Here is a 57,671-nt window from a genome sequence, read left to right as displayed (position 1 = left end):
TCGGGCCGGCCTTGTCGAGCAGGGCCAGCTGGCGTTGCACGGCCTCGTCCAGGCGTTCGGGCTCGACCAGCTGGTGGACCAGGCCGATGCGCAGCGCGGTGTCGGCGTCGAAATGCTCGCCGGTGGCGAACCAGCGACGGGCCTGGCGCGGGCCGATGGCTTCGATCACATAGGGCGAGATCACCGCCGGCAGCAGGCCCAGGCGGCTTTCGGTCAGGCCGAAACGGGCCGAGGTGCTGGCGATGGCGATGTCGCAGCAGGCGACCAGGCCGACGCCGCCACCGAAGGCCGCGCCGTGGACCCGGGCCAGGGTCGGCTTGGGAAGCTCGTCCAGGGTGCGCATCAGCCGGGCCAGGGCCAGCGAGTCCTCGCGGTTATCGGCTTCGCTGGCTGCCGCCATGCCGCGCATCCACTGCATGTCGGCACCGGCCGAGAAGGAGGCGCCGTGGCCGGCCAGCACCACCGCGCGCACCGAAGCATCGTGGCCGGCGGCCTCCAGTGCGGCGGTCAGCCGGGCGATCAGCCCGGCGTCAAAGGCGTTGTGCAGCTCCGGCCGGTTCAGCCAGAGGGTGAGGACGGCGCCGCTGCGCTCGATCTGCAAAGCATCGTTCATGGGATTCCAGGGTCACTCCATACCTGTATGGATCATAGCGGGCCATTGGTCATGGGCCATGACGCGACGCGGGAATGTTAGAATCGAGAACCATTTACATCCAGCAGAGAACACGCTAGATGACGCTGTCCGAACTGCCGCTGCACACCTCGGCCGTGGTCGAGTCCGTGCAGGACCTGCATGCCAACGATGCCATCGCCCGTCGCCTGCGCGAGCTGGGTTTCGTGAAGGGCGAGGAAGTGCGCCTGGTGGCCAAGGGTCCGGTTGGGGGAGAGCCGCTGCTGGTGCAGGTCGGGTTCACCCGTTTCGCGCTGCGGATCAGTGAAGCCAAGCGGGTCGTGGTCGACGCCGCCAGCCAGGAACGACGCGCATGACTGCTACTGCCACTACCGCCCCCCTGCGCGTTGCGCTGGTCGGTAACCCCAACAGCGGCAAGACCGCACTGTTCAACCAGCTGACCGGCAGCCGGCAGAAGGTTGCCAACTACACCGGCGTCACCGTCGAGCGCAAGGAAGGCCGTCTGCGTGCGCCGTCCGGCCGCGAGTTCGCGGTACTCGACCTTCCGGGCGCCTACAGCCTGCATCCGGCCAGCCTGGACGAGGCGATCACCCGTGACCTGTGCCGGGGCTTCTACCCGGGCGAAGCCGCGCCGGATGTGCTGCTGTGCGTGATCGACGCCACCAACCTGCGCCTGCACCTGCGCTTCGCGCTGGAACTGCGCGAGCTGGGCAAGCCGATGGTGGTGGCGCTGAACATGGTTGATGCGGCCCAGCGCCGTGGCATCCAGGTGGACGTGGCCGCGCTGGAGCGCGAGCTGGGCGTGCCGGTAGTGGAGACCGTGGCGGTGCGCAAGCAGGGCGCCAGGGCCCTGGTCGAACGCCTGGATGCGATGGTCCCGCACCTGGATGCACCGGTGCCGGGCCCGGAAGGTGGCATCGATTACCACGCCAAGGTGCGCGAGATCCTGTCGGTGGCCGTGCGCATGCCGGCGCGGACCGCGAAGATCGACGACGCGCTGGACCGCTGGCTGCTGCACCCGGTGTTCGGCCTGGTCAGCCTGGCGGTGGTGATGTTCCTGATCTTCCAGGCCGTGTACGCCTGGGCGACGCCGCTGATGGACGCCATCGAGGCCGGTTTCGCCTGGCTCGGCGCCTTCGTCGGCAGCGTGCTGCCGGAAGGCCCGCTGGCCAGCCTGCTGACCGACGGCATCATCGCCGGTGTCGGTGGCGTGGTGGTGTTCCTGCCGCAGATCCTGATCCTGTTCTTCTTCATCCTGGTGCTGGAGGAATCCGGCTACCTGCCGCGTGCGGCGTTCCTGCTCGACCGCATGATGGCCGCTGCCGGCCTGTCCGGTCGCTCGTTCATCCCGCTGCTGTCCAGCTTCGCCTGCGCAGTGCCGGGCATCATGTCCACGCGCAGCATCCAGGACCCGCGTGACCGCCTGGCCACGATCCTGGTGGCGCCGCTGATGACCTGTTCCGCACGCCTGCCGGTGTACGCGCTGCTGATCGGTGCGTTCATTCCGCAGAAGACGGTATGGGGCGTGTTCAACCAGCAGGGCCTGGTGCTGTTCGGCCTGTACGCGGCCGGCATCCTCAGCGCGCTGGCGATGTCGTGGATCATGAAGAAGTGGCGCCGCGACAAGAGCGAGCATCCGCTGATGCTGGAATTGCCGTCGTACCGCCTGCCGCACGTGCGTGACCTGGCGGTCGGCCTGTACGAGCGCGGCATGATCTTCCTCAAGCGCGTTGGCGGCATCATCCTGGCGCTGACCATCCTGCTCTGGGTGCTGTTGTCGTTCCCGGCAGCGCCGGCGGGGGCCACCATGCCCGCGATCGATTACAGCTACGCCGGCCAGATCGGCCATGCGATGGCGGCATTCTTCGCGCCGCTGGGCTTCAACTGGCAGATCTGCATCGCGCTGATCCCGGGCCTGGCCGCGCGTGAAGTGGCGGTGTCTTCACTGGCCACCGTGTATGCGCTGTCGGCAGCCGATGACGATGCCGCCAGCCAAGCACTGACCCCGCTGATCAGCGATGGCTGGTCGCTGGCCACCGCACTGTCGCTGCTGGTCTGGTACATCTACGCCCCGATGTGCATCTCGACGCTGGCCACCATCAAGCGCGAGACCAACTCGTGGAAGCAGATGGGCTTCGCTGCGTTCTACCTGTTCGCGGCGGCCTACGTGGCCGCCCTGATCACCTACCAGGTGACCAGGGCGCTGGGAGGCGGCTGATGGATGCCGGCCTGCTGATCCAGTACCTGATCATCGCGGTGGCCGTGCTGGTCAGTGCCTGGGTGGTGCTGAAGAAGCAGTTCCCCGGTACCGTGCGCAAGCTGCGCGGTGCGTTGGCGCTGGCCCTGCTGAAGCCGGGCCGTGCTGCCTGGCTGCAGGCGCTGGGGCGGAAGGTCGCGCCGCCGGCGAGCGGGAGTGGTGGCGCCTGTGGCGGTTGCGACAGCTGCGGGCCGACTCCGCCGAAGCGGCACTGACGCTGCTTCTCCTGCGCTGGTGGGTGCGAACCTTGGTTCGCACGCTTCCGGGGTTCAGACCTCTCTGCGGATGATCGCCCGGAAGCGTCCATCCCGATTCAATCGCCGCACCGATTCCCGGTTCCCATGGGCTGCCGCGAAGCCGGCCACGTCGGCAAGGGCATCGAGCAGCAGGCCTTTCAGTCCGTCGCGGTTACCAGCCTGCAGCAGGTCTTCAAGATCCTGCTGGATGAAGGCCCGGCGCAGGCCTGGTGTCTCTTCGATCCGCCAGTCGACGTGGGGCGTGGGAATGCTGGAGCGGTACCTGAAAGCCGTTTCAAGATCGTCAGGTGCGAGGGGATGCTCGAGCAGCTCTGGAAAGTAGAGTCCAGCATTCACATAGAAACCCCGGCTTTCGCTGGCACGCTGGTGATTCACGACAAGCAGGGCGTCATCCAGCAAGCGGTAGCGGGTAGTCGTGGTCCCGGCAAAGCCGGTCTTCCTGGCGCACTTGCTGAAGACAGTCGAGGATTTCATGGGCTTTGCCCGGGCCGGAACAGGGGGGGCACAGCCTTGAGGCGCGGTGCCTGGCGGTCAATTGGCAAACGCGACACGCGGAACACTGGCCACCATTTCATCCACGCATGGCGTGGATCTACCAGGCGCGTGAGCCCAGGTCCGCCGCCAGCGCCAGCCACTTGCTGCGTTGTGCCGCTGTACTGCTGCGTACAGCGCCAAGGCGGCTGACACGCACCGGGCGGATGCCGCAGAACTGCAGGATGGTGGCGCGGATCTGGGCGACGCCCGGGTCGCGGTAGATCCAGCGGTAGTACCAGGGCGGCGTATCCAGCGTGGTGATCACCCGCGCGCTGCGCCCGGCCAGCAGCCGGTCCCACCACACCGAATCGCGCCGGTAGCGGAAGGCGTACCCCGGCAGCAGCACGCGATCGAAGAAGCCCTTCAGCAGTGCCGGCATCGCGCCCCACCAGGTGGGGTAGACCAGCACCAGGTGATCGCAGGCCTCGATCGCTTCCGCGGCGTCCTGCAGGTCGGCTTCCAGCGGCTGGATCTGACGGTAGCCGTGGCGCAGTACCGGGTCGAACTGGAGGTCACCCAGCGCGATCAGGCGTACCTGGTGACCGGCGTTCTCGGCGGCGGTGGCGTAGCGCTGGGCGAGGGCGCCGCACAGGCTGTCGCGGTCGGGATGGCCGAGCAGGATCAGGATGGAACGGGACACGGCAACCTCGGGCAATGGAAAGTGCGCGAGGTTGGGGTCTGCCCCAGGGGCAGAGTCAAACCGGGGTGGTGCAGCCGCTGGGTTCCAGGATGCAGTCGCCGCTGCCGGAGTGCAGCCACTGCTGCAGTTCGTCGCTGACCAGCTGCAGGTCGCGCTCGACCTTTGCCAGCCGCATCCGCTCGTCGGCGATGCGGCCGCGCTGCTGCTCCAGCAAGGCCAGTACCGCTGGCCAGTCGAGCCGTCCATCGCGGCCCTGCAGGCGTGAGATCGCGGCCAGGGTGATGCCCAGCCCCAGTGCCTGACGGATCAGCTGCACCCAGGCCACGTCCTGTTCGCTGTAGTCGCGATAGCGGTTCAGGCGTGGCACCGGCGGCAGTAGTCCGCGCGCCTCGTACAGGCGGATGGCCTTGGCACTGGCGCCGGTCAGGCGGCTGACTTCGGAGATGCGCATCGACTCAGTCCCGCACCAGCCCGCCATCGACCACCAGGTTCTGACCGGTCACCGCGCGCGACCAGGGGCTGGCGAAGAACAGCGCGGCATCGGCGAACTCGGCCGGCGTGGTGACGCTGCGCAGTGGCGTGTTGGCGGCGATGTAGTCGAACACTGCTTCCGGGGTGGCGGCGCTGGCATCGGTGGTGCGCAGCAGGCCGCCCGACAACATGTTCACGGTGATGCCATGCGGGCCGAGGTCGCCGGCCAGGGTACGGGTCAGCGACAGCAGTGCGGCCTTGGCGGCGGTGTAGTCGTGATAGGGCACCACCGGATTCTGGAACAGGTTGGTGCCGATGTTGATCACCCGACCGAAGCGACGGGCCTGCATGCCGGGCAGGGCGGCCTGCACGGTGTTCAGCGCGCCGCGCACGCTGCCCTCGAACTGCGCCTGGAACGCCGGCCAGCCGATGTCGGCGGCGCCGTCGCGGGCATCACCATTGAACGAGAACGCTGCCAGTGCGTTGTTGACTACGGTGGTGACGCCCTGGCCGAAGTGGGCGAGGGCGTGCTGCAGCATTGCATCGACCTCGGCGCGCTCAGTGACATCGGCCGGCAGCGCGATCGCCTGTCCGCCCAGCTCGGCAGCCAGAGCACGTGCAGCGCCTTCGCTTCGGTGGTAGTTGATGATGACGCGCGCGCCCTGCGCGGCGAAGGCGCGGGCGATGTGCTGGCCAAGTCCGCGCCCGGCACCGGTGACCAGCACCAGCTGTTCACTGATCTGCATGAGGGAACTGCCATCCATTGCATGAAAGGGCATGCAGCGTAGCAGCGATGGCGCTTGCCGGAGCGGGCGTGCTGCCGCTAGCCTGCAGGCATGAACCAGACTCCCCTGCGATTGCTCATCCACGGTGCCTCCGGGCGCATGGGCCAGGCCCTGCTGCGGCTGGCCGCCGAACATCCCGAAACCCTGCAGATCGCCGCTGCGGTGACGGGTCGTGCGCCGGCCCAGCGCGTGGTCGATGGCGTACCGTTCTTCGCGGCCAGCGAGCTGCCCGGTGCGCCGGCATTCGACGTGGCGATCGACTTCAGCCTGCCGGAGGGTTTCGACCCGATGCTGGCACTGTGCGTGGAACGTGGTGCGGGGCTGGTCTCGGGCACTACCGGCATCTCCAGCACGCAGCGCCAGGCGCTGGAGGCGGCGGCGGCGAGGATCCCGCTGGTCTGGGCCTCGAACTTCAGCCTGGGCGTGGCGGTGCTGGACGAGCTGGTCGAGCGCGCGGCGCAGGCGCTGGCCGGCTGGGACTGTGACATCGTCGAATCGCACCACACCCAGAAGAAGGACGCGCCGTCGGGCACTGCACTGACCCTGGGCGCGGCCGCGCAGCGGGGCGGGGCAGAGCCGCACTACGCCAGCCTGCGTGCCGGTGACATCGTGGGCGAGCACCTGGTGCAGTTCACCGGTCTGGGCGAGCGCATCGAGCTGGTGCATCGGGCCACCAACCGCGACATTTTCGCCCGCGGCGCCCTGTTCGCCGCCCGCCAGCTGCAGGGCCGCGCCCCGGGCAGCTACCGGGTACGGGACCTGCTGCAGTAAGGCGGTAGTGCCGGTCGCTGGCCGGCAGCTTCCGGGCGCCCGAAGGCGTGGGGATAGCCGGCCAGCGGCCGGCACTACCAGGCGGCGGACCGCGCATACGCCGCCGGATTGAAATGAATGCGCAATCGCCCGTTCATGAAGCGCGATAACCGCTGGCGCGAGCGCCCCGGCAGCGCTACAATTCGCACTCGCCGAATCACGAAAGCCGGACCGGTCCCAGACCGCACGTCCGCGCTTTTTTGCAACCGGATTTCCGTGAAGCGCAGGCGTGACTTCGGCAGCCCCCTCGGTAGCCAAAGTGAGATTCCCGTGACCCAAGCCGCAATCCTCGTCCTCGAAGACGGCACCGTATTCGAGGGCGAATCCGTAGGCGCGCCCGGCCTGTCCGTCGGTGAGGTGGTGTTCAACACCGCCATGACCGGCTACCAGGAAGTGCTGACCGACCCGTCCTACGCCCGGCAGATGGTCACGCTGACCTATCCGCATATCGGCAACACCGGCATGACCGACCAGGACAATGAAGCGTCCAAGGTGTGGTCGGCCGGCCTGATCGTGCGCGATGTTCCGCGTCGCCCCAGCAACTGGCGCAGCCAGGTGTCGCTGCAGGACTGGCTGATCCAGCGTGGCGTGGTTGCCATCGCCGGCATCGACACCCGCAAGCTGACCCGCATCCTGCGCGAGAAGGGCGCGCAGAACGGTGCGCTGATGGCCGGCGACATCGACGTGGAAAAGGCACTGGAAGCCGCCCGCAAGTTCCCGGGGCTGAAGGGCATGGATCTGGCCAAGGTCGTCACTACCGAGAAGACCTACACCTGGACCGAGGGCCAGCTGGACCTGGATGCCAATGCCTTCGTCAGCGTGCCGGCCAAGTACAAGGTCGTGGCCTACGATTTCGGCGTGAAGACCAACATCCTGCGCATGCTGGCCGAGCGCGGCTGCGAAGTGACCGTGGTGCCGGCACAGACCCCGGCCGCCGAAGTGCTGGCGCTGAAGCCGGATGGCGTGTTCCTGTCCAACGGCCCGGGTGACCCGGAACCGTGCGACTACGCCATCGAAGCGATCAAGACCTTCATCGACGTGAAGATCCCGACCTTCGGCATCTGCCTGGGCCACCAGCTGCTGGGCCTGGCCTCGGGCGCGCAGACCATGAAGATGGGCCACGGCCACCACGGTGCCAACCACCCGGTGCAGGACCTGGACAGCGGCCGGGTGATGATCACCTCGCAGAACCACGGCTTCGCGATCGATGAAGCGACCCTGCCGCCGACCCTGCGCGTGACCCACCGCTCGCTGTTCGATGGCACCAACCAGGGTGTCGCCCGCACCGACGTGCCGGCGTTCTCGTTCCAGGGCCATCCGGAAGCGTCGCCGGGCCCGACCGATGTCGGCCCGCTGTTCGACCGCTTCGTGGTGCTGATGGAGCAGGCCAAGGCGTGATCAGTACGCCGCCGGCCCCCCGGTGGCGTCGCGATGGACCGTAAACCCCGCATCGCTGCTGCCCCTGGCGCGGCGCTGCGGTTCAAGATTCCTGATCGACAGCGTGCGATCACTCCCCCTTGTCACGCTGTACTGACTTAGAGAAGAAAATGCCCAAGCGCACTGACCTCAAGACCATCCTCATCATCGGTGCTGGCCCGATCGTCATCGGCCAGGCCTGCGAGTTCGACTACTCCGGCGCCCAGGCCTGCAAGGCCCTGCGTGACGAGGGTTACCGCGTGGTGCTGGTCAACAGCAACCCGGCCACGATCATGACCGACCCGGAGATGGCCGATGCCGTCTACATCGAGCCGATCAACTGGCAGACGGTCGAGAAGATCATCGCCAAGGAAAAGCCCGATGCGCTGCTGCCGACCATGGGTGGCCAGACCGCGCTGAACTGCGCGCTGGACCTGGCCGACAATGGCGTGCTGGAGAAGTACAACGTCGAACTGATCGGCGCCAAGCGCGAAGCGATCCGCATGGCCGAAGACCGCGAGCTGTTCCGCGTGGCCATGGGTGAGATCGGCCTGGAATGCCCGACCGCCGCCGTCGCCCACACCCTGGACGAAGCGCTGGAGATCCAGACCCGCGTCGGCTACCCGACCATCATCCGCCCCAGCTTCACCCTGGGCGGCAGCGGTGGCGGCATCGCCTACAACCGCGAAGAGCTGGTCGAGATCGTCAGCCGTGGCCTGGAACTGTCGCCGACCACCGAAGTGCTGGTGGAAGAGTCGGTGCTGGGCTGGAAGGAGTTCGAGATGGAAGTGGTCCGCGATACCGCGGACAACTGCATCATCGTCTGCTCGATCGAAAACCTCGACCCGATGGGCGTGCACACCGGTGACTCGATCACCGTGGCGCCGGCGCAGACCCTGACCGACAAGGAATACCAGCGCCTGCGCGATGCCTCCATCGCCGTGCTGCGCAAGATCGGCGTCGATACCGGTGGCTCGAACGTGCAGTTCGGCATCAACCCGAAGACCGGCCGCGTGGTCGTCATCGAGATGAATCCGCGCGTGTCGCGTTCCTCGGCGCTGGCGTCCAAGGCCACCGGCTTCCCGATCGCCAAGGTCGCCGCCAAGCTGGCCGTGGGCTACACCCTGGACGAACTGAAGAACGAGATCACCGGCGGCCTGACCCCGGCCTCGTTCGAGCCGTCCATCGATTACGTCGTCACCAAGATCCCGCGCTTCGCCTTCGAGAAGTTCCCGGCCGCCGACGCCCGCCTGACCACCCAGATGAAGTCGGTGGGCGAGGTGATGGCGATGGGCCGTACCTTCCAGGAGTCGGTGCAGAAGGCCCTGCGTGGCCTGGAAACCGGCAAGGTCGGTTTCGACCCGACCGGCCTGGACCTGGGCAACGAAGACGACCTGCAGACCCTGCGCCGCGAACTGAAGGCACCGGGTCCGGAGCGCCTGTTCTTCGTCGCCGATGCATTCCGCGCCGGCATGAGCGTGGACGAGATCTACGCGCTGTCGTTCATCGACCACTGGTTCCTGGACCAGATCGAGGAAATCATTGCTGCCGAAGCTGACGTCGCCGCCGGTGGCATCGACGCACTGGACGCCGCACGCCTGCGCAAGCTGAAGCGCGCCGGCTTCTCCGACGCCCGCCTGGCGCAGCTGACCGGCACCAACGAAGCCGCCATCCGCGCGCTGCGTCGTGCGCACAAGGTGCGCCCGGTCTACAAGCGCGTGGACTCCTGTGCCGGTGAATTCTCCACCGGTACCGCCTACCTCTACTCGACCTACGAGGACGAGTGCGAGGCCGCGCCGAGCAACCGCGACAAGATCATGATCCTGGGCGGTGGCCCGAACCGCATCGGTCAGGGCATCGAGTTCGACTACTGCTGCGTGCATGCGGCACTGGCGCTGCGCGAGGATGGCTATGAAACCATCATGGTCAACTGCAACCCGGAAACCGTGTCGACCGACTACGACACCTCCGACCGCCTGTATTTCGAACCGCTGACCCTGGAAGACGTGCTGGAAATCGTCGAGCTGGAACAGCCGAAGGGCGTGATCGTGCAGTACGGCGGCCAGACCCCGCTGAAGCTGGCGCGCGCGCTGGAAGCCAACGGCGTGCCGGTGATCGGTACCAGCCCGGATTCGATCGACCTGGCCGAGGACCGCGAGCGCTTCCAGCAGCTGGTCGACAAGCTGGGCCTGAAGCAGCCGCCGAACCGCATCGCCCGCAACGACCAGGAAGCGCTGCTGCTGGCCCGCGAGATCGGCTACCCGCTGGTGGTGCGCCCGAGCTACGTGCTGGGCGGCCGTGCGATGGAAATCGTCTACGGCGAAGCCGACCTGGCCCGCTACGTGCGCGACGCGGTGAAGGTGTCCAACGATTCGCCGGTGCTGCTGGACCGCTTCCTCGACAACGCCGTCGAGTGCGACGTCGACATCATCGCCGACAAGGAGGGCAACGTCTTGATCGGTGGCGTGATGGAGCACATCGAAGAAGCCGGCGTGCACTCGGGCGATTCCTCGTGCTCGCTGCCGCCGTACTCGCTGTCGGCTGAAACCCAGGCCGAGCTGCGCCGCCAGGTGGTGGAGCTGGCCAAGGCCCTGAACGTGGTCGGCCTGATGAACACCCAGTTCGCGATCCAGACCAGCGACGAAGGTGCCGACACCATCTACCTGCTGGAAGTGAACCCGCGTGCCTCGCGCACCGTGCCGTTCGTGTCCAAGGCCACCGGCATGCCGCTGGCCAAGATCGCGGCGCGCTGCATGGCCGGCAAGAGCCTGGCCGAGCAGGGCGCGACCAAGGAAATCGTGCCGGACTATTACTCGGTGAAGGAAGCGATCTTCCCGTTCGCCAAGTTCCAGGGCGTCGACCCGATCCTCGGGCCGGAGATGCGCTCCACCGGTGAGGTGATGGGCGTGGGCCGCAGCTTCAACGCCGCCTTCGCGCGTGCGCAGGAAGCCGGTGGCATCAAGGCACCGCCGGTCGGCAAGGCCTTCGTTTCGGTCCGCGATCCGGACAAGAAACGCGTGCTGCCGGTGGCCAAGGCGCTGCTGGCGCGTGGCTACAGCCTGGTCGCGACCCGTGGCACCGCCGCGTGGCTGCAGCAGCACGGCATGGACTGCGAGATCATCAACAAGGTGGTCGAAGGCCGTCCGCACATCGTCGACTCGATCAAGAACGGCGAGATCGTCTACATCGTCAACACGACCGAAGGTCGCTCGGCGATCAACGACTCGTTCTCGATCCGTCGCGAGGCGCTGCAGCATCGCGTCACCTACTCGACCACCATTGCCGGCGCCAAGGCGCTGGTGGATTCACTGGAATTCCGCGGCACCGGCCCCGTCTGGTCGCTGCAGGAGCTGCACAAGGAGTTGAATGCATGAGAGCCCCCATCACGATGAAGGGCGCGCAGAAGCTGCGCGACGAACTGGATCACCTGAAGTCGGTCAAGCGCCCCAAGGTGATCGCCGCCATCGCCGAAGCACGTGAGCATGGCGACCTGAAGGAGAATGCCGAGTACCACGCCGCGCGCGAGGAACAGGGCTTCATCGAAGGCCGCATCAAGCAGCTCGAAGGCGAGCTGTCGCACGCCGAGATCATCGACGTGAGCAAGCTCAATGCCGGCTCCAAGGTGGTGTTCGGCGCCAGCGTGACGCTGGCCGACGTGGAAACCGACGAAGAGAAGAAGTACCAGATCGTCGGTGACCTGGAGGCGGACATCAAGCAGGGCCTGATCGCGATTTCCTCGCCGGTGGCGCGCGCGATGATCGGCAAGCTGGAAGGTGATTCGATCGTGATCGACGCCCCGGCCGGCCAGCGCGAGTACGAGATCGTCAGCGTCAGCTACGTGGACTGACCCGGTGGCAACGGCGACCCTGCTGTTGCCGGCACGCAGCCGCTTTGCCGCGGCTGCGCTGCCGGACGATGTGGCGCGCGCGCTTGGCCGCGCCACGACGGTGCAGGTCGCACCGGGTGAACGCGCGCAGCTGACGCGCCATTTCACGGTCGCCGCGCCGCAATGGCCGGTGGCCGCGTTGACCCGCCAGCGCGACGTCGGCGATGCCGCTGGCGCCAGCTGGCTGCGTGCCGATCCGGCCTGCATGGTGCCGGACATGCATGGCGCGCGGATGATGGCCTACGGCGAAACGCTGCGACCGACCCTGGCCGACTGCCTGGCCCTGCTGCCGGTGCTGCAGCCGTTGTTCGCCGATGCCGGATTCGTGCTCGACGCACCGGACCCTTCGCGCTGGTACCTGCGCCTGCCGATCGACCTGGCCCTGCCGGACTTCGACAGTCCGGACGAGGTGCTGGGCGATGACCTGTTCTCGCACCTGCCGGAAGGCGAGGTCGGCCGCCGTTGGCGGGCGCTGATGACCGAAGCGCAGGTACTGCTGCACAACCATTCCTGGAACCAGCAGCGCGCCGCGCAGGGACAACAGCCGATCAATTCGCTGTGGTTCTGGGGTGGTGGCGTGATGCCGGTATCGGTCAGCACGCCGCATGCGCAGGTGCGCAGCCGCGATGCGCTGCTGCAGGGCCTGGCTCTTGCGGCTGGCGTAGCCGTGGATGGCGAGCAGGCGGTCGATGCACTGGTTGATCTGCGCCAGCTGCGCTCGCTGCAGCAGCTCGGCAACGATGCGATCCGTCCGCTGCTGGCCGCGCTGAAGCGCGGCGAGCTGCAGCGGCTGGTGCTGGATTTCGAGGACGGCCTGCAGTTCCAGCTGGATCGCGGACAGCGCTGGCAGTTCTGGAAGAAGCCGCGCCAGCTTCACGACTGATCGGGGCCTCTGCCGTGCGGGGTCGGATCCGTTTTCCTAGGGAAAACGGCTCTGACCCCATTTTGTCTATCGATATCTGAAAGATGTGTCGACCAAGGTCGACACCTACCAGCAGCGGCGTGAACCTGTCGAAGGTGGGGCGGTGTCGGATTGCGGGGTGTCAGCCGCATGGATGCGGCTGCCAAGCCTACAGGTACGTACTTGCGGCGTCCCCGCAATCCGACACCGCCCCGCCAACCCACGGACTCCCCGCTGTTGCTGTTGCTTCGGATGTTGCTTCGGCAGGTGCAGGGCGCAGCCCTGCAAACAATCACCTCACCGTGCTGACCACGGTCGGCAGCTGCCAATGCCCTCCGGCCACGCCGCGGCACTGCCCGGTGGTGAACTCGCCGCTCTTCACAAATCGCGCGCCATCCCAGGCCCAGTCGTGGCCGGAGAAGCAGTCACCGATGCCGCGTCCACGGAAGCGCCCGCGCAGCGTCGCGTCATCGCGATCAAAGTCCTCCGCGTTGGAGGTCACGAACTTCGCCTGGTACGGCGCCTTGTCCTGCACTACCCAGTAGCCGCTGCTGAAGTTGTAGGCACCCATGAAGCAGCTGGTGCTTGCCAGTACATGCCGGGCGTCCAGTCGCTGGATCTCGATCTCATCTGTCCCGCCCTCGCTCAGGCGGGCGCACTCATCCGGCTTCGGCAGGCTGGCGATCAGTGCTTTGCGCAGGCCCGGTGCGTTCGCCAGTGCCGCGTCCGAGGCGCGCGGTGCCACCAGCGCGCCGCGCATGATCACTGGCACCGGCAACGCCGCAGGCACGCTCGCTTCGGGCTTGTCGCCACGCCGCACCAGCGCACCGGGCGTGCCCAGCCGGCCCTGGGCCTCGTCCATCTTCAGCAGTACGGCCGCTGCACCGCTGTCGGAGATCGGCCACGCCTTGCCCTTGCCGTCGATGATGTCGATGCGTGCGTGGCGTGGCAGCGCGGCGACCAGCGCATCGGTCTGTCCCTGCTGCAGCAGTACTTGATCTCCGTCGCCGGTGTCGCGCACCGGGCCCAGGTCCTTGCCGTTCAGGCGCAGGCGCAGCGCCCCGGTCGGCGTCGCGCTTTCGCCATCCTCGCCATTGCGCAGCCGCGCGAGCACCTTCGTACCCGGGCCGCCCGCGCGTTCCAGCATCAGGCTGAGCAGATTGCCGGATTGTTCCGGACTGTAGCCGGCGGCGCGGCAGGTGCGGGTGTTGTCACAGGCCAGCGACCAGTCGTTGTGCTGGAACTGCACGCCGGCCTTCGGTTCGGGCGTGGCGGCGTGGGTGGCCGGGGCCAGGGCGAGGCCCAGCAGCGCGGGAAGGAGCGTGCGATGCATGCGTTGAAGTCCATTTCCGGGCCGACAAGCATGGAAGATAGGCTGGCAGATTCCAAATGCCGGCGATCGGGGTGGAGCCTCCTGCGGGCAGCGAGATCCGACCCCGCGCTATCATGGGGACGTCTTCCGCAACCCGGCGATGCCGATGTCCCTTGCCGCCGATGCTGCGCCGCCGTCCTCTGATACGCCGATGATCCGCCGCCGCGATGCGGTCGTACCGGGCAGCTGGCCAGACGGCACGCTGCCACTGCTGGCGCGACTCTATGCCAGCCGCGGCGCCGGTACGCCAGAGCTGGCACTGCCGAAGCTGGGCAGCCTCCACGCGCCGGAGCTGCTGACCGGCATCGATGATGCGGTGGGTCTGCTGATCGAGGCCATCGCCAACGACAAGCGCATCCTGGTGGTCGGCGATTTCGATTGCGATGGCGCCACCGCCTGTGCGGTCGGCGTGCGGGGCCTGCGCATGCTCGGCGCGCAACACGTCTTCCACGCGGTGCCGAACCGCATGGTGCACGGCTACGGCCTGTCACCTTCTCTGGTGGAGGAGCTGGCCGCGCTGCAGCCGGACCTGCTGGTTACGGTCGACCACGGCATCGCCTGCCATGCGGGCGTGATCGCGGCGAAAGCGCGGGGCTGGCAGGTGCTGGTCACCGACCATCACCTTCCCGGGCCGCAGCTGCCGCCGGCCGATGTCATCGTCGATCCCAATCTCGACGGTGATGCGTTCCCCAGCAAGTCGCTGGCCGGTGTCGGTGTGATCTTCTACGTGCTGATGGCGCTGCGCCGGCACATGCGCGAGGCCGGCGTCTTCGCCGATGGCAAGGGGCCGGACCTGACCACGCTGCTGGACCTGGTGGCGGTCGGCACCGTCGCCGACCTGGTGGCGCTGGATCCGAACAACCGGGCACTGGTCAGCGCGGGCCTGCGCCGTCTGCGCGCGGGGCAGGGCTGCGTCGGCCTGCGAGCGCTGATCGAAGCCAGCGGCCGTGATGCGGCGCGGCTGACCGCCACCGACATCGGCTTCGCGCTCGGCCCGCGCCTGAATGCCGCGGGCCGGCTGGAAGACATGGCGCTGGGCATCGCGCTGTTGCTGACCGAAGACCCGCGCCAGGCGCGGGAGATCGCGCAGACGCTGGAGCAGATCAACTCGGAACGCCGCGCGGTGCAGCAGGCGATGACCGATGACGCCGAGCAGGCGTTGACCCGCGTGGTGCTGGACATGGCCGGTCAGCGACCGGTGGCGGCCTGCCTGTTCGATGCCGACTGGCATCCAGGCGTGGTCGGCCTGGTCGCATCGAAAATGAAGGATCGCCTGCATCGCCCGGTGATCGCCTTCGCCCCGGCCGAACCCGGCGCCGACACCCTGCGCGGCTCGGCGCGCTCCATTCCCGGCCTGCACATCCGTGACGCGCTGGCGTTGGTCGATGCGCGCCATCCGGGCCTGATCGAGCGCTTCGGTGGGCATGCCATGGCGGCCGGGCTGAGCATGCGGCTGGATCACGTCGATGACTTCAAGGCCGCCTTCGTCGCCGTGGTGCTGGAGATGCTCGATCCGGCCGCATTGCAGCAGCAGGTGCTCAGTGACGGCGAACTGGCGGCGGATGAGCTGGACCATCGCCACGCCGATGCGCTGCGCCTGGCCGGGCCGTGGGGGCAGGGTTTCCCCGAGCCACTGTTCGACGGCCACTTCGAAGTGGCCAACTGGCGAGTACTGAAGGAACGCCACCTCAAGCTGGAACTGCGCCTGCCGGGCGTACCCGGCACGATCAACGCCATTCATTTCGGCGGCTGGCACGGCAACGCGCCATCACGTCACGTCCACCTGGCCTACCGACTGGCCTGCGACGACTACCGTGGCGGCAGCGCCATCCAGCTGATCATCGAACACTGCCTGCCCGCCTAGAAAAAGGGGACGGAGGGGATTAAGCCGCTTTTGCCTTGTTTGCCAATTGCGACTTAATCCCCTCCGTCCCCTTTTTGGGGCCCCGCCAACCCCGTTACGGTTGCTGGTGCGTTCAACGATCCACGATCCCACTGGAGTCCGGTCATGGTCTTCGCCCGTTGCTGCACTGTGTTGTTGCTGGCCCTTGCGGCCTGGCCCGCTGGCGCGCAGTCGCCGCCGATCTCCCGGCCGCAGGCCAGCACGCCGTTGCTGATTGCCCCGGCTGCCGAGCAGGCGGTCCAACTGCGACACGCCCGCATCGAAGGCGAAGTCCAGGCCGGCGTCGCCCAGACCCGGATCTCCCTGGAATTCCACAACCCGAACCGGCGCGTGCTGGAGGGTGAGCTGCAGTTCCCGCTGAGCGATGGTCAGCAGATCAGCGGCTTCGCGCTGGATATCAACGGCGAGATGCGTGACGCGGTGCCGGTGCCCAAGGACCGCGGCCGCCAGGTGTTCGAGGAGATCGCCCGTCGTGGTGTCGATCCGGGCCTGCTGGAACAGACCGCCGGCAACCAGTTCCGCCTGCGCGTCTACCCGCTGCCGGCCGGTGGCAGTCGGCGTGTGCAGCTGGTGATCCGCGAACCGCTGGCCTTCGCCGGCCAAAGCTGGCAGTGGACGCTGCCGCTGCAGTTCGCCGCCGGTGCAGCCTCGGTTGAACTGAAGGTGCATGCTCCCGACGCGACCACCGCAGGTACTGCGCCATTCCGCATCAGCGCGGGCCAGCTGCAGTGGCAGGGCAAGGGTGCGCAGCTGCCGAAGCAACTCCAGTGGAACCTGCCGGCAGCCCGCCACGCACAGTTGCAGGTGGCGCCCTGGCAGGATGGGCACTACCTGTTGGCACAGCTGCCGGTGGCGGCCAGCAGTACACCCCGCACGTTGCCCAGCGAGATCGGCCTGCTGTGGGACGGCTCCGGTTCGGCGGGGCTGCGCGATCGCACGCGTGAGTTCGCCCTGCTGGATCGCTATTTCGCCGCGCTGGGTGACGGCACCGTGGCCTTGACCGTACTGCGCGATCGCGGCGAGCCGGTGCGTCGATTCCGTATCCGCGCCGGCAACTGGAACGAGCTGCGCGCAGCGTTGCAGGCGGTGCGCCCTGACGGTGCCAGCGCGCTGGCGCAGTGGCAGTCGCAGCCGGGCGTGAAGGAATACCTGCTGGTCAGCGATGGACTGTTGACCTACGGCCCGGAACAGCTGCCGGCGATGGCGCCGGATCAACGCCTGTTTGCGGTCAGCAGCGCCGGTGCGCGCACCGATGCCGTGCGACTGCGTGGTTGGAGCGAAGCGCGTGGCGGCCGCTTCGTTGCGCTGGGCGAGGATGTCGATGCGGCGGCGCGCGAGCTGCTGTCGTCGTCGCTGGATGTGCAGGTCGATGCGGGGCGCGGCGTGCAGGACGTGGTGATCGATCGTCGCAGTGAAGCCCAGGGCTGGCTGTGGCTGCACGCACGACTGGCGGCCGACGGAGTGCCGATGCGGGTGCGCGTGGGTGGCGGCGAATGGCAGGCGCTGCCCGCCACGCAGAAGAGCAACGACGGTGAACTGCTGGCGGGCTTGTGGGCGCAGGCGCGCCTGCAGCAGCTGGCTGCCGACCGCCGTGGCAACCGCGAGGCGATGCAGCGGCTGTCGCAGCAGTTTGGCCTGGTCGGCCCGGACACCTCGCTGATCGTGCTGGAGACGTTGGAGGACTACCTGCGCTATGCGATCCGCCCTTCGGGCACGCTGCGCGCCGGGTACGACGCCAGGTTTGCAGTGCAGGTAAGAGATCGCGCCGCTGCTGATCGCCAGCGCCTGGATGAGGTGGCGGCACGCTGGAAGGAGCGCCAGCAGTGGTGGAGCCGCAGCTGGCCGAAGGGTGTGCCACCGCAGGCGAAGGGCGGGGCACTGGAAGTGGCCTCGGCGGACCATGCGATGGAATCGGCGCCGGTGGCAATGCTCGCCGCGCCGGCCCCTGCGGCACCGCCTGCCCCGGCACCGATGGCCGCCGCCGCCGAGCAGCGCATGGAAGCCAGCAGCGCGCGTGCACGTCGCTCGGCGCCTGCATCGAACAAGGCCCTGGATTCAATTACGGTCACTGGTGGCCGTGTCGCTGCGCCCGCTGCCGCCAACGAGGGCGAGCTCGGTATCCAGCTGGCGGCCTGGCAGCCGGACTCGGCCATTGCCCGGCGCCTGCGCCAGGGCCCGGCGTCGCAACTGTATGACCGCTACCTGGCCGAGCGCGATGCGCATGCCGACAGCAGCGCGTTCTTCCTCGACGTGGCCGACCTGCTGCTGGAGCAGGGTCAGCGCGACCTGGCACTGCGCGTGCTGTCGAACCTGGCCGAGATGGACCTGGACAACCGCCACCTGCTGCGCGTGCTCGGTTACCGGCTGATGCAGGCTGATGCCCCCGCACTGGCCGTGCCGGTGTTCGAGCAGGTGCTGGCGATGGGCCAGGAAGAGCCGCAGAGCTTCCGCGACCTGGGCCTTGCACTGGCCGCGGCCGGCAAGCCGCAGCAGGCGCTGGCGCCGCTGTACCAGGTGGTTGTGCGGCCGTGGGACAGCCGCTTCGATGGCATCGCCCTGATCGCACTGGATGAACTGACCAACCTGGTGGCCCGCAGCACGCCCCGGCTGGATACCACCAGTATCGACCCGCGCCTGCTGCAGGCGATGCCGCTGGACCTGCGCGTGGTGCTGTCGTGGGATGCCGACAACAGCGACATGGATCTGTGGGTGACCGACCCGAACGGCGAGCGTGCGTACTACGGCAACCGCCTGACCTACCAGGGCGGGCAGATGTCGCAGGATTTCACCGGTGGCTATGGTCCTGAGCAGTTCTCGCTGCGCAACGCCAAGCCGGGCAAGTACAAGGTGGAAGCGAATTACTTCGGCAGCCGCCAGCAGCTGGTGACGGGTGCGACGACCCTGATGCTGCGCCTGACCACCCATTGGGGTACGGCCAAGCAGAAGGACCAGATGGTGACGATGCGGTTGAAGGACCGCGCCGAGACTGTGCTGGTGGGCGAGTTCGAGGTGCGGTAGTGCCGGGCCATGCCCGGCGGCTGCACAGCCGGGGAAGGGCCTGTCCGCGCATGGCGTGGATCTACCGCACGTCTTCGACTGCTGGAAGGCGCTGGCGCGGAATCCACCGCGTCAGCGCCACGCCGCCGCCGAGGATCAACAGCGTGCCCACGGTCTGCCACAGCAGCTCGGTCGCCGGTACCTCCGGCAGCGCCGCAGTTCCGGCAAGCCAGTCGATCAACGGCCGCGCCAGCAGGTAGATCAGCACCACGCCCAACACGCGCAATATCCGCTGCACGATACCCTGCGGGTCCTTCGGCCAGCCACGCCATTGCAGCCACGCCACCAGCAGGCCCAGTGCGAGCAGTCGACCGGCTTCACCCACCGGAACGAAGCGGGTGGTTACCGCCGCCCAGGCCATCAGCACGCCCAGCCCCGGCAGGACCGGCAGCTGCCAACGCTGGTTTGAGCGCATGCCTGGCATCAACTGCCACGCCAGCAACGCAACACCGATGCCGACCAGCCAGCCGGCCAGCACGTCGGCCAGGAAATGCCGGCCCAGGTACATCCGTGACACCGCCATCAGCAGTGGCCAACCGAACGCCAATGCCCAGCGCAGCCAGCGGCGGCGGATGCCGAACGCCAGCAGCAGGCCCACGCCGGCGGCGGTGGCTACGCCGACGTGGCCACTGTTGAAGCCGTAGTCGGCATCGGGCTGCGCGCGCAGCATCGCGGTGGCCCGGGAATCAGGCAGGGACCAGAACGTGTGCCCTCCGCCATCGACCACGAACGGATGCGACGGCACCCCTTTGTCCAGCACGCGTGCATCCACGTCCGATGGGCGGGGCAGGGCGGCACCCTGCTTGATCGCGTGGGTGGCGCAGGCCATCATCAGTACCGCCAGCATCACGCACAGGCCGGCGCGCAATCGTGCGCCGAACGCGCAGAGCAGGATCAGCGCGGTGTAGGCCATTTCGTAGCCGAGCAGGCTGATGAACTGCATCAGCGCCAGCATCCAGCCGCCGTCGAAGGTCTGCTGCAGCCACAGGTGCCAGTGGGTCTGGAACATCCGTTGTCCTCATCGCGCCGTGGCGGCGCGTACCGCCGGTGACGATAGCGGATCGGCCTTCAGGCCGAACAGGGGCCGCAGCCAGCGGGAGCGTCGGATCAGCAGTTCGTGGATCAGCATGCAGCCGCCGACGGTGCCGCCCAGCAGTAGCGACGGCTCCAGCCAAGGACCCAGTTGCAACGGCTTGAGCCAGAACAGCAGGGCGATGATCAGGCTCTGGTGCAGCATGTACCAGGGATAGATCGCCTCGGTGCAGTACGGCAGCCAGCGGAACGGGCGGTCGAGGAAGACTTTGCCCCAGCCGAGGATGCTCAGCAGCGCGGTCCAGACGTACAGCGACTGGCTGGCCCGGCCCTGCAGGTCCCAGAACGGTTCGGGCCATTGCCGCAGCGGTGAGTCGGCGGGCAGCACCTGGCCGAGGATGCGCAACCCCAGATACCAGCCAACGGCAGCAAGCGCCAGCCACAGCGTGGTGCGGCGCAGGGCGACCACGCGCTGCCAGAACACCGGCTCACGACCCAGCAGGTAGCCGGCCAGGAATACGGTTGCGTACTTCGCGTGCTGGTACCAGTCGCTGAGCAGGGCATTGGTGGACGGGTAGATCGGCTCCAGCCAGATCACCCAGGCCAGCAGCAGGGCGGACGGAAGGCCGATCAGCAGCATCGGCGATGCTGCGCAGAACGCCACCGCGCGGCGCACCACCGCCGTTCCCAGCAACGGCATCAAAAGGGCCAGGGCCAGCGTGTAGTTCCAGAGATACGCCAGGTACCACAGATGGTTCCAGGTGATGCCGTACTGCCAACCGGCAAAGCTCCCTTCCGGCCACGGCCGCACCTGCCAATAGCGCAGCAGGAAGTGGCCGAAGCCGGGTGCCACGTGGCCGTTGGCTACGCCTTCGCAGTAGGGTTGGATCGGCACGATCACGAACATGCCGAACAGCAGCGGCAGCAGCAGCCGCCAGGTGCGCAGGCCGGCGAAGCGCAGCAACCTGCCTTCCGGCCGCATCAGCGCGATGGCGATACCCGAGATCAGGAACAGCAGCGACATCCGCCAACGGTTGACGAACAGCATCGGCCACTGCAGCCATTCGGCGGTATGCACGCTCTTGAGGTGAAAGCCCCAGTCGTCCACGTAGGCCATGGCGGTGTGGTAGAGGATCAGCAGGGCGAAGGCGAACACGCGCAGGGCGTCGATGTCGTAGCGTCGGGTCATGGTGGTGGTGTGCCGGAGAGTCGAGCCAAGGTGACGCCGTCCGGTCCGTGCGGCGACCGGCAAGGGGCCGCTGGAACCGACGCAGTGACCAATGGCGGGGGTGGTGGGACCAATGGAGCCGCTACCCTTGGTCCCTTGAGGCAGGCTGGAGCACCGCAACGACATGGATGCAGCAATGACCCAGGGCCGACCACCGCGCTGGCGCATTTCAACCCGACTGCTGGTATGGGCGGCAATCCTGTCGGCCTCGGCGGTGGCCAACGCGTTGGTCGATGTTATGGATGCCAGTCGCCGCGGCGCTGATCTCGGCTTGTGGGAACCCTTGATCTGGGAGTTCAGCAGCCTCGGCCTGATCCTGTTGACCCTGCCGTTGCTGTGGTGGAGCTGTGAGCGCTGGCCGCTGCATGCCGATACCTGGAAGCGGCGGTTGCCGCTGTATCTGCTGGCCAGCGTCGGCTGGTCGTTGCTGCATGTGGTGGGGATGATGCTGCTGCGGCACCTGGCCTACGCGTCGCTGGGCTACCGCTACCAGGATGATGCCGGCTGGTTGGAGCGTTTTGCGTATGAATACCTGAAGGATGTGCGCACGTTCGCGATTTTCGTCGCGCTGGAGCACTTCGCCAGCTGGTTCGGCCGGCGCAGGCAGGGCGAGGCGCGCCTGCTGGCCGAGCCCGACGTCGGCCCGCCGGTGGAACCGGTCGAGCGCCCCCAGCACTTCCTGGTGCGCAAGCTGGGCAAGGAGTTCCTGGTGGCCACGGCAGACGTGGAGTACGCCCAGGCGGCGGGGAACTACGTGAACTTGCGGGTACGCGGCCACGACTACCCGCTGCGCATCACCATGGCGGTGCTGGAGCAGCGGCTGGACCCGGGCGAGTTCCTGCGCCCGCACCGCAGCTGGCTGATCAATCGCGGCCAGTTGCGCTCGATCGAGCCGCTGGATGGCGGCGAGGCCCTGCTGCACATGGCCGATGGAGCCAAAGTGCCCTGCAGCCGGCGCCAGCTGCCGGTCCTGCGGCAGGCGCTGGGCGGCGCGGGCGCGGGTAGAGTCGACTGTTGGTCGACTATCGCGCGCAGCGCGGGCTCCACCGCAACCTGAATGAAAAGCAGTCGACTGACAGTCGACTCTACAGAGGCGGGTCTACCAGTGGTTGGCTCCCAGCGGCAGGCCTGGTCCCTCATTCCGGGCGCCCCCGGCCTGCGGTATCATTGGCAGTCATCTTTTGAATGCATAACCGCCGACATGATCGAACTGAATCCTGTCCGCCAGCGCATCACCGATCTGACCGATCGCGTGCTGTCGCTTCGGGGGTATCTTTGACTACGACGCCAAGAAAGAGCGTCTTGAAGAAGTAACGCGGGAGCTGGAAAGCCCCGACGTCTGGAACAACGCCGAGTACGCCCAGAACCTGGGCCGCGAACGTTCCAGCCTGGAAAAGACCGTGGGCGGCATCGCCTCGGTGCTGGATGGCCTGAACGACGCCACCGAACTGCTCGAGCTGGCCGAGTCCGAGCAGGACGAGGACACCGCACTGGCGGTGGTCGCCGACCTCGACAAGCACCAGGCGCACGTGGAGAAGCTGGAGTTCCAGCGCATGTTCTCCGGCGAGATGGACAATGCGGCCGCGTTCGTCGACATCCAGGCCGGTGCCGGTGGTACCGAAGCCCAGGACTGGGCCGAGATCCTGCTGCGCATGTACCTGCGCTGGTGTGAATCGCGTGGGTGGAAGACCGAGCTGATGGAAGTCTCCGGCGGCGACGTTGCTGGCATCAAGTCGGCCACGCTGCGCGTGGAAGGCGACTATGCCTATGGCTGGCTGAAGACCGAGACCGGTGTGCACCGCCTGGTGCGCAAGTCGCCGTTCGACTCGGACAACCGCCGCCACACCAGCTTCACCTCGGTGTTCGTGTCGCCGGAAATCGATGACAACATCGACATCACCATCAATCCGGCCGACCTGCGTACCGACGTGTACCGTTCGTCGGGTGCCGGTGGCCAGCACGTCAACAAGACCGAGTCGGCGGTGCGCATCACCCACATCCCGACCAACATCGTCGTGGCCTGCCAGACCGGCCGCAGCCAGCACCAGAACCGCGACAACGCGATGAAGATGCTGGCCGCCAAGCTGTACGAGCTGGAGATCCAGAAGCGCAACGCCGAAAAGGACGCCGTGGAAGCGACCAAGTCCGACATCGGCTGGGGCAGCCAGATCCGCAATTACGTGCTCGACCAGAGCCGCATCAAGGACCTGCGTACCGGCATCGAACGTTCGGATACGCAGAAGGTGCTGGACGGCGATCTGGACGAGTTCGTCGAGGCCAGCCTGAAGGCCGGCCTGGCCGTGGGCTCCAAGCGCGTCGATGCCTGATCGGCGCGCCTGCGCGGATGTCGTCACCCTCGTGCGCAACGCCGAGGGTGGCTGATCACGCTTCCGGTAGAGCCGAGCCCATGCTCGGCTGCTGTTGGCGCAGTAGCAGATGCGTCGAGCATGGCTCGACGCTACAACGGGTACGGCGGTAGCGATGATGCGCAGCGAAAGTGAACGCAAGGAACTCGGCGGCTTCCTCAAGGCGTGCCGCGCCCGTGTCGACCCCGCCACGCTCGGCCTGCCGGCCGGGCGGCGGCGCACCCCGGGCCTGAAGCGCGAGGAAGTGGCGCTGGCGATCGGGGTCAGCGTGAGCTGGTACACCTGGATCGAGCAGGGTCGTGAAGTGCGCGCCTCTCCCGAAGTGCTTGAGCGCCTGGCACAGGTGCTGCGCATGAGCGACGACGAACGCGCCTATGCCTTCGCGCTGTCCGGCTACGGCGTGCCGCTGGAATCACCGGACGAGAGTGTGACCGACGGCCTGCGCCAGCTGGTGGAGGCGATGCAGCCGATCCCGGCGTACGTGCGCAACACCCGCTTCGACATCCTGGCCTGGAACCCGGCCATCGCCGATCTGTTCGTGGACTACAGCCAGCTGGCGCCGCACGAGCGCAATACGCTGCGGCTGATGTTCCTGTACCCGCCGTACCGCACGCTGATCCTCAACTGGGAAGAAATGACCCGCGGCCTGCTGGCAGGCTTCCGCGCGGCGATGGCGCAGGCGCCAGACAAGGCGCCGTTCCTGGCGCTGGTCGAGGACATCTCGGCGCACAGCGAGGAGTTCCGCCAGTGGTGGCCGGAGCACGATGTGCGCCGGTTCGATGAAGGTGCGAAGAAGTTGAACCATCCCGCGCGCGGGCTGCTGGACCTGCAGTACGTGGCGCTGGTGCCGGAGAGCCGGCACGACCTTTCCCTGGTGACCTACCTGCCGCGGAAGTAGGTTTTTCGGCAGGGCTGCGCCCTGCACCCGCAGAGGCCGAAGCGACAGCAACGGCAACAGCAACAGCGGACTATCCGAGGGATGGCGGGGTGGTGTGGGTTGACAGGACACGCCGTAAACCCGTCCATGGGGGCTCGATGGCGCCATCCATGGCGCCAACGGTCCTGCCAACCCACACCACCCCACCTCAGACAGATTTCGCGCGGTTGTTGGCAACTGCGGCTTTGTTCCGCGCGGCTGTTGGTAGGTGTCGACCTTGGTCGACACGATTTTTCTCTCAGATATCGAATGAGTCATCCACGCATGGCGTGGATCTACTGTGTCGACCAAGGTCGACACCCACCAACAGCAACGCACAGCGCCGTCCCGACAGATCGCGGGAAATTGTCGAAGGCGGGATGGGTCCGGTTGCGGGAGTGTCCGCGGCATGGATGCCGCGGCCAAGCCCCCAAGGACGGGTTTACGGCGTCTCCCGCAACCGGACCCACCCCGCCATCCCTCAGGAAACCAGCTTCTGCTGTTGCTGTTGCTGTTGCTCTGGATCGTAGCGGGTGCAGGGCGCAGCCCTGCCGATAACCCCATTCAGGCAGGTAAGTGCGGGTCACAGGATAAGCAGACGCCTTGTTGCCTCCGCCATTCGGGTCCACATTCCTGTGCAGGAGACGGGCCGCCCGCCCGTTGTCGAGACAACAGGAGCCCTGCATGTCCGCTGCCCCCACCACCGCCATTTCCCGTGATCCGGCCACCGGCCAGCAGATCGCCAGCCATCCCTTCGCCACCGACGCCGAGCTGGAAACAATCCTGGACCGCGGCCAGGTCGGCTTTGCGGCCTGGAGCGTCAAGAGCCTCGAACAGCGCGCAGACGTACTGCGTGCGATGGCCGCGGTGCTACGCCGTGACCGTGAAAAGCTGGCCGCGCTGGCTACCGCCGAAATGGGCAAGGTCCAGGCAGAAGCGCTGGCCGAAATCGAGAAGTGTGCTGTGCTGTGCGACTGGTACGCCGACAACGGTGCGCAGTTCCTGCGCGACGAACCGACCCAGGTGCCCGACGACAAGGCTTACGTGTCCTACCTGCCGCTGGGCGTGGTGCTGGGCATCATGCCGTGGAACTTCCCGTACTGGCAGGTGATGCGCGCGGCGGTGCCGATCCTGATGGGCGGCAACGGCTTCCTGCTGAAGCCGGCCGAGAACATCGTCGGTACCGCGCAGCTGCTCGACGCCGCATGGCGCGATGCCGGCTTGCCGGAGGGCACCTTCATCGCTGCCAACATCAGCCGCGAGGGCACCAGCCGCGCGATCGCCGATGACCGCATCGCGGCGGTGACCCTGACCGGCAGTGTGGCCGCCGGTCGCAGCATTGCTGCCCAGGCCGGGCAGGCGCTGAAGAAGGTGGTGCTGGAACTGGGCGGTTCCGATCCGTTCATCGTCCTGGCCGATGCCGATCTTGATGCGGCCGTCGACGCGGCGGTGGCCTCGCGCTTCCAGAACACCGGGCAGGTCTGCATCGCCGGCAAGCGCATCATCGTCGAAGACGCGGTCTACGATCGTTTCGTGGCGCAGTTCTGCCAGAAGGTGCAGGCACTGACCATTGGCGACGGCCGCGACCCGGCGAACCGCATCGGCCCGATGGCGCGCCAGGATCTGCTGGAGCAGCTCGACGCGCAGGTACGTGCTTCGGTCGACGCCGGTGCGCAGCTGCTGGTCGGCGGGCACCAGCTGGATCGTCCGGGTGCGTTCTATGCACCCACCGTGCTGGCCGGGGTTGAGCCGGGCATGCAGGCCTTCGACACCGAAACGTTCGGGCCGGTGGCCTCGATCAGCCGCGCCCGCGACGCCGACCATGCGGTGGAACTGGCCAACCAGAGCGAGTTCGGCCTCAGCGGCAACCTGTGGAGTGGCGACCGCGCCCGTGCGATGCAGCTGGCGCGCCGGCTGCAGACCGGCGGTGTATTCGTCAACGGCTTCTCTGCGTCCGATCCGCGCGTGCCGATCGGCGGCGTGAAGAAGAGCGGCTTCGGCCGTGAGCTCTCGCACTTCGGCATCCGCGAATTCGTCAACGCGCAGACGGTGTGGTTCGACAAGCGTTGACGCGCAGCTTCCATCCTCCCTGCAACGATCCACCATCAGTCCAGCGAAAAGGACGGCATTCCAATGTCCAAGGGTTCAGATCTGCTTGTCGCCGCACTTGAGAACGAAGGCGTCGAGCGCATTTTCGGCATTCCCGGCGAAGAAAATCTCGACGTGGTCGAGTCGCTGCGCCATTCCAGCATCGAGCTGGTCATCACCCGCCACGAGCAGGCGGCGGTGTTCATGGCGGCCACCTATGGCCGCCTGACCGGCAAGCCGGGCGTGTGCCTGGCCACGCTCGGCCCCGGCGCGCTGAATTTCACCACCGGCGCCGCGTATGCGCTGCTTGGCGCATGGCCGGTCATCATGATCACCGGGCAGAAGGGCATCGTCGCCAGCAAGCAGGCGCGCTTCCAGATCGTCGACATCGTCAGCACGATGAAGCCGCTGACCAAGCTGGCGCGTCAGATCGTCTCGGCGCGCACCATCCCGACCATCGTCCGCGAGGCGTTCCGTGTCGCCCAGGAAGAGCGCCCGGGCCCGGTGCTGCTGGAGCTGCCCGAAGATATCGCCGCCGATGAGGTCGAGGGCGTGGCGCTGATTCCGCCGCACGCGGTGGATCGTCCCATTGCCAGTCCGGAGGCGCTGGATCGGGCGGCGGAGATCATCCGCAACGCCAAGCGCCCCCTGCTGATGATCGCCTCGGCGGCGTCGCGGCCGCAGTCCAGCGAAGCGCTGTCGGCGTTCGTGTTGCGCGCCGGCATTCCGTTCTTCACCACGCAGATGGGCAAGGGCGCGGTGGCCGGTGGTTCGGGCCTGTACATGGGCACCGCGGCGCTGACCGAGCGCGATTACGTGCACATGGCGATCGACCAGGCCGACGTGATCGTGACCATCGGCCACGAGGTCACCGAGAAGCCGCCGTTCGTGATGCGCCCGGGTGGGCCGACCGTGATCCATATCGGCTACTCGCAGGCGGCCGTGGAGCAGGTGTACTTCCCCCAGGTGGAAGTGATCGGTGACATCGGTCGTTCGCTGACCCAGTTGGCCGATCGTATCGAAGGCGCGGTGCCGAACGCTGACGCGCTGCTGCCGCTGCGCGCGACCATTCTGGAACATCTGGCTGACCGAGCCGAGGAGGCTGGATTCACGCCTCAGCGGCTGGTGCACGACGTGCGCCAGGTGATGCCGCCGGACGGCATCGTGGCGCTGGACAACGGCATGTACAAGATCTGGTTCGCGCGCAATTACCGCACCCAGGTGGCCAATACGCTGCTGCTGGACAATGCGTTGGCGACCATGGGCGCGGGCCTGCCGTCGGCGATCATGGCTTCGATCCTGTACCCGCAGCGGCGGGTGCTGGCGGTGTGCGGCGATGGCGGGTTCATGATGAACAGCCAGGAGCTGGAGACCGCGCGTCGGCTGGGCCTGAACCTGGTGGTGCTGATCCTCAACGACGGCGCCTACGGCATGATCCGCTGGAAGCAGGCGGTAGATGGCTTCACCGACTACGGCATGACCTTCAGCAACCCGGATTTCGTGAAGTACGCGGAAGCCTACGGCTGCAAGGGCCACGAGGTGACCGCCATCGAGCAGTTCATCCCGACGCTGGAGGCGGCCTTCAACGAGGGCGGGGTGCACCTGGTGTCGGTGCCGGTTGATTACTCGGAGAACCAGCGGGTGCTGGTGGACGAGCTGCGGCAGGCGTTCCCTGGGAACGGTTGACGCCGGGACGAGCGCCAACCAAGGTTGGCGACTACCGGGGCGTCGTTCCCCGGAATCCGGTAGGTGTCGACCTTGGTCGACACACGGACCGCCAACCAAGGTTGGCGGCCATCTGGGCGGGCCCGGCCCAAGGCCGGGGCAGGGCGGTTTTGGTATGCTGGGCAACCGGCTGTGCCGGGTGCAACATCCCCCCTCACTACACGATTCCCGCAGATCCATGAGCGAAGCTACCGATACCCCCCCCGTTGACGAAAACAAGTTGATCGCCGAGCGCCGCGAGAAACTCAAAACGCTGCGTGGGCAGGGCATCGCGTACCCGAACGACTTCCGTCGCGAGGACTTCGCCGGCCGCCTGCAGGAAGAATTCGCCGATGCCGAGACCTGGACCGCCGAGGCGCTGGAAGGCAACGGCCGCCAGGTGAAGATGGCCGGCCGCCTGATGGCCAAGCGCATCATGGGCAAGGCCAGCTTCGCGCAGATCCAGGACGAGTCCGGCCGCATCCAGCTGTTCCTGCAGGGCGCGGTGCTGGGCGATGCCTACACGGCCTTCAAGGGCTGGGACGTGGGCGACATCATCGCCGTCGAAGGCGGCCTGACCCGTACCAAGACCGGCGAACTGTCGGTCAAGGCCGAGTCGATCCGCCTGCTGACCAAGTCGCTGCGCCCGCTGCCGGACAAGTGGCACGGCCTGGCCGACGTCGAGCAGCGCTACCGCCAGCGTTACGTCGATCTGATCGTGACCCCGGAATCGCGCGCAGTGTTCATCAAGCGCTCGAAGATCATCCGCGCCATGCGCGCGTGGCTGGACAACCGCGACTTCCTGGAAGTCGAGACGCCGATGATGCATTACATCCCCGGCGGCGCGGCGGCCAAGCCGTTCACCACCCATCACAACGCGCTGGACCTGGACCTGTACCTGCGCGTGGCGCCGGAGCTGTACCTCAAGCGCCTGACCGTGGGTGGCCTGGAGCGTGTGTACGAGATCAACCGCAACTTCCGCAATGAAGGCGTCAGCACCCGCCACAATCCGGAATTCACCATGATGGAACTGTACGAGGCCTATGCCACGTACAACGAAATCATGGACCTGACCGAGGGTGTGATCCGTGATGTGGCCAAGGCCGTGAACGGTGGCACCGAAGTGGAATGGGACGGCGCGAAGATCGACCTGGGCCCGGCGTTCCGCCGCTGGCGCATGGATGAGGCAGTGCGCCACCACAACCCGGAAATCTCGGCCGCTGATTGCACTGACCGCGATGCGCTGCTGCGCCATTGCGAGCGCTTGAACATCCGCGTCAAGCCGTCCTACGGCTGGGGCAAGCTGTTGCTGGAGATCTTCGAGGCCACGGTCGAGCACACCCTGATCCAGCCGACCTTCATCACCGACCATCCGGTCGAGGTCTCGCCGCTGGCCCGTGCCAATGACAACGACCCGGGCTACACGGATCGCTTCGAGCTGTTCGTCAACGGCAAGGAGCTGGCCAACGGCTTCTCCGAACTGAACGACCCGGAAGACCAGGCCCAGCGTTTCCAGGCCCAGGTGGCCGCGAAGGAAGGCGGCGACGACGAGGCGATGCATTACGACGCCGACTACATCCGTGCGCTGGAGTACGGCATGGCCCCGACCGGCGGCCTCGGCATCGGCGTTGATCGCCTGGTGATGCTGCTGACCGGCAGCAGCTCGATCCGTGACGTGCTGCTGTTCCCGTACATGCGTCCGGAGCAGTAAGTCGTCTTTTTGACTCCCGTTTGTGCGCGCCGTCGCGAAATGAGACGGCGCGATTGACGCCTCCCGCGCTCGGCGTATCGTTAATGCACTACCTTGACGTCTGTTATGGCTTGATCGGCGCGAGGGGGAGTGCGCATTGTGGAGAGTCCGCTTCACAATGTGATGACGATCATGAACCGGGACGCATGACACGGGAGTCGGGCCGATGCAGGGTGCGAGCGTTCGCAGCAGCAGGGTATCCTCGCCTGCTGATGATCCAGCATGGTCGAGAAACCAGGCGGAGTACGCGTTGAACATCGTCATTGTTGACGACCAGACGTCCGCGCGGACGATGCTGCGTCACGTCATCGAAGACATTGCGCCGGAACTGAGCGTGTATGACTTCGGTGATCCGCTGACCGCATTGGCCTGGTGCGAGGCGCACCCGGTCGACCTGTTGCTGCTCGATTACCGCATGCCGGAGATGGACGGGCTGGAGTTCGCCCGTCGATTCCGGCGCCTGCCCAAGCACCGCGATATCCCGGTGATCCTGATCACCGTGGTCGGCGACGAGCCGATCCGCCAGGCGGCGCTGGAAGCAGGGGTCATCGACTTCCTGGTCAAGCCGATCCGTCCGCGCGAACTGCGCGCGCGCTGCTACAACCTGCTGCAGCTGCGCCAGCAGACCGAGAACGTGAAGCAACGTGCGTTGTCGCTGGAGCAGCGCCTGCTGGCCAGCATGCACGAGGTCGAGGAACGCGAACGCGAGACACTGTCGCGATTGGCGCGGGCGATCGAGTTCCGTGATGCCGGCACCAGCGCCTATCTCGAACGCATGGCGCGCGTTGCGGGGCTGATCGCCGAGCAGCTTGGCCTGCCCGAAGACGACGTGCGCCTGATCGAGATGGCGGCGCCGCTGCATGACATGGGCAAGATCGCCATTCCCGACGCGGTGCTGCTCAAGCAGGGCAAGCTCAATGACGAGGAGCTGGCGATCATGCGCCGGCACCCACGCATCGGCCACGAGCTGCTCAGTGGCAGCCAGAACCGTTTCATCCAGGTGGGCGCGCTCATCGCGCTGCGCCATCACGAACGTTACGACGGCAGCGGCTATCCCGACGGCCTGGTCGGCGAAGCGATCCCGCTGGAAGCGCGGATCGTTGCTGTCGCCGACGTCTTCGATGCGCTGATCTCGCCCCGTCCGTACAAGGAAGCATGGACCATGGAAGCCACACTGGCTTATCTGTACGCCCAGCGTGGGCGACTGTTCGATCCGCGTTGCGTGGATGCGCTGATGCGCGGCCACCAGCAGTTGATGGATATCTGCGCCCAGCACTCGACGGCATCGACGCGACCGGGTGGGTGACATGCAGGACCTGTTCGCACGCGTGAGGCTTCGGCTGGCGCAGCGTCCGGATTCGGAACATGGCCAGGCGATCGTGCGGGTGGTGCTGATCTCGCTGATCCTGGTCTATGTTCTGTTGTCCGGCGCCCGCCTGCACCGGCTGGATCAGTACCAGGGCGCGCTGGCAACGGCGTTGACCGGGCTGGGCCTGTCGCTGCTGTTGTTCGGGTGGCTGCTGTGGAAGCCGCAGCGCTCGGACCTGCGGCGGGTGGCCGGGATGCTGGCCGATTACGGCCTGATCGCGATCGGCATGATCCAGATGGGTGAGCCGCTGGCGTGGGTGTATGCGGTGGTGATGTGGGTCACGGTGGGCAACGGCCTGCGCTTCGGGCCGCGTTACCTGACCGCTGCCATCGTGCTGGCGATGATCAGTTTCGGCACTACCGTGCTGTTGACTCCCTATTGGCAGGCCAACCTGGGGCTGGCCATTTCCCTGTGGTTGGGGTTGCTGGCAGTACCGTTGTGCTGCTCCTCCCTGCTGCGCCGAAGGATGCGACATCCAACCATGGATACGATTCCCGCCGCTGGATCCGACAAGCGCTCGCTGTTGGCCCGCTTCAAGCAGCGCCTGTCCGGGCGCGAGGACAGCGAGCACGCGCAGAACCTGATCCGCATCATCATCACGGCACTGTTCATCAGCTATCTCGGCTGGCGCTCGCTGAGCGGCGGCGGTGAGGCGCTGACGGCGACGTGGCTGATCCTCGCCTTCGAGCTGACCATTTCCGCCGGCCTGCTGACCGCGATCCTGGTCAATCCGGGCGTGTCGCATGTGCGCCGGGTGATCGGCATGCTGACCGATTACACCTGCATGGCCTGGATCATGACCATCCAGGGCGAGCCGGCCGCACCGCTGTATGCGGTGATGCTGTGGGTGACGATCGGCAACGGCATGCGCTACGGCAGCACCTACCTGCGCGTGGCCACGGCCATGGGCTGCCTGGCCTTCCTGTGCACGGTGATGCTGTCGCCGTACTGGCGCGGCCACGATTATCTGGGCTGGGGCCTGTTGCTGGGCCTGGGTGCGATTCCGCTGTACTTCGATTCGCTGCTGCATGCCTTGACCCGGGCGGTGGCCGAGGCGCGCCAGGCCAACGAAGCCAAGAGCCGCTTCCTGGCCAACATGAGCCATGAGTTCCGCACGCCGTTGAACGGGCTGGCCGGCATGACCGAAGTGCTGGCCACCACCCGCCTGGACGACGAACAGCGCGAGTGCCTGAACACCATCCAGGCCTCGACCCGCAGCCTGCTGGCGCTGGTGGAAGAGGTGCTGGACATCTCCGCGATCGAAGCTGGCAAGGTGCGCGTGGAGTGGCACGAGTTCGCGCTGGCCGACGTGCTGCAGGCGATCAACCTGATCCTGACCCCGCAGACCCGCTCCAAATCGCTGGATTATCGCGTGCAGGTGGACGACAACGTGCCGCCGCGCCTGCTCGGGGATGCCGGGCATCTGCAGCAGATCCTGCTGAACCTGATGGGCAACGCGGTCAAGTTCACCGACAGTGGCTACGTGCATCTGCGCGTGTCCAGCCCCGATGCGCTGGGCAGCGAGCGGATGCGCCTGCGATTCGAGATCGTCGATACCGGCATCGGCGTGCCGGTGGCGTTGCGCGGACGCCTGTTCAATGCGTTCGAGCAGGGCGATGTCGGCCTGGCCCGTCGCCATGAAGGCACCGGTCTGGGCACCGCCATTGCCAAGGGCCTGGTCGAGTCGATGGGCGGGCAGGTCGGCTATGCGCCGAACAGCCCGCGCGGCAGCGTGTTCTGGGTCGAGATCACGCTGGACGTCGCAGACACCTCATCAGCCCCGGCGGTTCCGTCCGAGGTGGCTGAAGCCGGCAATGTCATCGCGTTTTCCAATCCCTTCCTGCGCCATCGCGCACGGGTGCGGAGCCTGCGGGTTCTGGTCGCCGACGACCACGAGGCCAACCGCATGGTGCTGCAGCGGCTGCTGGAGAAGGCCGGCCACAAGGTCACCTGCGTCAACGGCGGCGCCGAAGTGCTCGATGCGCTGGAGCAGGCCAGTTACGACGCAGCGATCGTCGACCTGCACATGCCCGGCATGAGCGGACTGGATCTGCTCAAGCAGTTGCGGGTGATGCAGGCCAGCGGCATGCCTTACGTTCCGGTCATGGTGCTGAGCGCAGACGTCACCCCCGAGTCCATCCTGCGTTGCGAGCAGGCCGGCGCCCGCGCCTTCCTTGCCAAGCCCGTGGTGGCCACCCGCCTGCTGGAAGTGCTGGCCGATGTCGCCGCCAACACCCGCTCAGAACCCGGCATCCAGTCGGTGCCTGCATTGCCGGTCGGCGATGGCGTGCTCGATACCGCGGTCCTGGACGAGTTGGCGTCGCTGGGCATGGGCGATGGCTTCGAACGCAAGTTCATCGACCAGTGCCTGGCGGACGTCGACGCGAGCATGGGCCAGCTCCAAGGCTGCGGCGAGCGCCAGGCCTGGGAGGATCTCCGCGAGCACGCCCACGCGCTGCGCGGCGTGGCAAGCAACCTGGGGCTTGTCCAGGTTGCCGCCTCCAGTGGCGAAATCATGCGCATGGCGGACTGGCAGCTGAAGGGTGAATGGAGCTCCCGCCTCAGCAACCTGGCGACCGCTCTGCGCAATGGCAGGAATGCGTTGGCTGCCCGTAGTGCGGGGGCACCGCACCGCGACGACAGCGAGCGCAGCCCGTCCTGACCCGCCAGACGATCAGGCCGGGTCGCCATTGCGTCGGGCCTGCGCCCGTACCAGCCGATCCATGGTGCGCAGGGACTTCTCGCCGAGCTGCATCGCAGTGTCTACCCAGATCTCGGTGATCCGCATCATTTCATGCAGCGGCACCATGGTGGCGATCTCGTTGACCTCACGCATCGCCGCCCAGGCGTGCGGGATGCGTCGGCTTTCCTTGATCACCTGTTCGACTGCGGCAACACCTTCGCCCACCGGCACCACGATGTCGACCAGGCCCATTTCCTTCAGCTGGCTGGCGGTGTAGAGGTTGCCTTCCAGCATGATCTTCTCCGCCAGCCGCGGACTGATCCGCTGGCACAGGAAGGAGTAGGCGCCCATGCCGGGGAACAGGTCGAACAGCACCTCCGGCAGGCCCATCAACACGCCTTCCTCGGCGACGATGGTGTGGCAGCTCAGTGCGGCCTCGAAGCCGCCCCCCAGTGCATTGCCCTGGACCAGGGCGATGCTGTGGGCACGGGTGCCCAGGCCGGCATGGAAGGCATGCACGCCGCGCACGCAGCGCTGGGCATAGTCGAGCAGGCGGGCGCGGTCGCCCTCGCGGATCAGGCGGCAGAACAGTTCGAGATCGCCGCCCAGGTTGAACACGTCGCTGTCCGAGGCAAGTACGACATGGGGTGACAGAGTGTGCGAGGCGCTGAGGCGATCGCCCAGTTCGCGCTGGTAGTCGACGATGTCATCGACCAGGCGTGAGGCGAAGCACGGCCGGCCTGGCTGGTTGACCAGGTTGGCGTGCATATGGATCCAGTAAACATCCCGCTCGGGTTCTTCGGTGATACGCAGGGTAGGGTGCTGCGAGGGACGGGTAATGATGGGGCGTACTGCAGACATGGGAGTTCTCCGTGTGACCGTCCGGCCAACCGCAGAGCGGACGGAGAGGAGTGAGGGGGCGAGCTGAACATGCGGCGGCGACTGATTCTATGCACCCGTCGTGAACCGCCCGCAAGCGCCGGGCCGGCCATGTTCCGGCAATAAAAAGACCCCGCCGTCTCCGGCGGGGTCCCCTGTACTGTCGTGCCGCCCGGAAACCCTTACTGGGCGGGCGTATCACGCAGCTCGCGACGGAGAATCTTGCCGACGTTGGTCTTCGGCAGCTCCTTTCGGAATTCTACGATTCTGGGGTGCTTGTAACCGGTCAGGTTGGCCCGGGCATGTTCCTTGACCATTTCCGCGGTCAGGTTCGGGTCCTTCTTCACGATCACGACCTTCACGACCTCGCCGGACTTCTCGTCCGGGACACCGACCGCAGCCACTTCCAACACGCCGGGCATCATCGCGATGACGTCCTCGACCTCGTTCGGGTACACGTTGAAGCCGGACACCAGGATCATGTCCTTCTTGCGGTCGACGATATAGAAGAAGCCCTGCTCGTCCATCTTCGCCATGTCGCCGGTGTGCAGCCAGCCGTCGGCGTCGATGGCGGTGGCGGTTTCCTCCGGGCGCTGCCAGTAGCCCTTCATCACCTGCGGGCCCTTGATGCACAGCTCGCCCACTTCGCCCAGCGCCAGGATGTTGCCGTTGTCGTCCTTGATGCACGCATCGGTGGACGGGATCGGCAGCCCGATGGCGCCGTTGTACTCGGGCAGGGTGAGCGGGTTGATGCAGGCCGCCGGCGAGGTCTCGGTCAGGCCATAGGCTTCGACCAGGGTCACCCCGGTGACCTTCTTCCAGCGTTCGGCCACGGCACGTTGTACCGCCATGCCGCCGCCGAGGGTGAACTTGACCGAAGAGAAGTCGATCTCGTCGAAGCCGGGCGTGTTGAGCAGGCCGTTGAACAGCGTGTTGACGCCGGTGATGGCGGTGAAGCGGGTGCCCTTGAGCTCCTTGACGAAGCCCTTCATGTCGCGCGGGTTGGTGATCAGGTGGTTGCAGCCACCGAACTTCATGAAGACCAGGCCGTTCGCGGTCAACGCGAAGATGTGGTACAGCGGCAGGGCAGTGATGATCACTTCCTTGCCCGGCTCGATGCCCGAGGTGGACAGCCACGCCGACGCCTGCTGCATGTTGGCGATCAGGTTGCGGTTGGTCAGCATCGCGCCCTTGGCCACGCCGGTGGTACCGCCGGTGTACTGCAGGAAAGCGATGTCGTCGTGGTCGATCTCGACCTTCGGAAGCGCGTGGCGGCTGCCCAGCTTGAGCGCCTGCCTGAAGCGGACGGCGCCCTTGATGTGGTAGTTGGGCACCATCTTCTTGACGTACTTCAGCACGAAGTTGACGATCGCGCCCTTGGCGCCGAGCAGGTCGCCCAGGCCGGTGGTGACCACGTGCTTGACCGGCGTATCGGCGATGACCTGTTCGACGGTGTCGCCGAAGTTGTCGACCACCACCAGCGCACTGACGCCCGCGTCGACCAGCTGGTGCTTGAGTTCGCGCGCGGTGTACAGCGGGTTGACGTTGACCACGGTCAGTCCGGCGCGCAGCACGCCGAAGGTGGCCACCGGGTACTGCAGGCAGTTGGGCATCATCAGGGCGACGCGGTCACCCTTCTTGAGCTTGAGCTCACCCAGCAGGTAGGCGGCGAACTGGGTGACCAGCGCATCGGTCTCACCGTAGGTGAGCACTTTGCCGAAGCTGGAGTAGGCCGGACGGTCGCGGAATTTCGCGACGGAAGCGTCGAAGACCGAAGCTACCGAATGGAACTCGTTGACGTCGATTTCGGCGGGAACGCCTTTCGGATAGCTCTGCAGCCAGGGACGATCCAGACTCATATTCCCCCTCCAGGAATCGTGATGTATTAGGTTCCGGCCCTGAGCGTAGCGACAATGGCCGTTCATTGCAGCATACCCCGCCGTAGGGAAAACGCGAAGAGGCCCCGAAGGGCCTCTTTGCTTGGTCGTGCCGGCCGCTGGCCGGCGTCTGCGCTCGATCGGGATTCCGGTGGATGCCGGCCAGCGGCCGGCACGACCGTGTCGCCAAGCCGGGCGCTTGCGTCAGTCCTGCTTGCGCACCGGTGCACCGTTGGCCTTGTAGTACGGCGCGGTGCTGCGGGCCAGCGGGGTGCGGCCGCGGATCACGTCGGCCAGCTTCTCGGCCATCATGATGGTCGGCGCGTTGAGGTTGCCGGTCACCACCTGCGGCATGATCGAGGCATCGACGATGCGCAGGCCTTCCAGCCCGTGCACGCGGCCCTGGCCGTCGACCACCGCCATCGGGTCATCGGCGTGGCCCATCTTGTTCGAGCACGACGGGTGGTAGGCGGTCTCGGCATGTTCGCGGACGAACGCATCGATCTGCGCATCGGTCTGCAGCGCGCTGCCCGGGGAAATCTCGCGGCCGCTGTACGGTGCCAGCGCCGGCTGCGCGAAGATCTCGCGGGTGATGCGGATCGCCGCGCGGAACTCGCGCCAGTCCTGCTCATGCGACATGTAGTTGAAGAGGATGCTCGGATGTTCGCGCGGATCCTTCGAACGCACGTGGATGCGGCCGCGGCTGGGCGAGCGCATCGAACCGACGTGCATCTGGAAGCTGTGCGCCTTGATCGGGTTGGAGCCGTTGTAATTGATCGCCACCGGCAGGAAGTGGTACTGCAGGTTCGGCCAGTCGAATTCGGCGTCGCTGCGGATGAAGCCGCCGGCCTCGAACTGGTTGCTGGCGCCGATGCCGGTGCCCAGGAACAGCCACTCGGCGCCGATGGCCGGCTGGTTGTACAGCTTCAGTGCCGGTGCCAGCGAGACCGGCTTCTTGCACTCGTACTGCAGGTACATCTCCAGGTGGTCCTGCAGGTTGGCGCCGACGCCCGGCAGGTGGTGCACCAGGTCGATGTCCAGGCTGCGCAGCAGGTCGGCCGGGCCGACGCCCGAACGCTGCAGGATCTGCGGCGAGGCGATGGCGCCGCCACACAGCAGTACTTCGCGGCGCGCGGTGGCACGCTGCGGCTGGTCGTTGCGCAGCCACTGCACGCCCACCGCACGCTTGCCCGAGAACAGGATGCGGTCGGTAAGCGCGTGGGTGACGATGGTCAGGTTCGGGCGCGGCTTGGCCAGGTCCAGGTAACCACGGGCGGTGCTGGAGCGACGGCCCTTCGGGGTCACCGTGCGGTCCATCGGGCCGAAGCCTTCCTGCTGGTAGCCGTTGAGGTCGTCGGTGCGCGGGTAGCCGGCCTGTACGCCGGCTTCGACCATCGCAGCGAACAGCTCGTTGTTACCGGCCTTCGGCGTGGTCACGCGCAGCGGGCCGTCGCCACCGTGGTAGTCATTGGGGCCGATGTCACGGGTTTCCGCCTTGCGGAAGTATGGCAGGCAGTCCAGGTAGGTCCAGTCTTCCAGGCCCGGCATGCTGGCCCAGTTGTCGTAATCCATCGCGTTGCCGCGGATGTAGCACATGCCGTTGATCAGCGACGAGCCGCCCAGGCCCTTGCCGCGGCCGCAGTCCATGCGGCGGTTGTTCATGAAGGGCTCGGGATCGGTCTTGTACGCCCAGTTGTAGCGCTTGCCCTGCAGCGGGAAGGCCAGTGCCGCCGGCATCTGGGTACGGAAGTCGAGCCGGTAGTCCGGGCCACCGGCTTCCAGCAGCAGCACGCTGACATCGGCATCTTCGGTGAGGCGGGTAGCCAGCACGTTGCCGGCCGAACCGGCGCCGATGATGATGTAGTCGTACTCGTTGTGGGTGCTCATGGGTGTCTCCTGCAGGCCGGGGCGCGCTGCGTGCAGGCGTCCCGGCGGAATGTCGGATCGGCGCGGTGGCCGGACGAGGGTGCGCGCTCGGGGCGCGCCGGTCAGAACACGCTGGCGTAGTCGCCCAGTTCCACCTGCACCGACTTGATGCGGGTGTAGTGGCCGAGGGTGGAAATGCCGTTCTCGCGGCCGACGCCGGATTCCTTGTAGCCACCGACCGGCATTTCGGCCGGAGACTCACCCCACGTATTGATCCAGCAGATGCCGGCTTCCAGGCGGTGTATGATGCGGTGGGCGCGGCTGATGTCCTTGCTGACCACGCCGGCGGCCAGACCGAAGGTGGTGTCGTTGGCGCGACGCACCACTTCGTCTTCGTCGTCGTAGGCGAGGATGCTCATGACCGGCCCGAAGATCTCTTCCTTGACGATGGTCATGTCATCGCGGCAGTCGGAGAACACGGTCGGCAGAACGTAGGCGCCATTGGCCAGCGCGCCTTCGGTGGCACGGCCACCGCCGGTCAGCAGGCGGGCGCCTTCGGCCTTGCCGCTTTCGATGTAGCGCAGCACGTTTTCCATGTGCGGGAAGCTGGTCAGCGGGCCGAAGTTGGTTTCGGCGGCCATCGGGTCGCCGATGCGGATGCGCTTGACGCGCTCGACAACGGCGGCCTCGAACGCGGCGAGCATGCTGCGCGGCACGAACACGCGGGTGCCGTTGGTGCAGACCTGGCCGGAGCTGAAGAAGTTGGCCATCACCGCGATGTCGGCGGCGCGGTCCAGGTCGGCGTCATCGCAGATCACCAGCGGCGACTTGCCGCCCAGCTCCATGGTCACTTCCTTCAGTGAGGAGGACGCGGCGCTGGCCATGACCTTCTTGCCGGTGGCGACGCCGCCGGTGAAGGAAATCTTCTCGATCACCGGGTGCTCGGTCAGCCACTGGCCGATCTCGCGGCCCGGGCCCTGCACGACGTTGAACACGCCAGCCGGCACGCCGGCTTCGGTGTAGATCTCGGCCAGCCGGATCGCGGTCAGCGGGGTCACTTCGGAGGGCTTGAACACCATCGCGTTGCCGGCAGCCAGCGCCGGGGCCGACTTCCACATGGCGATCTGGATCGGGTAGTTCCAGGCGCCGATGCCGGCGACCACGCCCAGCGGCTCGCGACGGGTGTAGAAGAAGCTCGATTCGCGCAGCGGCAGCTGGATGCCTTCGATGGCGGTGGCCAGGCCGGCGTAGTACTCGACCACGTCGGCGCCGGTGACGATGTCCACGGTGGTGGTTTCGGCCAGCGCCTTGCCGGTGTCCAGGGTTTCCAGGTGGGCCAGCTCGTCGTTGCGCTCACGCAGGATCTCAACGGCGCGGCGCAGGATGCGCGAGCGCTCCATCGCGGTCATCGCGGCCCACACCTTCTGGCCTTCGGACGCGCTCTGCACGGCACGCTCGACGTCGGCCTGGCTGGCAACCTGCACTTCGGCGATCACCTCACCGGTGGCCGGATTGACGGTCTTGAAGGTCTTGCCGCTGGTGGCATCGACGCGCTGGCCGTGGATGTAGAGCTGTTGGACGGGCAGGGTGGTCATGGGGCGTACTCCTTGGAAGGGGGCGGGTGCTGGAGCGCTTATAGCGCGACAGCCTGCAACTGGAAGTCGATGTAGCCGTAAGCGATGCGCCGGGACTTCTCGGCGTTGAACTGGCCGCCGACCAGGCTGCCGCGCAGCCACAGGCCATCGATCATCGCGGCCAGCCCGCGGGCGGCCAGGCGGGCCTGCGGGTGGGGCAGCAGGCGGTTGAACTGGTGGCACAGGTTGGAGAACAGGCGCTGGTCGTTGGCGCGCTGCAGCCGGGCCAGTTCCGGCTGGTGCATGCTCGCGGCCCAGAAGGTGAGCCAGACGCGCATCGCGGTGCCGTTGATCTGGCTGTCGTCGAAGTTGCCGTCGACGATGGCGCGCAGCTGCTCGCGTGGGTCGTCGCTGGCGTCGGCGCGGTAGCGGGCGACCGCGTCCTTCAGCTCGCGCAGGATCTGCCGCATTGCAGCATTGAGCAGGCCGTCCTTGTCGCCGAAGTAGTGGGCGACGATGCCGCTGGACAGCCCTGCCTTCTTCGCGATGGTGGCGACGGTCGCATCGGCCATGCCGATCTCGTCGATGGTCTGGAAAGTGGCTCGGATCAGCTGTTCGCGCCGTACCGGTTCCACGCCTTTCTTCGGCATTGTCTCTCCACGGATTGCGACCCGAAGGATCGGGCTGCCCGCCATTATGCTTTTTATTGATTGAACGTTCAATCAATAAACCCTAGGATGCGCTCGCGCCCCACGCCATGGGCCCGGTTTACCGGTCCGGCCCCGCCCATGTGCTCCCTCGGACTTGATGAGACGACCCCATGTCTTCCCTGGCTCATCCCAAGCGTTCGCCCCTGCGCTTGAACCGTTTTGTCTTCTTCAGCTCCTCGGTGTCGATCGGCATCCTCGGGCTGCTCACCGTTCTCTATCCCGAAGGCAGCGAGCACTGGCTGCAATGGGCGCAGGCCGAGGTGTCGGCCGCGTTCGGCTGGTGGTACATGCTGCTGATCGTGCTGTGCCTGGGCTTCGTGCTGTGGCTGGCGTTCTCGCCGTATGGCCGCATCCGCCTGGGTCACAACGAGGAATCGCCGGCCTTCGGCTACGTCGCCTGGGTCTCGATGCTGTTCTCGGCCGGCATCGGCATCGCGCTGCTGTACTACGGCGCCTACGAGCCGCTGGACCACTTCCTGCATCCGCCCGGGCAACCCGGCGGCACCGTGGCCGCCGGCCGCGAGGCGATGGTGCTGACCTTCCTGCACTGGGGCCTGCACGGCTGGGCGCTGTATGCGCTGGTCGGCGTGGCACTGGGCTATTTCGCCTACCGCCGTGACCTGCCGCTGGCGCTGCGCTCGGCGCTGTACCCGATCTTCGGTGAGCGCATCCATGGTCGCATCGGCGACATGGTCGATGGCTTCGGCATCCTCGCCACGCTGATCTCGATGGTCACCAACCTCGGCATCGGCGCGCTGGTGGTGCAGTCCGGCCTGGTCTACCTGTTCCACATCCCGGATACGCCGCAGGTGCTGGTGGCGATCGTGCTGGTGATGATGGTGGTGGCCACCATCGGCGTGGTCGCCGGTGTGGAGAAGGGCATTGCCTGGTTGTCCAACCTCAACGTGCGCCTGCTGTGCGGCCTGCTGCTGTTCGTGCTGGTCACCGGCCCGACCCTGCACCTGTTCGATGGCCTGATCCAGAACACCGGCGATTACCTCGGTGCGTTCGTGCGCAAGAGTTTCGACATGTACCTCAACGACCCGAAGGGCCGTGAGTGGATGGGCTCGTGGACGCTGTTCTACTGGGCCTGGTGGATCGCCTGGGCGCCGTTCGTCGGCCTTTTCGTGGCACGCATCTCGCGTGGCCGCACCATCCGCGAAGTGATCATGGGCGTGCTGCTGATCCCGCTCGGCTTCACCCTGGCGTGGCTGTCGATCTTCGGCAACACCGCCATCGACCTGGTGCTCAACCATGGCCAGGCGATCCTGGGTGACGTGGCCCAGCACGATGCGGCGATGACGCTGTTCAAGCTGCTGGAATACCTGCCCGCCGCGCCGTACGTGGCCGGTGCCGCGGTGGTGATCGGCTTCGTGCTGTTCCTGACCCCGGTCGATTCGGGCACGCTGATGATCGCCAACCTGTGTACCCGTCGCGTTGACGATGGCGTGGAAGACGGTCATGACGCGCCGATCTGGCTGCGCGTGTTCTGGGCCGTCGGCATCACCGTGGCCAGCGTCGGGCTGCTGCTGGCCGGCAATTTCAGCGCAATGCAGACGGCGGTGGTGCTGTGCGGCCTGCCATTCTCGTTCACCCTGGCGTTCTACATGTGGGGCCTGCTGAAGGCGCTGCGCACCGACCCGGACGCGCCGCGCCGCTGAGCGCGCACCTGGCGCCCATCCCGGTGCCGCCGGAGATGCGGTAGAGCCAGGCCATGCCTGTCTGCAGAGAAACAGGAAGGGCCGGATCCGCGAGGATCCGGCCCTTTTGTTGGGTAGTCGACCAGCAGTCGACTCTACCGAGAGCGGAACGTTACTTGCTGGCCAACTGGCGCAGCACGTACTGCAGCAGGCCACCATGACGGAAGTACTCGACTTCCTTCGGGGTCAGCAGCATCACCGACACCTCGAAGGTCTTCTTCGTGCCGTCGGTCTTGGTCGCGGTGACCGTGGCGCGCTTGCTGGCACCGTCCTGCAGGCCGGTGATGTCGATCACTTCCGAGCCGTCCAGGCCCAGGCTCTGCGCGTTCTCGCCGTTGCGGAACTGCAGCGGCAGCACGCCCATGCCGACCAGGTTGGAGCGGTGGATGCGCTCGAAGCTTTCGGCGATGACCGCCTTCACCCCCAGCAGCAGGGTGCCCTTGGCAGCCCAGTCACGCGACGAACCGGTGCCGTATTCCTTGCCGGCCAGCACCACCAGCGGCACCTTGTCGGCCTTGTACTTCATGGCCGCATCGTAGATCGCCAGCTTTTCCGGCTGGCCGCCACCGGCCGGGTAGTACAGGGTGTTGCCGCCTTCCTCGCCACCGAACATCAGGTTCTTGATGCGGATGTTGGCGAAGGTGCCGCGGACCATCACGTCATCGTTGCCGCGGCGGCTGCCGTAGCTGTTGAAGTCGGCCGGCTGCACGCCGCGCTCCTGCAGGAAGCGGCCTGCCGGCGAGTCCTTCTTGATGTTGCCGGCCGGGGAGATGTGGTCGGTGGTGATCGAATCGCCGAACAGGCCCATCACGCGTGCGCCGTGCACGTCGTCGATGCTGCCGGTCTGCATGGTCATGCCATCGAAGTACGGCGGGTTCTTGATGTAGGTGGACGCATCGCTCCACGCGTACAGGTTGCCGTCCGGTGAGGCGATGGTGTTCCAGCGGGTGTCACCCTTGAACACATCCGCGTAGTTCTGCTTGAACATCTCCGGGCCGATGGTGGCGGCGATGACGTCGCCGATTTCCTTGTTGCTCGGCCAGATGTCGCGCAGGAACACTGGCTGGCCATCGCTGCCGGTACCCAGCGGCTGGGTGGTCAGGTCGATGTCGGTGGTGCCGGCGATGGCGTAGGCCACCACCAGCGGCGGGCTGGCCAGGTAGTTCATCTTCACTTCGGGGTGCACGCGGCCCTCGAAGTTGCGATTGCCCGACAGCACCGAGGTGACCACCAGGTCGCCGGTGGCGATGCCGGCGCTGACTTCGGTCGGCAGCGGGCCGGAGTTGCCGATGCAGGTGGTGCAGCCGTAGCCGACCACGTAGAAGCCGATCTTTTCCAGCTCCTTCAGTACGCCGGCCTTTTCCAGGTAATCGGTGACCACCCGCGAGCCCGGCCCGAGCGAGGTCTTCACCCACGGCTGGCGGTTCAGGCCCTTGGCGGCCGCATTGCGGGCCAGCAGGCCGGCGCCGATCATCACCGCCGGGTTGGAGGTATTGGTGCACGAAGTAATGGCAGCGATGACCACCGCGCCGTCCTTCAGGCGGACCTTGCGGCCTTCGATCTCGATGTCGGCGAAGCCCTTGGCCAGCTGCTCGTTGCCGACCGCGGCGCCGCCGCCTTCGTTGACGAACGAGGAGACGTCGTCGCTGCGCTTGTCACGGTTGGCGGTCATGCCGACCAGGGCTTCACGGTAGTTCTTCTGCACGTCTTCCAGCAGCACGCGGTCCTGCGGGCGCTTCGGGCCGGCCAGCGACGGCTTCACCGTGCCCATGTCCAGTTCCAGCGTGGTGCTGTACTGGGCGTGCGGGCTGCCCGGCTCGTGCCACAGGCCCTGCGCCTTGGCGTAGGCCTCGACCAGGTTGATCTGCTCTTCGCTGCGGCCGGACAGGCGCAGGTAGTTCAGCGACTCGGCGTCGATCGGGAAGATGCCACAGGTGGCGCCGTATTCCGGGGCCATGTTGCCGATGGTGGCGCGGTCGGCCAGCGGCAGGTGCTGCAGGCCGTCACCGTAGAACTCGACGAACTTGCCGACCACGCCCAGCTTGCGCAGCATCTGGGTGACGGTCAGCACCAGGTCGGTGGCGGTGGCACCCTCGGGCAGCTTGCCGGTCAGCTTGAAGCCGACCACCTGCGGGATCAGCATGGACGATGGCTGGCCGAGCATGGCGGCCTCCGCTTCGATGCCGCCCACGCCCCAGCCCAGCACGCCGATGCCGTTGATCATCGTGGTGTGGCTGTCGGTACCGAACACGGTATCGGGGTAGGCCACGGCCTTGCCATCCTTGTCCGCGGTCATCACCACGCGGGCGAGGTTTTCCAGGTTCACCTGGTGGACGATGCCGGTGTTCGGCGGCACCACCTTGAAGTTGTCGAAGGCCTTCTGGCCCCAGCGCAGGAAGCCGTAGCGTTCCTGGTTGCGCTGGAATTCGATCTTGCCGTTGAGGTCCAGTGCGTCCGGCTTGCCGAACACATCGACCTGCACCGAGTGGTCGATGACCAGCTCGGAAGGAATCTGCGGGTTGATCTGCTCCGGCGAGCCGCCGAGCTTGACCACCGCATCGCGCATCGCGGCCAGGTCGACCACGCAGGGTACGCCGGTGAAGTCCTGCAGGACCACGCGCGCCGGCATGAAGGCGATCTCGGTGTCCGGTTCTGCCGCCGGATTCCAGCGGGCCACGGCTTCGATGTGGTCCTTGCCGACGGTGATGCCGCCGTCCTCGTGCCGGAGCAGGTTCTCCAGCAGGATCTTCATCGAGTAGGGCAGGTGGGAGATATCGAAGCGCTGGCCCAGCGTGGGCAGGCTGAAGTAGTCGTAGGTCTTGCCGCCGACGTTCAGCTGGCTGCGGGTGGAGAACGAATCGCTCATGCGGGGTAACTCCTTCTTGCGGATGGCTTGCTCTGGCCCGTGCGTGCAGGGGCCTGCTTGCGGTCGCCGGTGGCATTCCGGCCCCGGATCCTGCCCAGTATCGGCGATCCAGCGCCCGGCAATGACCCGGCTGGCTTGGAACGCAAGGTTACAGCGGTGTGTGTAGCCTTCGTGTCAGCGCGTGCGGTCGTCGCCCGCTGGCCCGAACGCAGACGGGACGCCCATGGGCGTCCCGTCCGGAAGTGCGTGTCGAGCAGGACTTACTTGCCGTTGGCGGCATCCAGCAGCGGATTGCCGGTCTTGCCAACAGCATTGCTCTTGGACTTGGCCGTCAGCACACCCTGCTTGTTGAATTCCAGGACGGTCGCTTCCTGGATGTTCTTGCCGAAGGTCTTGATCTTCACGTAGTCGTAGTACCAGACCTGGGTGTCGCCCAGCTGTTCGCGGCGGCCGGGTGCGCCGAACTTCTCACGGACCTGGTCCTGGCTGGTCTTGCCGACTTCCAGGGTGTCCATCTGCTGTTGGGTGATCTCGACGCCGGTGGTGTAGGCGCCGAACGGATTGGCGTGGGCTGCGGTCGTCGAAAGGGCCAGCGGGGCAGCCAGCATCAGGGCAAGGGTCAAGGCGCGCATGGAACATCCTTTTATGGCGGGTAGGTGCGGGCGGCACGCGGTGCGTCCAGCCCGGGGCCGCAGCAGGTCGCTGCGGAGCCAGTCTAACCCCCGGATGCGACCAGCGCAGGATCGCGGTCACGGATTGGCCGGGTTTGTTCCAGATACTGCAAGTATGTATAATTCATGCATACTTTTTGAGGCGTACCCCCATGGAAGCCACCGTTGCTGAACGCGGACAGATCACCCTGCCCAAGGCGGTGCGTGATGCCCTCGGCCTGACCAAGGGCACGCTGCTGAAGGTCGAGCTGGACGGCAGCCGCATCATCCTGCGCAAGAGTGTTGACGATGCCATTTCACGGGCGCGCGGCAAGTTCGCGCTGGACGGCTTCGAATCGTCCGACGCGGCGGTGCGCGCGGTGCGTGACGAGGAGTAAGCCGTGATGATCGCCGTCGATTCACCGGTGCTGGTCGAGCTGCTCAGCAATGGTCCGCAGGCCGATGCCGTGGAAGCCATCCTCAGGCAGAGCCTGGTCGGTGGCCGCGTGGTGGTCTGTGGCGCGACGTTGGCCGAAGTCTGCGCATCGCTGCGCGGCGGTGCCGAAGTGCTCGAAGCGCTGGAAGAGATGGGTGTGCATTTCAATCCGATGGAAGCCAAGTCGGCACTGCGCGCCGGCGAGATGCACCGCCGTCATCGCCAGCGCGGCGGCAGCCGCCGCAGCCTGGACGAATTCATGGTCGGCGCCCACGCACTGCTGCAGTGCGACGGCCTGATCACCTGGAACGACACGTTTTACCGCGACTACTTCAAGGGCCTGAAGCTGATCGTGCCGCAAGCCTGAGCCCACTTTGTTATTTCAACCTACGCATTACCCGGGAGTTGTCATGTTGGAAGCCTACCGCCACCACGTCGCCGAGCGCGCTGCGCTTGGCATCCCGCCGCTGCCGCTGAGCGCGCAGCAGACGGCCGATGTCATTGAACTGCTGAAGAACCCGCCGCAGGGCGAGGCCGAGTTCCTGCTCGACCTGCTGACCCACCGCGTGCCGGCCGGCGTCGATGACGCAGCCAAGGTCAAGGCCTCGTACCTGGCCGCGATCGCGCTGGGCAGCGAGCAGAACCCGCTGATCAGCCGCGAGCGCGCCACCGAACTTCTGGGCACCATGCTCGGCGGTTACAACGTTGCGCCGTTGGTGCAGCTGCTGGACGACACCAGCGTCGGCACCATTGCTGCCAATGGCCTGAAGAAGACCCTGCTGGTGTTCGACGCGTTCCACGACGTGCAGGAAAAGGCCAAGGCCGGCAACGCCAACGCCCAGGCCGTGCTGCAGAGCTGGGCCGATGCCGAGTGGTTCACCAGCAACCCGGAAGTGCCGCAGAGCCTGACCGTCACCGTGTTCAAGGTGCCTGGCGAGACCAACACCGACGACCTGTCGCCGGCACCGGATGCGACCACCCGCCCGGACATCCCGATGCACGCCCTGGCGATGCTGAAGAACAAGCGCGACGACGCGCCGTTCACCCCGGAAGAAGACGGCAAGCGCGGCCCGATCCAGCAGATCCTCGACCTGAAGGACAAGGGCCACCTGGTTGCCTATGTCGGCGACGTGGTCGGTACCGGCTCCTCGCGCAAGTCGGCCACCAACAGCGTGCTGTGGTGGACCGGTGATGACATTCCGTTCATCCCGAACAAGCGCGCCGGTGGCGTCTGCCTGGGTTCGAAGATCGCCCCGATCTTCTACAACACCATGGAGGATGCCGGCGCACTGCCGATCGAGCTGGACGTGTCGAAGATGGAGCACGGCGATGTGGTCGAGCTGCGTCCGTACGAAGGCAAGGCGCTGAAGAACGGTGAAGTGATCGCCGAGTTCCAGGTCAAGTCCGAAGTGCTGTTCGACGAAGTGCGTGCCGGTGGCCGCATTCCGCTGATCATCGGCCGTGGCCTGACCGGCAAGGCGCGCGAAGCGCTGGGCCTGGCCCCGACCAACCTGTTCCGCCTGCCGGTGCAGCCGGCCGACACCGGCAAGGGCTTCTCGCTGGCACAGAAGATGGTCGGCCGCGCCTGTGGCCTGCCGGAAGGCCAGGGCATGCGCCCGGGCACCTACTGCGAACCGAAGATGACCTCGGTCGGCTCGCAGGACACCACCGGCCCGATGACCCGTGACGAGCTGAAGGACCTGGCCTGCCTGGGCTTCTCGGCCGATCTGGTGATGCAGTCGTTCTGCCACACCGCCGCCTACCCGAAGCCGGTGGACGTGAAGACCCACCACACCCTGCCGGAGTTCATCTCCACCCGTGGCGGCGTTTCGCTGCGCCCGGGCGACGGCGTGATCCACAGCTGGCTCAACCGCATGCTGCTGCCGGACACCGTGGGTACCGGTGGTGACTCGCACACCCGCTTCCCGGTGGGCATTTCGTTCCCGGCCGGTTCGGGCCTGGTCGCCTTCGCTGCGGCCACCGGCGTGATGCCGCTGGACATGCCGGAGTCGGTGCTGGTGCGATTCAAGGGCAAGATGCAGCCGGGCGTGACCCTGCGTGACCTGGTCAACGCGATCCCGCTGTACGCGATCAAGTCGGGCCTGCTGACCGTGGCCAAGGCTGGCAAGAAGAACATCTTCTCCGGCCGCATCCTGGAAATCGAAGGCCTGCCGGAGTTGAAGGTCGAACAGGCGTTCGAACTGTCCGACGCCTCGGCCGAGCGTTCGGCGGCCGGTTGCTCGGTGCGCCTGAACAAGGAACCGATCATCGAGTACCTGACCAGCAACATCACGCTGCTGAAGTGGATGATTGCCGAGGGCTACCAGGATCCGCGTTCGCTGCAGCGTCGCATCGAGAAGATGGAGGCGTGGCTGGCCAACCCGCAGCTGCTGGAGCCGGATGCCGACGCCGAGTACGCCGCCGTCATCGAGATCGACCTGGCCGACATCCACGAGCCGATCGTGGCCTGCCCGAACGATCCGGACGACGTGAAGACCCTGTCCGAAGTCGCTGGCGCCAAGATCGACGAAGTGTTCATCGGTTCGTGCATGACCAACATCGGTCACTTCCGTGCCGCTGCCAAGCTGCTGGAAGGCAAGCGTGACCTGCCGACCCGCCTGTGGGTGGCCCCGCCGACCAAGATGGACGCCTCGGAGCTGACCAAGGAAGGCGTGTACGGCACCTTCGGCGCCACCGGCGCCCGCATGGAAATGCCGGGCTGCTCGCTGTGCATGGGCAACCAGGCGCAGATCCGCGAAGGCTCCACCGCGATGTCGACCTCGACCCGCAACTTCCCGAACCGCCTGGGCCGCAACACCAACGTGTACCTGGGTTCGGCCGAACTGGCCGCGATCTGCTCGCGTCTGGGCCGCATCCCGACCAAGGAGGAGTACATGGCGGACATCGGCGTGATCAACGCCAATGGTGCGGAGATCTACCGCTACATGAACTTCGACCAGATCGAGGAATACCAGGACGTGGCCAACACGGTCGCTGCCTGATGCGGTAGTGCCGGCCGCTGGCCGGCACGCCGTTGAAACGAAGAACCCCCGGTGAGAGCCGGGGGTTCTTCGTTTGGGGGCGTACCCAGGTTCAGGCCTGGGTAACGGCCGCCGCTTCCTCGGTCACGGCCGGCGTTTCCGCCGGAAGCTCGGCTTCCACCGCAGGCTGCGGCAGAGCGCCATGGTCGGGGAACAGGCGGGGCAGCTCAGCCACGAAACGCGCGATGCAGGCCTCGGCGAACTCACGCGACGCCACCTTGGCCTTCGCATAGTCGTCTGCCTGCCATTCCTGCAGCGGGGCAACCCGTGCTTCGTCCCTGCAGTGCACGCCCTGGCCGCCACTGGCGCTGCGGAACAGCTTGCGCACCACCGGGAAGCCGATGGTTACATCGTGGCGCAGCTCGTAGGGGGTCTCTGCATCGCTGAGCTTCTGGTACACCAGCGACCACTGGCCGGCGCTGGCTTCCACGGTGCGCTCGTCGCTGGGAATGGCGCCGGGGTGGGCCGCGAAATAGAGTGCCAGCTGCTCGCGGATCATGCCGGGCAATGCGCCGAAGGCCGGGCTGGGCACAGAGTGGATGTCCTCGCCACGGACGTTGTTCTTGCTGAAGCTGTTGCTGGTACCGATGTCACCCACGCCAGTGACGAACGCCAGAGCAGACAGGCCGACCTTGGCCGCGGTGACGGCAGCGGTGTCGGCACGCATCACCAGTCGCAGCACGTGATCGCCCACGCGATTGCCGTTGGGGCCTGCACCCAGTCCGGAGGTGACCTTGATGTGCTGCAGGCTGCTGTAGTCGACAGGAGGTGCCACGGCGGCTGTGACATTCCCGATGGCCGGATCGGCCGCGGTGGGGGCGTGCGTCGCGTCTGGCGCCGTCGCCGCATCCGTTGCTGGATCGAGCGTTGATCCGCTGGTGACCGCGGAATCCACGGCAGGCGTGGGGGTGGGTGCTTCGTCGTCGGCGTAGGCCGACGGCGCCAGCAGCAGGGCGGCCGCGATCGCGGCGGTGAGGCAGGTTGGGCGTAATGCCACGGTAGTACTCCTTGGGGAAACGAAAATGAGGCGCTGTGTGCGCTCCGGTGGTTGATGCCCGGCGAACGCCGAAGGTAGGGGAGCGATTGCTCAGCGCGGCGCGAACTCCCTGATCGGGAACGCATTGCAATGGGCGATCGCAGCGGCGATGTCGACCGGAGCATCGGCGGCGGCACTGCGGCGCCTGTTCACCGTGGCCGCCTCTTCCCACAGGCTGGGCAATACCTGCGGTGCGTCCAGTACGCGTTCGCGCACGGCATCGTGAAGGGCGCTGCTGTAATCGGTAGCCGGTACCACCACGCACAGGCGTGTGCCGGGGTTGCTGCTGGCCTGCTGCAGCATCTTCCGCAGTGCCTCGGTGCTGCCCGCGTCGTCGGTCAACCGTTCCGGTGCGCTGCCCTGGCGGGCATCCTGGATCTGCAGCTGGCCTGGGCTGAACAGCAGGACCTGCATGTCCTGCCGCGGTTCAACGCGCACCGGCGCACGCGTGCCCTCACAGGTGCTGGGGGTCTTGCGCGCGACCTGTGGCGTCGTGCTGCCATCGGCGTGTACCTGGCGCAGATGCAGGCGGCACATCTTGTCGGCCACTTCCATTTCCACTTCGTAGTCCTGTCCGGGCCTGGCCACGAACTGACCCGACAACTGCCCGTCGCAGTACATGCGGCTTGATGCGTCGAAGCGCGCTTCGACGATCAGCGGCTTGCCGCCGGCGACTTCGTACTCCTGGTAGCTGAGCATGGAGAACCGCTCGTTCTCCTTGCTGCGCAGGGTTTCCGTGGCGGGGATGCCGAGCACGCCCTTGTCACCGGCGTTGTTGTACTTGACGTCGATCCTGTCGCGGTAGTCCTCGCGGCAGGCGGCGTCGGTGTACAGGGTGGTGGTCCGCCCCAGGCTGGCATAGATGCGCACCCGTGCCGGCGGCACGGCACCGCCTGCGTAGGCCGTGAGATCTTCAGCAGCAAGCGGGCGAGGGTACATCGCCGGTATCCGCTTGATGAGCTGCTCGGTGCACTTCATCGTGATCACCTGGGCGGCAATCTTGAGCCTGGCGTAGTCATTGGCCTGCCACTCGCCCAGGGTCGCCCGGTCGTCGCTGTCACTGCATCTGATGATTTCAGCCAGGGTGCCATCGGCACGGCGTTGCTCGATGGTGCTGACGTGGTTGAGGCGGTAAAGGGGATCCTTCCGCGTGTTGCCCTGGTGCACCAGTGCCCAGGTGTCTGCACTGAAACGCAGGGTGCTGCTCTGGTTGGGCAGCGCGTCGGGCGCATAGCTGAAGTAGCCACCCACCAGCGCCCTGGCTACGTTGGGCATCAGCGTGATGGCGGGGCTGGCCTGGCTCTCGACGATGCTGCCGGGCAGGGTGTTGCGCCGGAAGTAGTCCGGCTCATTGCCGCTGAAGAGCAGTGCGAGGCCCTTTGGCGTGAGCGACTCGCTGTCATCGGGGGTGACGATGCGCAACGCCACGTCGGGTGCGTGGAGGCGCTTCGATGCGGTATCCGGACCACTCTGGATGTGGACGCGATCGGTCCAGGCGGTGCCCTTTGCGACGGGGGCGAGGGGAAGGCCCGGGGTGGCCTGCGGCGGTGCCGGCACGCCGGCAGCGGTAGCTGCCAGCGGAGCCAGCAGAGCGGCCGCCAGCAGTGACGGTTGGTAACGGAAGAGACGCAGGGCCATGGTCAAACTCCTTGGAAAACACGACAGCCGTGCCGGCCCTTCCGGGGCCGGCATCTGAAAGAGGGAATCAGGCGGTGCGATGCCGCGGACGATCAGCCGCGGGCGAGCGTCAAGAGTCGTTCGGCGATCCGTTCCAATGGCACCTGTTCTTCGGCCGCTCCTAGTTTGAAGGCAGCGCCGGGCATGCCCCAGACCACGCTGGTGGCTTCATCCTGGACCAGCGTCGGCGCGCCGGCCTGGCGCATTTCCAGCAGGCCGCGCGCGCCATCGTCACCCATGCCGGTGAGGATGGCGCCGATGGCGTTGCCGCCCGCGCTCTGCGCGACCGAACGGAACAGCACGTCCACCGCGGGCTTGTGACGGTTCACTGCAGGGCCATCATCGACGCGGCAGCGCCAGCGCGCACCGTCGCGGATGATCCGCAGGTGCTTGCCGCCCGGTGGCAGGTAAGCATGGCCAGGCAGCACTGCCTCGCCGTCGCTGGCCTCACGCACGGCCATCGCGGAATGCCGGTCCAGGCGTTCGGCGAAGGCGCTGCTGAAGCTGGCAGGCAGGTGCTGGGTCATCACCACGGCAGGCGCATCGGCCGGCATGCCTTCCAGCACCACGCGCAGCGCCTCGGTGCCGCCGGCCGAAGAACCAATCGCGATCAGGCGGTCGGTGGTGCGGAAATGCGGTGCAGCCGGGCGCATTGCAGGAGCTGCTTCCAGCAGGAGTTTCGGAGCGGCAGCACGCACCAGCGGGCGCACCCGCGAGCGCGCCGCCATCTTCACCTTGGCGATGATCTCGTCGGCGTAGCCCTGCAGGCCGCGTGCGACGTCCAGCTTGGGTTTGGAGACGAAGTCCACGGCGCCCAGTGCCAGTGCCTGCAGCGTGGTATCGGCGCCGCGCTCGGTCAACGAGGAAATCATCACCACAGGCAGTGGATGCAGCCGCATCAGGTTTTCCAGGAAGGCGAGGCCGTCCATGCGTGGCATTTCCACGTCCAGCGTGATCACGTCCGGGGCCAGGCGCTTGATCTTCTCGCGCGCCAGCAGCGGGTCGGCAGCGGTGCCGACCACGTCGATGGCCGGATCGCTGGACAGGATTTCCGTGAGCATCTGGCGCACGACGGCGGAGTCGTCGACGATCAGGACCCGGCAGGGGGCGTTGCCGGTCAGGGTCATTCGAACAACTCCACGCCACCGGTGACCGGGGCCTTGGACAGGCGCGCACGCACTGCCGATTCGGTGGCAGCCACTTCGGCTTCGTGGGCATGCGGCAGGCGCTGCACCACCACGCGGCCGGTGTCGGCGAAGAACCAGATCTTGCGCGGATGGATGCCGCACAGGTCCTCGGCGATGATCGGAATATGCTCGGCCTGCAGGTACTGGCGCACGAACTCGGCGTTACGGGTACCGACCGGATTGCTGGTGAAGCCCTTCAGTACGTTGGCGCCGCCGAACACCTTGGCCTCGATGCGCTTGCGGTGCGCGCCGCGCTTGAGCATGTCGTTGATCAGCAGTTCCATCGCATAGCTGCCGTAACGCGCGGGCGCGCCGTCGCCGGCGTTGCCCTCGGGCAGCAGAAAGTGGTTCATGCCGCCGATCTTCAGCACCGGGTCGCGCAGGCAGGCGGCCACGCACGAACCCAGGGTGGTGGTCAGCGCGGTGGTGTCATCGACCACCAGGTACTGGGTGGGCAGCAGCTTGGCGGCAAGGGTCTGGAAGCGTGCATCCTGGTAGCGCATCACGTCGTCGGTACGCAGTGAGGCGTTCATGCGCCGGCCTTTGCCGCGCGGCGGTACAGGGTGCGCCCGCAGGGCTGGATCAGGTCGGCGGCATGCAGGTAGTTCTCCGAGTGTCCGGTGTAGAGCAGGCCATCGTCGGCCAGGTGCTGCACCAGGCGGCCGAGGATGGCGCGCTGGGTCGGCTTGTCGAAGTAGATCATCACATTGCGGCAGAACAGCGCGTCGAACGGGCCGCCGACGTCATAGCGCGGGGCGAGCAGGTTCAGCGGACGGAACTCGATCAGCTCGCGCAGCGCCGGCAGCACGCGGCACTGACCCTCGTTGGGACCGCTGCCACGCTGGAAGTAGCGGCGGCGCAGGTCCGGGTCGAGATTGGCGACACGGTCGATGTTGTAGACGCCGCGGTCGGCGGTGGCCAGTACCTGGGTATCGACGTCGGTAGCGACGATGCGCACCGGCGGCTTCAGCGTACCGAAGGCTTCGCAGGCGGTGATCGCCATCGAATAGGGTTCCTCACCGGTGGACGCCGCGCACGACCACAGCAGCAGCGGCGAACGGCTGGAACGCTGCTGCAGTTCTTCGCGCAGCTTGTCGAAGTGGTGCGGCTCGCGGAAGAACGAGGTCAGGTTGGTGGTCAGTGCGTTGGTGAAGGCCTGCCACTCGTCACCGTCTTCCTGCTCAAGATGGTCCAGGTACTGCTGGAAGCTGCGCATGCCCAGCGTGCGCAGGCGGCGCGACAGGCGGCCATAGACCATGTCGCGCTTGGCCGGTGCGAGGGCGATGCCCACGCGCTGGTAGATCAGGTCGCAGACGCGGCGGAAATCACGGTCGGCGAACTCGAACTCGCGCGGGCCGGTGACGATGGGAGTAGGACTTTGCACGGGGGACGTGTCCATCGGCAGAGGCGGCGGCCGAAGCCGCCGCGGGTGGGTCTCAGAATTCCTGCCAGTCGCTGTCGCTGGCGGCGAAGGTGCTGGCGTTGCTGCTGCGACGTACCGGCGTGGGCGTGCTGGTCGGCTGCGGACGTGCCACGGTGGTGATGCGCGCCGGTTCCACGCGTTCGGCGACAGCCTTCACCGCGGCCGAGACCTGGTTGTCGAGGCGGAAGATCGCCACGGCGTCGGCCAGCTGCGCGGCCTGGTCTTCCATCGCACGTGCGGCGGCGGTGGCTTCTTCCACCAGTGCAGCATTCTGCTGGGTGGTCTCGTCCATCTGCACCACGGTCTGGTTGACCTGCTCGATGCCGGCCGACTGTTCCTGCGAGGCGGCGGAGATCTCGGCCATGATGTCGGTCACGCGCTGCACCGAGGCGACGATCTCGCCCATGGTGCTGCCGGCCTGATGCACCAGGCTGGAGCCTTCGGCGACCTTGCCGACCGAATCATCGATCAGGCCCTTGATCTCCTTGGCCGCCGCAGCCGAACGCTGGGCGAGCGTACGCACTTCGCTGGCGACCACGGCGAAACCACGGCCCTGCTCGCCGGCACGCGCGGCTTCCACTGCGGCGTTCAGCGCCAGGATGTTGGTCTGGAACGCGATGCCGTCGATGACGGAGATGATCTCGGCGATCTTCTTCGACGAGGCTTCGATGGCCGACATGGTGGTGACCACCTGGCCGACCACCTCGCCGCCCTGCGAAGCGACACCGTGCGCGCCGATGGCGAGCTGGTTGGCCTGCCGGGCGTGCTCGGCGTTCTGGCGCACGGTGGAGGTCAGTTCCTCCATCGAGGCGGCGGTCTCTTCCAGGTTGGCGGCCTGCTGCTCGGTACGGCGCGACAGGTCGCTGTTGCCGGACGCGATCTCGCCAGCGGCGAGGGTGATGCTGGAGGCACTGGCCTGGATCTGGCCAACGATCTGGGTCAGCTGCGTAACGGTGGTGTTGGCATCGTCGCGCATGCGTGCGAACACGCCCTGATAGTCGCCGTGCATGCGTGCGGTCAGGTCGCCTTCGGCGATGGCCGACAGCAACTGCGAGAGCTTGCCGAGGTTGTCATCGCTGACCGCCATCATTGCGTTGAGGTTTTCCAGCATCAGGCGGAAATCGTGATCAAAGCGCTGCGCATCACCGCGCTGGCTGAAGTCGCCGGCGGCGGCGGCACTGGCCAGCTGCTTGATCTCGGCATTGATGCGGCCGAGGTTGGCCTTGACGGTGTCGACGGTGGTGGTCATCGCCGCCTTTTCGCCGGGGTAGCGGGCGATGTCGCGGCTCAGGTCGCCGACTGCGTACTGCTGTACCACGTCCAGCACGTCATGCAGGGTCTGCACATGGCTGCCGACCAGGGTGTTGGTCTCCTGCACCATCAGCCCGTACTCGCCGGGGAAGACACTGGCGTCGATGCGATAGCTCAGTTCGCCGGCATCGTGACGGCGGGCCATTTCGCGCTGGCCGCCGATGACCGCATGCAGCTGCTGCTGCATGCCGGACATGGCCTCCAGCAGGCGACCGGGTTCGTCATGCGGCTGCGGGCCGATATGGCTGTCCAGCTTGCCATTGGCGATGCCTTCGGCGACGGCGGTAGCCTGCTTCAGCGGGCGCGCGATACGGTTGCCGATGACCCAGCTCAGGGCCAGCACGATCAGCACCAGCACACCACCGGAGATCGCCATGATGGCGGTGAACACCAGCGCCTGCCGCTGCACGTCGTCCATGTAGACGCCGCTGCTGACCACCCAGTTCCACGGCGCGAACAGGCCGGCGTAGGCGACCTTCTCGACCTCGCCCTTGCTGCCCGGCTTGGCCCATCGATAGTTGACGAAGCCACCGCCGGCCTTGGCCGCTTCGACCTGGTCGTAATAGATGCGCACGCCGTCGTCAGTACGGAAGTCCTTCATGTCCTTGCCGACCAGGTCCTTGCGGAACGGGTGCATCAGCAGGCGGTAGCCGGTGTCGTAGATGTTGAAGTAGTACGTATCGTTCTCGGCACGCATCACTTCCAGGGCCTGCAACGCGGCGCTCTTCGCGGCGTCCTCGCTGAGTTCGCCGGTGCCGGCCAGGCGGTGGTAGTGCTGGAGGATGCCGTAGCTGAGTTCGACCTGGGTCTTCAGCGCGGTCTTGCGGGTCTCGGTGAGGTCCAGGTACTGCATGCGGGCGGCGATCACCGAGAGCGCGATCACGCCGAGCGCGATGAGCAGCGTCAGCAGGTTGAGCTTGCGCCGGACGGAGAGATTGCTGAAGTAGTGTTGCCAGCGATGCAGGAGATTCATCGAGCAGGACCAGGTCGAAACGGGCGGGCGGCGCCGAGCCGGTCAGCGGCGGGATACGCCGTGACAACCCCGTTATCGGCCGCTGGGGCGGGGGATTGAGGTGCGGTGTCCGAACGTATTCAGGTTTTCTTGCAGCGGCGGCTGCGGCGCTGCCTGCGGCAGGCTGGTTTTGAAGCAACAGCAACAGCAACGGCGCTTGGTCGGTGGTCAGGGGTTGCGAGAAGGGCCGGGCCAGGATGGGTTGGCGGGGGACGCCGTAAACCCGTCCTTGAAGTGACCCCCGAGACTTGGACGGGGTCAGGCGGCCGATTGGGCCCGCTCCCGGTACTCTACCGGGCTCAGACCTTTCAGTTTCAGTTTGATGCGCTCCTGGTTGTAGTACTGGATGTATTCCACCAGCCCAGCCTCC

Annotated in this window: 44 protein-coding genes (1 of these 44 running past the window's edge); 22 read left to right on the top strand and 22 right to left on the bottom strand. The window is 66.7% G+C overall.

Annotated features, from left to right (window positions below):
* Positions 1 to 613: the 5' portion of an enoyl-CoA hydratase/isomerase family protein gene (locus AC5P9N_RS12630; RefSeq protein ID WP_005409472.1), read on the bottom strand. It extends 176 nt beyond the left edge of the window; 613 of the gene's 789 nt are visible here — the first part of the coding sequence; its start codon is at positions 611 to 613; its stop codon lies beyond the left edge, outside the window.
* A gap of 119 nt (positions 614 to 732) precedes the next feature.
* Here AC5P9N_RS12630 and AC5P9N_RS12625 point away from each other — a divergent pair, with 119 nt between their 5' ends.
* Genes AC5P9N_RS12625 through AC5P9N_RS12615 form a run of 3 tightly spaced genes read left to right on the top strand, consistent with a single transcriptional unit; the run spans position 733 to position 3,103 of the window.
* Entirely contained in the window at positions 733 to 987 is a 255-nt protein-coding gene (locus AC5P9N_RS12625; protein ID WP_005409473.1) for a FeoA family protein, read from the top strand.
* Positions 984 to 2,849: a ferrous iron transport protein B gene (gene feoB / locus AC5P9N_RS12620; protein WP_005409474.1), complete on the top strand. Its 1,866-nt coding sequence runs from the start codon at positions 984 to 986 to the stop codon at positions 2,847 to 2,849. The genes AC5P9N_RS12625 and feoB overlap by 4 nt, the downstream gene beginning before the upstream one ends.
* Positions 2,849 to 3,103 (top strand): DUF6587 family protein, encoded by a 255-nt coding sequence (locus AC5P9N_RS12615; RefSeq protein ID WP_005409475.1) that lies wholly within the window; start codon positions 2,849 to 2,851, stop codon positions 3,101 to 3,103. Before feoB ends, AC5P9N_RS12615 begins: the two co-directional genes overlap by 1 nt.
* A gap of 54 nt (positions 3,104 to 3,157) precedes the next feature.
* Here AC5P9N_RS12615 and AC5P9N_RS12610 read toward each other — a convergent pair whose 3' ends face one another.
* The 4 genes from AC5P9N_RS12610 to AC5P9N_RS12595 all read right to left on the bottom strand — a co-directional run bounded on the left by AC5P9N_RS12610 (position 3,158) and on the right by AC5P9N_RS12595 (position 5,536).
* On the bottom strand, positions 3,158 to 3,619 hold the full coding sequence (locus tag AC5P9N_RS12610) for a DUF4304 domain-containing protein (RefSeq protein ID WP_495223835.1): 462 nt from the start codon (positions 3,617 to 3,619) through the stop codon (positions 3,158 to 3,160).
* A gap of 118 nt (positions 3,620 to 3,737) precedes the next feature.
* Positions 3,738 to 4,319, bottom strand: a complete 582-nt coding sequence (locus tag AC5P9N_RS12605; protein WP_012480066.1) for an NAD(P)H-dependent oxidoreductase — start codon at positions 4,317 to 4,319, stop codon at positions 3,738 to 3,740.
* A gap of 55 nt (positions 4,320 to 4,374) precedes the next feature.
* Positions 4,375 to 4,770, bottom strand: a complete 396-nt coding sequence (locus AC5P9N_RS12600) for a MerR family transcriptional regulator (protein WP_495223834.1) — start codon at positions 4,768 to 4,770, stop codon at positions 4,375 to 4,377.
* A gap of 4 nt (positions 4,771 to 4,774) precedes the next feature.
* The gene (locus AC5P9N_RS12595) at positions 4,775 to 5,536 is read right to left on the bottom strand and encodes a 3-oxoacyl-ACP reductase (protein WP_414486345.1); all 762 of its coding nucleotides are present in this window, start codon (positions 5,534 to 5,536) and stop codon (positions 4,775 to 4,777) included.
* Positions 5,537 to 5,626: 90 nt separating this feature from the next.
* Here AC5P9N_RS12595 and dapB point away from each other — a divergent pair, with 90 nt between their 5' ends.
* The 5 genes from dapB (at position 5,627) to AC5P9N_RS12570 (ending at position 12,570) form a co-directional block, all read left to right on the top strand.
* Positions 5,627 to 6,346: a 4-hydroxy-tetrahydrodipicolinate reductase gene (dapB, locus tag AC5P9N_RS12590; RefSeq protein ID WP_005409480.1), complete on the top strand. Its 720-nt coding sequence runs from the start codon at positions 5,627 to 5,629 to the stop codon at positions 6,344 to 6,346.
* A gap of 309 nt (positions 6,347 to 6,655) precedes the next feature.
* The gene (carA, locus tag AC5P9N_RS12585) at positions 6,656 to 7,783 is read left to right on the top strand and encodes a glutamine-hydrolyzing carbamoyl-phosphate synthase small subunit (RefSeq protein ID WP_005413213.1); all 1,128 of its coding nucleotides are present in this window, start codon (positions 6,656 to 6,658) and stop codon (positions 7,781 to 7,783) included.
* 149 nt (positions 7,784 to 7,932) lie between these two features.
* Entirely contained in the window at positions 7,933 to 11,175 is a 3,243-nt protein-coding gene (gene carB, locus AC5P9N_RS12580) for a carbamoyl-phosphate synthase large subunit (protein WP_005409482.1), read from the top strand.
* Positions 11,176 to 11,183: 8 nt separating this feature from the next.
* Positions 11,184 to 11,648, top strand: a complete 465-nt coding sequence (gene greA / locus AC5P9N_RS12575) for a transcription elongation factor GreA (protein ID WP_181453298.1) — start codon at positions 11,184 to 11,186, stop codon at positions 11,646 to 11,648.
* 4 nt (positions 11,649 to 11,652) lie between these two features.
* The gene (locus AC5P9N_RS12570; protein WP_012480070.1) at positions 11,653 to 12,570 is read left to right on the top strand and encodes a hypothetical protein; all 918 of its coding nucleotides are present in this window, start codon (positions 11,653 to 11,655) and stop codon (positions 12,568 to 12,570) included.
* A 310-nt stretch (positions 12,571 to 12,880) separates the two neighbouring features.
* Here the strand turns inward: AC5P9N_RS12570 and AC5P9N_RS12565 are convergent, their stop codons facing one another.
* A complete protein-coding gene (locus AC5P9N_RS12565; RefSeq protein WP_099484313.1) occupies positions 12,881 to 13,921 on the bottom strand; it encodes a DUF1176 domain-containing protein in 1,041 nt (346 codons plus the stop codon).
* Positions 13,922 to 14,066: 145 nt separating this feature from the next.
* Here AC5P9N_RS12565 and recJ point away from each other — a divergent pair, with 145 nt between their 5' ends.
* Together recJ and AC5P9N_RS12555 are read left to right on the top strand one after the other, a co-directional pair.
* Entirely contained in the window at positions 14,067 to 15,824 is a 1,758-nt protein-coding gene (gene recJ, locus AC5P9N_RS12560; RefSeq protein WP_099484321.1) for a single-stranded-DNA-specific exonuclease RecJ, read from the top strand.
* A 144-nt stretch (positions 15,825 to 15,968) separates the two neighbouring features.
* The gene (locus tag AC5P9N_RS12555) at positions 15,969 to 18,881 is read left to right on the top strand and encodes a DUF2135 domain-containing protein (RefSeq protein WP_099484314.1); all 2,913 of its coding nucleotides are present in this window, start codon (positions 15,969 to 15,971) and stop codon (positions 18,879 to 18,881) included.
* 61 nt (positions 18,882 to 18,942) lie between these two features.
* Here AC5P9N_RS12555 and AC5P9N_RS12550 read toward each other — a convergent pair whose 3' ends face one another.
* Together AC5P9N_RS12550 and AC5P9N_RS12545 are read right to left on the bottom strand one after the other, a co-directional pair.
* Positions 18,943 to 19,929: a phosphatase PAP2 family protein gene (locus AC5P9N_RS12550; RefSeq protein ID WP_049460697.1), complete on the bottom strand. Its 987-nt coding sequence runs from the start codon at positions 19,927 to 19,929 to the stop codon at positions 18,943 to 18,945.
* A gap of 9 nt (positions 19,930 to 19,938) precedes the next feature.
* Positions 19,939 to 21,141 carry an acyltransferase family protein gene (locus AC5P9N_RS12545; protein ID WP_049475981.1) on the bottom strand — a complete coding sequence of 401 codons (1,203 nt, stop codon included), beginning with the start codon at positions 21,139 to 21,141 and terminating at the stop codon, positions 19,939 to 19,941.
* A gap of 175 nt (positions 21,142 to 21,316) precedes the next feature.
* On the opposite strand from AC5P9N_RS12545, the gene AC5P9N_RS12540 reads away from it, so the two are divergent.
* The 8 genes from AC5P9N_RS12540 to AC5P9N_RS12505 all read left to right on the top strand — a co-directional run bounded on the left by AC5P9N_RS12540 (position 21,317) and on the right by AC5P9N_RS12505 (position 34,035).
* The gene (locus AC5P9N_RS12540; RefSeq protein WP_032966701.1) at positions 21,317 to 22,237 is read left to right on the top strand and encodes a LytTR family DNA-binding domain-containing protein; all 921 of its coding nucleotides are present in this window, start codon (positions 21,317 to 21,319) and stop codon (positions 22,235 to 22,237) included.
* Between the two features lie 144 nt (positions 22,238 to 22,381).
* A protein-coding gene (gene prfB / locus AC5P9N_RS12535; RefSeq protein ID WP_014037064.1) for a peptide chain release factor 2 occupies positions 22,382 to 23,507 on the top strand; the annotation gives its coding sequence in 2 pieces (ribosomal slippage) (positions 22,382 to 22,456 and positions 22,458 to 23,507; 1,125 coding nt in all).
* Positions 23,508 to 23,661: 154 nt separating this feature from the next.
* Entirely contained in the window at positions 23,662 to 24,444 is a 783-nt protein-coding gene (locus AC5P9N_RS12530) for a helix-turn-helix transcriptional regulator (RefSeq protein ID WP_099484315.1), read from the top strand.
* A gap of 702 nt (positions 24,445 to 25,146) precedes the next feature.
* The gene (locus AC5P9N_RS12525; RefSeq protein WP_005413223.1) at positions 25,147 to 26,532 is read left to right on the top strand and encodes an NAD-dependent succinate-semialdehyde dehydrogenase; all 1,386 of its coding nucleotides are present in this window, start codon (positions 25,147 to 25,149) and stop codon (positions 26,530 to 26,532) included.
* Positions 26,533 to 26,595: 63 nt separating this feature from the next.
* On the top strand, positions 26,596 to 28,236 hold the full coding sequence (locus AC5P9N_RS12520; protein ID WP_005409493.1) for an acetolactate synthase large subunit: 1,641 nt from the start codon (positions 26,596 to 26,598) through the stop codon (positions 28,234 to 28,236).
* A gap of 217 nt (positions 28,237 to 28,453) precedes the next feature.
* A complete protein-coding gene (gene lysS / locus AC5P9N_RS12515; protein ID WP_005409494.1) occupies positions 28,454 to 29,965 on the top strand; it encodes a lysine--tRNA ligase in 1,512 nt (503 codons plus the stop codon).
* Between the two features lie 205 nt (positions 29,966 to 30,170).
* Positions 30,171 to 31,310, top strand: coding sequence for a cyclic di-GMP phosphodiesterase response regulator RpfG (gene rpfG / locus AC5P9N_RS12510; protein ID WP_005409495.1), 1,140 nt, complete (start codon positions 30,171 to 30,173; stop codon positions 31,308 to 31,310).
* Between the two features lies 1 nt (position 31,311).
* Positions 31,312 to 34,035: a response regulator gene (locus AC5P9N_RS12505; protein WP_099484316.1), complete on the top strand. Its 2,724-nt coding sequence runs from the start codon at positions 31,312 to 31,314 to the stop codon at positions 34,033 to 34,035.
* A 12-nt stretch (positions 34,036 to 34,047) separates the two neighbouring features.
* Here AC5P9N_RS12505 and rpfF read toward each other — a convergent pair whose 3' ends face one another.
* The 5 genes from rpfF to betI form a co-directional block, all read right to left on the bottom strand.
* Positions 34,048 to 34,917, bottom strand: coding sequence for a diffusible signal factor synthase RpfF (gene rpfF, locus AC5P9N_RS12500; RefSeq protein ID WP_065183661.1), 870 nt, complete (start codon positions 34,915 to 34,917; stop codon positions 34,048 to 34,050).
* A gap of 200 nt (positions 34,918 to 35,117) precedes the next feature.
* The gene (locus tag AC5P9N_RS12495) at positions 35,118 to 36,794 is read right to left on the bottom strand and encodes a long-chain fatty acid--CoA ligase (protein WP_012480081.1); all 1,677 of its coding nucleotides are present in this window, start codon (positions 36,792 to 36,794) and stop codon (positions 35,118 to 35,120) included.
* Positions 36,795 to 37,016: 222 nt separating this feature from the next.
* A complete protein-coding gene (betA, locus tag AC5P9N_RS12490) occupies positions 37,017 to 38,699 on the bottom strand; it encodes a choline dehydrogenase (protein ID WP_012480082.1) in 1,683 nt (560 codons plus the stop codon).
* Positions 38,700 to 38,800: 101 nt separating this feature from the next.
* Positions 38,801 to 40,273 (bottom strand): betaine-aldehyde dehydrogenase, encoded by a 1,473-nt coding sequence (gene betB / locus AC5P9N_RS12485; protein ID WP_005409500.1) that lies wholly within the window; start codon positions 40,271 to 40,273, stop codon positions 38,801 to 38,803.
* Between the two features lie 38 nt (positions 40,274 to 40,311).
* Positions 40,312 to 40,902 carry a transcriptional regulator BetI gene (gene betI, locus AC5P9N_RS12480; protein WP_005409501.1) on the bottom strand — a complete coding sequence of 197 codons (591 nt, stop codon included), beginning with the start codon at positions 40,900 to 40,902 and terminating at the stop codon, positions 40,312 to 40,314.
* A gap of 170 nt (positions 40,903 to 41,072) precedes the next feature.
* Between betI and AC5P9N_RS12475 the strand changes: the two genes are divergently transcribed.
* A complete protein-coding gene (locus AC5P9N_RS12475) occupies positions 41,073 to 42,623 on the top strand; it encodes a BCCT family transporter (RefSeq protein ID WP_005409502.1) in 1,551 nt (516 codons plus the stop codon).
* 151 nt (positions 42,624 to 42,774) lie between these two features.
* Here AC5P9N_RS12475 and acnA read toward each other — a convergent pair whose 3' ends face one another.
* Together acnA and bamE are read right to left on the bottom strand one after the other, a co-directional pair.
* Positions 42,775 to 45,528 (bottom strand): aconitate hydratase AcnA, encoded by a 2,754-nt coding sequence (gene acnA, locus AC5P9N_RS12470; protein ID WP_065183660.1) that lies wholly within the window; start codon positions 45,526 to 45,528, stop codon positions 42,775 to 42,777.
* Between the two features lie 260 nt (positions 45,529 to 45,788).
* Positions 45,789 to 46,160: an outer membrane protein assembly factor BamE domain-containing protein gene (gene bamE / locus AC5P9N_RS12465; RefSeq protein ID WP_005409504.1), complete on the bottom strand. Its 372-nt coding sequence runs from the start codon at positions 46,158 to 46,160 to the stop codon at positions 45,789 to 45,791.
* 191 nt (positions 46,161 to 46,351) lie between these two features.
* Between bamE and AC5P9N_RS12460 the strand changes: the two genes are divergently transcribed.
* Genes AC5P9N_RS12460 through acnB form a run of 3 tightly spaced genes read left to right on the top strand, consistent with a single transcriptional unit; the run spans position 46,352 to position 49,616 of the window.
* Positions 46,352 to 46,576: an AbrB/MazE/SpoVT family DNA-binding domain-containing protein gene (locus AC5P9N_RS12460; protein ID WP_005409505.1), complete on the top strand. Its 225-nt coding sequence runs from the start codon at positions 46,352 to 46,354 to the stop codon at positions 46,574 to 46,576.
* A gap of 6 nt (positions 46,577 to 46,582) precedes the next feature.
* A complete protein-coding gene (locus tag AC5P9N_RS12455) occupies positions 46,583 to 46,981 on the top strand; it encodes a type II toxin-antitoxin system VapC family toxin (RefSeq protein WP_005409506.1) in 399 nt (132 codons plus the stop codon).
* 43 nt (positions 46,982 to 47,024) lie between these two features.
* On the top strand, positions 47,025 to 49,616 hold the full coding sequence (acnB, locus tag AC5P9N_RS12450) for a bifunctional aconitate hydratase 2/2-methylisocitrate dehydratase (protein ID WP_005409507.1): 2,592 nt from the start codon (positions 47,025 to 47,027) through the stop codon (positions 49,614 to 49,616).
* A 91-nt stretch (positions 49,617 to 49,707) separates the two neighbouring features.
* On the opposite strand, the gene AC5P9N_RS12445 is transcribed toward acnB, so the two are convergent.
* The 7 genes from AC5P9N_RS12445 to AC5P9N_RS12415 form a co-directional block, all read right to left on the bottom strand.
* Complete coding sequence (locus AC5P9N_RS12445; protein WP_099484317.1) at positions 49,708 to 50,652, bottom strand: hypothetical protein; 945 nt, start codon at positions 50,650 to 50,652, stop codon at positions 49,708 to 49,710.
* 90 nt (positions 50,653 to 50,742) lie between these two features.
* Positions 50,743 to 52,329, bottom strand: a complete 1,587-nt coding sequence (locus AC5P9N_RS12440; protein WP_099484318.1) for a hypothetical protein — start codon at positions 52,327 to 52,329, stop codon at positions 50,743 to 50,745.
* Between the two features lie 92 nt (positions 52,330 to 52,421).
* Complete coding sequence (locus AC5P9N_RS12435) at positions 52,422 to 53,495, bottom strand: protein-glutamate methylesterase/protein-glutamine glutaminase (protein WP_099484319.1); 1,074 nt, start codon at positions 53,493 to 53,495, stop codon at positions 52,422 to 52,424.
* Complete coding sequence (gene cheD, locus AC5P9N_RS12430) at positions 53,492 to 54,088, bottom strand: chemoreceptor glutamine deamidase CheD (protein WP_005409511.1); 597 nt, start codon at positions 54,086 to 54,088, stop codon at positions 53,492 to 53,494. The genes AC5P9N_RS12435 and cheD overlap by 4 nt, the downstream gene beginning before the upstream one ends.
* Positions 54,085 to 54,954, bottom strand: coding sequence for a CheR family methyltransferase (locus AC5P9N_RS12425; RefSeq protein WP_043035401.1), 870 nt, complete (start codon positions 54,952 to 54,954; stop codon positions 54,085 to 54,087). The genes cheD and AC5P9N_RS12425 overlap by 4 nt, the downstream gene beginning before the upstream one ends.
* A 37-nt stretch (positions 54,955 to 54,991) precedes the next feature.
* The gene (locus tag AC5P9N_RS12420; RefSeq protein WP_099484320.1) at positions 54,992 to 57,262 is read right to left on the bottom strand and encodes a methyl-accepting chemotaxis protein; all 2,271 of its coding nucleotides are present in this window, start codon (positions 57,260 to 57,262) and stop codon (positions 54,992 to 54,994) included.
* Positions 57,263 to 57,559: 297 nt separating this feature from the next.
* A partial coding sequence (locus AC5P9N_RS12415; protein WP_495201421.1) for an IS3 family transposase occupies positions 57,560 to 57,671 on the bottom strand: 112 nt, incomplete at its 5' end.

Source organism: Stenotrophomonas sp. YJH_SMC_6, from assembly GCF_059371335.1.
The sequence above is the reverse complement of the archived record's forward strand: the minus strand, read 5'-3'. Positions and strand labels throughout refer to the sequence as shown.

Coding starts and splice junctions, on each gene's coding strand:
- AC5P9N_RS12600 (WP_495223834.1), bottom strand. CDS start 4,770: ATGCGCATCTCCGAAGTCAGCCGCCTGACCGGCGCCAGTGCCAAGGCC.
- feoB (WP_005409474.1), top strand. CDS start 984: ATGACTGCTACTGCCACTACCGCCCCCCTGCGCGTTGCGCTGGTCGGT.
- betB (WP_005409500.1), bottom strand. CDS start 40,273: ATGACCACCCTGCCCGTCCAACAGCTCTACATCCACGGCCAGCGCGTC.
- betA (WP_012480082.1), bottom strand. CDS start 38,699: ATGAGCACCCACAACGAGTACGACTACATCATCATCGGCGCCGGTTCG.
- bamE (WP_005409504.1), bottom strand. CDS start 46,160: ATGCGCGCCTTGACCCTTGCCCTGATGCTGGCTGCCCCGCTGGCCCTT.
- AC5P9N_RS12440 (WP_099484318.1), bottom strand. CDS start 52,329: ATGGCCCTGCGTCTCTTCCGTTACCAACCGTCACTGCTGGCGGCCGCT.
- AC5P9N_RS12545 (WP_049475981.1), bottom strand. CDS start 21,141: ATGACCCGACGCTACGACATCGACGCCCTGCGCGTGTTCGCCTTCGCC.
- acnA (WP_065183660.1), bottom strand. CDS start 45,528: ATGAGCGATTCGTTCTCCACCCGCAGCCAGCTGAACGTCGGCGGCAAG.
- AC5P9N_RS12520 (WP_005409493.1), top strand. CDS start 26,596: ATGTCCAAGGGTTCAGATCTGCTTGTCGCCGCACTTGAGAACGAAGGC.
- AC5P9N_RS12525 (WP_005413223.1), top strand. CDS start 25,147: ATGTCCGCTGCCCCCACCACCGCCATTTCCCGTGATCCGGCCACCGGC.
- AC5P9N_RS12550 (WP_049460697.1), bottom strand. CDS start 19,929: ATGTTCCAGACCCACTGGCACCTGTGGCTGCAGCAGACCTTCGACGGC.
- AC5P9N_RS12505 (WP_099484316.1), top strand. CDS start 31,312: ATGCAGGACCTGTTCGCACGCGTGAGGCTTCGGCTGGCGCAGCGTCCG.
- acnB (WP_005409507.1), top strand. CDS start 47,025: ATGTTGGAAGCCTACCGCCACCACGTCGCCGAGCGCGCTGCGCTTGGC.
- lysS (WP_005409494.1), top strand. CDS start 28,454: ATGAGCGAAGCTACCGATACCCCCCCCGTTGACGAAAACAAGTTGATC.
- AC5P9N_RS12540 (WP_032966701.1), top strand. CDS start 21,317: ATGACCCAGGGCCGACCACCGCGCTGGCGCATTTCAACCCGACTGCTG.
- carB (WP_005409482.1), top strand. CDS start 7,933: ATGCCCAAGCGCACTGACCTCAAGACCATCCTCATCATCGGTGCTGGC.
- dapB (WP_005409480.1), top strand. CDS start 5,627: ATGAACCAGACTCCCCTGCGATTGCTCATCCACGGTGCCTCCGGGCGC.
- AC5P9N_RS12475 (WP_005409502.1), top strand. CDS start 41,073: ATGTCTTCCCTGGCTCATCCCAAGCGTTCGCCCCTGCGCTTGAACCGT.
- AC5P9N_RS12610 (WP_495223835.1), bottom strand. CDS start 3,619: ATGAAATCCTCGACTGTCTTCAGCAAGTGCGCCAGGAAGACCGGCTTT.
- AC5P9N_RS12625 (WP_005409473.1), top strand. CDS start 733: ATGACGCTGTCCGAACTGCCGCTGCACACCTCGGCCGTGGTCGAGTCC.
- AC5P9N_RS12555 (WP_099484314.1), top strand. CDS start 15,969: ATGGTCTTCGCCCGTTGCTGCACTGTGTTGTTGCTGGCCCTTGCGGCC.
- recJ (WP_099484321.1), top strand. CDS start 14,067: ATGTCCCTTGCCGCCGATGCTGCGCCGCCGTCCTCTGATACGCCGATG.
- betI (WP_005409501.1), bottom strand. CDS start 40,902: ATGCCGAAGAAAGGCGTGGAACCGGTACGGCGCGAACAGCTGATCCGA.
- AC5P9N_RS12425 (WP_043035401.1), bottom strand. CDS start 54,954: ATGGACACGTCCCCCGTGCAAAGTCCTACTCCCATCGTCACCGGCCCG.
- cheD (WP_005409511.1), bottom strand. CDS start 54,088: ATGAACGCCTCACTGCGTACCGACGACGTGATGCGCTACCAGGATGCA.
- AC5P9N_RS12455 (WP_005409506.1), top strand. CDS start 46,583: ATGATCGCCGTCGATTCACCGGTGCTGGTCGAGCTGCTCAGCAATGGT.
- AC5P9N_RS12595 (WP_414486345.1), bottom strand. CDS start 5,536: ATGCAGATCAGTGAACAGCTGGTGCTGGTCACCGGTGCCGGGCGCGGA.
- AC5P9N_RS12565 (WP_099484313.1), bottom strand. CDS start 13,921: ATGCATCGCACGCTCCTTCCCGCGCTGCTGGGCCTCGCCCTGGCCCCG.
- AC5P9N_RS12460 (WP_005409505.1), top strand. CDS start 46,352: ATGGAAGCCACCGTTGCTGAACGCGGACAGATCACCCTGCCCAAGGCG.
- AC5P9N_RS12495 (WP_012480081.1), bottom strand. CDS start 36,794: ATGAGTCTGGATCGTCCCTGGCTGCAGAGCTATCCGAAAGGCGTTCCC.
- rpfG (WP_005409495.1), top strand. CDS start 30,171: ATGCAGGGTGCGAGCGTTCGCAGCAGCAGGGTATCCTCGCCTGCTGAT.
- AC5P9N_RS12420 (WP_099484320.1), bottom strand. CDS start 57,262: ATGAATCTCCTGCATCGCTGGCAACACTACTTCAGCAATCTCTCCGTC.
- AC5P9N_RS12615 (WP_005409475.1), top strand. CDS start 2,849: ATGGATGCCGGCCTGCTGATCCAGTACCTGATCATCGCGGTGGCCGTG.
- AC5P9N_RS12530 (WP_099484315.1), top strand. CDS start 23,662: ATGATGCGCAGCGAAAGTGAACGCAAGGAACTCGGCGGCTTCCTCAAG.
- AC5P9N_RS12435 (WP_099484319.1), bottom strand. CDS start 53,495: ATGACCCTGACCGGCAACGCCCCCTGCCGGGTCCTGATCGTCGACGAC.
- rpfF (WP_065183661.1), bottom strand. CDS start 34,917: ATGTCTGCAGTACGCCCCATCATTACCCGTCCCTCGCAGCACCCTACC.